General features: G+C 63.0%; 58 protein-coding genes and 1 tRNA gene (1 of these 59 cut by a window edge). 17 read left to right on the top strand and 42 right to left on the bottom strand.

The window, feature by feature from the left end; translation table 11 throughout:
• Positions 1-3: 3 nt before the first annotated feature.
• Positions 4-531 (bottom strand): nuclear transport factor 2 family protein, encoded by a 528-nt coding sequence (locus EJ070_RS25765; RefSeq protein WP_126093882.1) that lies wholly within the window; start codon positions 529-531, stop codon positions 4-6.
• A gap of 114 nt (positions 532-645) precedes the next feature.
• Between EJ070_RS25765 and EJ070_RS25760 the strand changes: the two genes are divergently transcribed.
• The gene (locus EJ070_RS25760) at positions 646-1,572 is read left to right on the top strand and encodes a LysR family transcriptional regulator (protein WP_126093881.1); all 927 of its coding nucleotides are present in this window, start codon (positions 646-648) and stop codon (positions 1,570-1,572) included.
• Between the two features lie 28 nt (positions 1,573-1,600).
• On the opposite strand, the gene tsf is transcribed toward EJ070_RS25760, so the two are convergent.
• The 6 genes from tsf to EJ070_RS25730 form a co-directional block, all read right to left on the bottom strand.
• A complete protein-coding gene (gene tsf, locus EJ070_RS25755) occupies positions 1,601-2,521 on the bottom strand; it encodes a translation elongation factor Ts (RefSeq protein ID WP_126093880.1) in 921 nt (306 codons plus the stop codon).
• 119 nt (positions 2,522-2,640) lie between these two features.
• Positions 2,641-3,420 carry a 30S ribosomal protein S2 gene (gene rpsB / locus EJ070_RS25750; RefSeq protein ID WP_126093879.1) on the bottom strand — a complete coding sequence of 260 codons (780 nt, stop codon included), beginning with the start codon at positions 3,418-3,420 and terminating at the stop codon, positions 2,641-2,643.
• Positions 3,421-3,595: 175 nt separating this feature from the next.
• A complete protein-coding gene (locus EJ070_RS25745; RefSeq protein WP_126093878.1) occupies positions 3,596-4,207 on the bottom strand; it encodes a LysE family translocator in 612 nt (203 codons plus the stop codon).
• On the bottom strand, positions 4,204-4,482 hold the full coding sequence (locus EJ070_RS25740; protein ID WP_126093877.1) for a DUF4031 domain-containing protein: 279 nt from the start codon (positions 4,480-4,482) through the stop codon (positions 4,204-4,206). The genes EJ070_RS25745 and EJ070_RS25740 overlap by 4 nt, the downstream gene beginning before the upstream one ends.
• A 63-nt stretch (positions 4,483-4,545) precedes the next feature.
• A complete protein-coding gene (locus EJ070_RS25735) occupies positions 4,546-5,841 on the bottom strand; it encodes a hypothetical protein (RefSeq protein WP_126093876.1) in 1,296 nt (431 codons plus the stop codon).
• A gap of 100 nt (positions 5,842-5,941) precedes the next feature.
• A complete protein-coding gene (locus EJ070_RS25730; protein WP_126093875.1) occupies positions 5,942-6,772 on the bottom strand; it encodes a cell envelope integrity EipB family protein in 831 nt (276 codons plus the stop codon).
• Between the two features lie 138 nt (positions 6,773-6,910).
• Between EJ070_RS25730 and EJ070_RS25725 the strand changes: the two genes are divergently transcribed.
• The 4 genes from EJ070_RS25725 (at position 6,911) to EJ070_RS25710 (ending at position 9,913) form a co-directional block, all read left to right on the top strand.
• The gene (locus EJ070_RS25725; protein ID WP_126093874.1) at positions 6,911-7,372 is read left to right on the top strand and encodes a RidA family protein; all 462 of its coding nucleotides are present in this window, start codon (positions 6,911-6,913) and stop codon (positions 7,370-7,372) included.
• Between the two features lie 12 nt (positions 7,373-7,384).
• Positions 7,385-8,113 carry a glycerophosphodiester phosphodiesterase gene (locus EJ070_RS25720; RefSeq protein WP_126093873.1) on the top strand — a complete coding sequence of 243 codons (729 nt, stop codon included), beginning with the start codon at positions 7,385-7,387 and terminating at the stop codon, positions 8,111-8,113.
• Between the two features lie 54 nt (positions 8,114-8,167).
• Positions 8,168-9,382, top strand: coding sequence for a GNAT family N-acetyltransferase (locus EJ070_RS25715; RefSeq protein ID WP_126093872.1), 1,215 nt, complete (start codon positions 8,168-8,170; stop codon positions 9,380-9,382).
• A 102-nt stretch (positions 9,383-9,484) separates the two neighbouring features.
• A complete protein-coding gene (locus EJ070_RS25710; RefSeq protein ID WP_126093871.1) occupies positions 9,485-9,913 on the top strand; it encodes an HIT family protein in 429 nt (142 codons plus the stop codon).
• Positions 9,914-9,926: 13 nt separating this feature from the next.
• Here the strand turns inward: EJ070_RS25710 and EJ070_RS25705 are convergent, their stop codons facing one another.
• From EJ070_RS25705 to EJ070_RS25690, 4 genes are all read right to left on the bottom strand, one after another.
• A complete protein-coding gene (locus tag EJ070_RS25705) occupies positions 9,927-10,553 on the bottom strand; it encodes a chloramphenicol phosphotransferase (protein ID WP_126093870.1) in 627 nt (208 codons plus the stop codon).
• A 60-nt stretch (positions 10,554-10,613) separates the two neighbouring features.
• Complete coding sequence (gene clpA / locus EJ070_RS25700) at positions 10,614-13,079, bottom strand: ATP-dependent Clp protease ATP-binding subunit ClpA (protein WP_126093869.1); 2,466 nt, start codon at positions 13,077-13,079, stop codon at positions 10,614-10,616.
• A 6-nt stretch (positions 13,080-13,085) separates the two neighbouring features.
• Positions 13,086-13,412, bottom strand: coding sequence for an ATP-dependent Clp protease adapter ClpS (gene clpS, locus EJ070_RS25695; RefSeq protein WP_040972327.1), 327 nt, complete (start codon positions 13,410-13,412; stop codon positions 13,086-13,088).
• Positions 13,413-13,690: 278 nt separating this feature from the next.
• Positions 13,691-14,020: a phasin family protein gene (locus EJ070_RS25690; RefSeq protein WP_126093868.1), complete on the bottom strand. Its 330-nt coding sequence runs from the start codon at positions 14,018-14,020 to the stop codon at positions 13,691-13,693.
• A gap of 287 nt (positions 14,021-14,307) precedes the next feature.
• On the opposite strand from EJ070_RS25690, the gene EJ070_RS25685 reads away from it, so the two are divergent.
• Positions 14,308-15,762 carry a D-alanyl-D-alanine carboxypeptidase gene (locus tag EJ070_RS25685; protein WP_126093867.1) on the top strand — a complete coding sequence of 485 codons (1,455 nt, stop codon included), beginning with the start codon at positions 14,308-14,310 and terminating at the stop codon, positions 15,760-15,762.
• A gap of 41 nt (positions 15,763-15,803) precedes the next feature.
• Here the strand turns inward: EJ070_RS25685 and EJ070_RS25680 are convergent, their stop codons facing one another.
• From EJ070_RS25680 to EJ070_RS25670, 3 genes are all read right to left on the bottom strand, one after another.
• Complete coding sequence (locus tag EJ070_RS25680; protein WP_126093866.1) at positions 15,804-16,502, bottom strand: molecular chaperone DnaJ; 699 nt, start codon at positions 16,500-16,502, stop codon at positions 15,804-15,806.
• A 124-nt stretch (positions 16,503-16,626) separates the two neighbouring features.
• Positions 16,627-17,064: a DUF1489 family protein gene (locus tag EJ070_RS25675; protein ID WP_126093865.1), complete on the bottom strand. Its 438-nt coding sequence runs from the start codon at positions 17,062-17,064 to the stop codon at positions 16,627-16,629.
• 81 nt (positions 17,065-17,145) lie between these two features.
• Positions 17,146-18,549 (bottom strand): L-serine ammonia-lyase, encoded by a 1,404-nt coding sequence (locus tag EJ070_RS25670; protein ID WP_126093864.1) that lies wholly within the window; start codon positions 18,547-18,549, stop codon positions 17,146-17,148.
• Positions 18,550-18,759: 210 nt separating this feature from the next.
• On the opposite strand from EJ070_RS25670, the gene EJ070_RS25665 reads away from it, so the two are divergent.
• On the top strand, positions 18,760-19,455 hold the full coding sequence (locus EJ070_RS25665) for a cysteine hydrolase (RefSeq protein ID WP_126093863.1): 696 nt from the start codon (positions 18,760-18,762) through the stop codon (positions 19,453-19,455).
• 44 nt (positions 19,456-19,499) lie between these two features.
• Entirely contained in the window at positions 19,500-20,219 is a 720-nt protein-coding gene (locus EJ070_RS25660) for a DUF599 domain-containing protein (RefSeq protein ID WP_126093862.1), read from the top strand.
• On the opposite strand, the gene EJ070_RS25655 is transcribed toward EJ070_RS25660, so the two are convergent.
• The 5 genes from EJ070_RS25655 to EJ070_RS25635 all read right to left on the bottom strand — a co-directional run bounded on the left by EJ070_RS25655 (position 20,192) and on the right by EJ070_RS25635 (position 24,166).
• Positions 20,192-20,983 (bottom strand): YdcF family protein, encoded by a 792-nt coding sequence (locus EJ070_RS25655; protein WP_126093861.1) that lies wholly within the window; start codon positions 20,981-20,983, stop codon positions 20,192-20,194. The genes EJ070_RS25660 and EJ070_RS25655 overlap by 28 nt on opposite strands.
• 40 nt (positions 20,984-21,023) lie before the next feature.
• A complete protein-coding gene (locus tag EJ070_RS25650) occupies positions 21,024-22,589 on the bottom strand; it encodes an amidase family protein (RefSeq protein ID WP_126093860.1) in 1,566 nt (521 codons plus the stop codon).
• Complete coding sequence (locus EJ070_RS25645) at positions 22,589-23,047, bottom strand: GNAT family N-acetyltransferase (RefSeq protein WP_126093859.1); 459 nt, start codon at positions 23,045-23,047, stop codon at positions 22,589-22,591. Before EJ070_RS25645 ends, EJ070_RS25650 begins: the two co-directional genes overlap by 1 nt.
• 6 nt (positions 23,048-23,053) lie before the next feature.
• The gene (gene gatC, locus EJ070_RS25640; protein WP_126093858.1) at positions 23,054-23,341 is read right to left on the bottom strand and encodes an Asp-tRNA(Asn)/Glu-tRNA(Gln) amidotransferase subunit GatC; all 288 of its coding nucleotides are present in this window, start codon (positions 23,339-23,341) and stop codon (positions 23,054-23,056) included.
• Positions 23,342-23,458: 117 nt separating this feature from the next.
• Positions 23,459-24,166, bottom strand: coding sequence for a metal-dependent hydrolase (locus tag EJ070_RS25635; protein ID WP_126093857.1), 708 nt, complete (start codon positions 24,164-24,166; stop codon positions 23,459-23,461).
• Between the two features lie 107 nt (positions 24,167-24,273).
• Between EJ070_RS25635 and ruvX the strand changes: the two genes are divergently transcribed.
• On the top strand, positions 24,274-24,756 hold the full coding sequence (gene ruvX / locus EJ070_RS25630) for a Holliday junction resolvase RuvX (protein WP_126093856.1): 483 nt from the start codon (positions 24,274-24,276) through the stop codon (positions 24,754-24,756).
• Here ruvX and EJ070_RS25625 read toward each other — a convergent pair.
• From EJ070_RS25625 to EJ070_RS25615, 3 genes are all read right to left on the bottom strand, one after another.
• Positions 24,698-25,039 (bottom strand): DUF6105 family protein, encoded by a 342-nt coding sequence (locus EJ070_RS25625; RefSeq protein ID WP_126093855.1) that lies wholly within the window; start codon positions 25,037-25,039, stop codon positions 24,698-24,700. The genes ruvX and EJ070_RS25625 overlap by 59 nt on opposite strands.
• On the bottom strand, positions 25,039-25,584 hold the full coding sequence (locus EJ070_RS25620) for a hypothetical protein (protein ID WP_126093854.1): 546 nt from the start codon (positions 25,582-25,584) through the stop codon (positions 25,039-25,041). Before EJ070_RS25620 ends, EJ070_RS25625 begins: the two co-directional genes overlap by 1 nt.
• 153 nt (positions 25,585-25,737) lie before the next feature.
• Positions 25,738-27,366: a DNA alkylation response protein gene (locus tag EJ070_RS25615; protein WP_126093853.1), complete on the bottom strand. Its 1,629-nt coding sequence runs from the start codon at positions 27,364-27,366 to the stop codon at positions 25,738-25,740.
• 155 nt (positions 27,367-27,521) lie between these two features.
• Here EJ070_RS25615 and EJ070_RS25610 point away from each other — a divergent pair, with 155 nt between their 5' ends.
• The 4 genes from EJ070_RS25610 (at position 27,522) to dprA (ending at position 31,554) form a co-directional block, all read left to right on the top strand.
• Positions 27,522-28,487, top strand: a complete 966-nt coding sequence (locus tag EJ070_RS25610; protein WP_126093852.1) for an aspartate carbamoyltransferase catalytic subunit — start codon at positions 27,522-27,524, stop codon at positions 28,485-28,487.
• Positions 28,484-29,770 carry a dihydroorotase gene (locus EJ070_RS25605; protein ID WP_126093851.1) on the top strand — a complete coding sequence of 429 codons (1,287 nt, stop codon included), beginning with the start codon at positions 28,484-28,486 and terminating at the stop codon, positions 29,768-29,770. Before EJ070_RS25610 ends, EJ070_RS25605 begins: the two co-directional genes overlap by 4 nt.
• 69 nt (positions 29,771-29,839) lie before the next feature.
• A complete protein-coding gene (gene plsY / locus EJ070_RS25600; protein WP_126093850.1) occupies positions 29,840-30,421 on the top strand; it encodes a glycerol-3-phosphate 1-O-acyltransferase PlsY in 582 nt (193 codons plus the stop codon).
• Positions 30,418-31,554 (top strand): DNA-processing protein DprA, encoded by a 1,137-nt coding sequence (gene dprA / locus EJ070_RS25595; RefSeq protein ID WP_126093849.1) that lies wholly within the window; start codon positions 30,418-30,420, stop codon positions 31,552-31,554. Before plsY ends, dprA begins: the two co-directional genes overlap by 4 nt.
• A 7-nt stretch (positions 31,555-31,561) precedes the next feature.
• Here dprA and EJ070_RS25590 read toward each other — a convergent pair whose 3' ends face one another.
• The 3 genes from EJ070_RS25590 to EJ070_RS25580 all read right to left on the bottom strand — a co-directional run bounded on the left by EJ070_RS25590 (position 31,562) and on the right by EJ070_RS25580 (position 33,813).
• Positions 31,562-32,707, bottom strand: coding sequence for a hypothetical protein (locus tag EJ070_RS25590; RefSeq protein WP_126093848.1), 1,146 nt, complete (start codon positions 32,705-32,707; stop codon positions 31,562-31,564).
• Positions 32,708-32,909: 202 nt separating this feature from the next.
• Positions 32,910-33,092 (bottom strand): hypothetical protein, encoded by a 183-nt coding sequence (locus EJ070_RS25585; RefSeq protein WP_126093847.1) that lies wholly within the window; start codon positions 33,090-33,092, stop codon positions 32,910-32,912.
• A gap of 181 nt (positions 33,093-33,273) precedes the next feature.
• Complete coding sequence (locus EJ070_RS25580) at positions 33,274-33,813, bottom strand: J domain-containing protein (protein WP_126093846.1); 540 nt, start codon at positions 33,811-33,813, stop codon at positions 33,274-33,276.
• A 1,019-nt stretch (positions 33,814-34,832) separates the two neighbouring features.
• Between EJ070_RS25580 and EJ070_RS25575 the strand changes: the two genes are divergently transcribed.
• Positions 34,833-35,036 carry a hypothetical protein gene (locus EJ070_RS25575; RefSeq protein WP_126093845.1) on the top strand — a complete coding sequence of 68 codons (204 nt, stop codon included), beginning with the start codon at positions 34,833-34,835 and terminating at the stop codon, positions 35,034-35,036.
• Positions 35,037-35,577: 541 nt separating this feature from the next.
• The gene (locus EJ070_RS25570) at positions 35,578-35,844 is read left to right on the top strand and encodes a hypothetical protein (RefSeq protein ID WP_126093844.1); all 267 of its coding nucleotides are present in this window, start codon (positions 35,578-35,580) and stop codon (positions 35,842-35,844) included.
• 441 nt (positions 35,845-36,285) lie between these two features.
• Here EJ070_RS25570 and EJ070_RS25565 read toward each other — a convergent pair.
• Positions 36,286-36,361 (bottom strand) — tRNA-Lys (locus EJ070_RS25565).
• Positions 36,362-36,706: 345 nt separating this feature from the next.
• Between EJ070_RS25565 and EJ070_RS25560 the strand changes: the two genes are divergently transcribed.
• Entirely contained in the window at positions 36,707-37,156 is a 450-nt protein-coding gene (locus tag EJ070_RS25560; protein ID WP_127222285.1) for a BA14K family protein, read from the top strand.
• Positions 37,157-37,228: 72 nt separating this feature from the next.
• Here EJ070_RS25560 and glpK read toward each other — a convergent pair whose 3' ends face one another.
• The 16 genes from glpK to EJ070_RS25480 all read right to left on the bottom strand — a co-directional run bounded on the left by glpK (position 37,229) and on the right by EJ070_RS25480 (position 54,080).
• Positions 37,229-38,722: a glycerol kinase GlpK gene (gene glpK, locus EJ070_RS25555; RefSeq protein ID WP_126093842.1), complete on the bottom strand. Its 1,494-nt coding sequence runs from the start codon at positions 38,720-38,722 to the stop codon at positions 37,229-37,231.
• A 92-nt stretch (positions 38,723-38,814) separates the two neighbouring features.
• Positions 38,815-40,542, bottom strand: a complete 1,728-nt coding sequence (locus EJ070_RS25550; protein WP_126093841.1) for an ABC transporter substrate-binding protein — start codon at positions 40,540-40,542, stop codon at positions 38,815-38,817.
• A gap of 77 nt (positions 40,543-40,619) precedes the next feature.
• Entirely contained in the window at positions 40,620-40,907 is a 288-nt protein-coding gene (locus EJ070_RS25545) for a DUF2160 domain-containing protein (protein ID WP_126093840.1), read from the bottom strand.
• A gap of 68 nt (positions 40,908-40,975) precedes the next feature.
• The gene (locus tag EJ070_RS25540; protein ID WP_126093839.1) at positions 40,976-41,890 is read right to left on the bottom strand and encodes a carbohydrate ABC transporter permease; all 915 of its coding nucleotides are present in this window, start codon (positions 41,888-41,890) and stop codon (positions 40,976-40,978) included.
• Position 41,891: 1 nt separating this feature from the next.
• Positions 41,892-42,758, bottom strand: coding sequence for a sugar ABC transporter permease (locus tag EJ070_RS25535; RefSeq protein WP_126093838.1), 867 nt, complete (start codon positions 42,756-42,758; stop codon positions 41,892-41,894).
• A complete protein-coding gene (locus tag EJ070_RS25530) occupies positions 42,759-43,826 on the bottom strand; it encodes an ABC transporter ATP-binding protein (protein WP_126093837.1) in 1,068 nt (355 codons plus the stop codon).
• Between the two features lie 10 nt (positions 43,827-43,836).
• On the bottom strand, positions 43,837-44,916 hold the full coding sequence (locus EJ070_RS25525) for an ABC transporter ATP-binding protein (RefSeq protein WP_126093836.1): 1,080 nt from the start codon (positions 44,914-44,916) through the stop codon (positions 43,837-43,839).
• A 39-nt stretch (positions 44,917-44,955) separates the two neighbouring features.
• The gene (gene glpD / locus EJ070_RS25520; RefSeq protein WP_126093835.1) at positions 44,956-46,476 is read right to left on the bottom strand and encodes a glycerol-3-phosphate dehydrogenase; all 1,521 of its coding nucleotides are present in this window, start codon (positions 46,474-46,476) and stop codon (positions 44,956-44,958) included.
• Positions 46,477-46,602: 126 nt separating this feature from the next.
• Positions 46,603-47,370 (bottom strand): DeoR/GlpR family DNA-binding transcription regulator, encoded by a 768-nt coding sequence (locus EJ070_RS25515; protein WP_126093834.1) that lies wholly within the window; start codon positions 47,368-47,370, stop codon positions 46,603-46,605.
• Between the two features lie 149 nt (positions 47,371-47,519).
• Complete coding sequence (locus EJ070_RS25510) at positions 47,520-49,148, bottom strand: thiamine pyrophosphate-dependent enzyme (RefSeq protein WP_126095904.1); 1,629 nt, start codon at positions 49,146-49,148, stop codon at positions 47,520-47,522.
• A 110-nt stretch (positions 49,149-49,258) separates the two neighbouring features.
• A complete protein-coding gene (locus EJ070_RS25505; RefSeq protein ID WP_126093833.1) occupies positions 49,259-49,990 on the bottom strand; it encodes a peptidase in 732 nt (243 codons plus the stop codon).
• Positions 49,991-50,023: 33 nt separating this feature from the next.
• Complete coding sequence (locus EJ070_RS25500; RefSeq protein WP_126093832.1) at positions 50,024-50,818, bottom strand: transglutaminase family protein; 795 nt, start codon at positions 50,816-50,818, stop codon at positions 50,024-50,026.
• A gap of 21 nt (positions 50,819-50,839) precedes the next feature.
• Positions 50,840-51,781 (bottom strand): alpha-E domain-containing protein, encoded by a 942-nt coding sequence (locus EJ070_RS25495; RefSeq protein WP_126093831.1) that lies wholly within the window; start codon positions 51,779-51,781, stop codon positions 50,840-50,842.
• A gap of 63 nt (positions 51,782-51,844) precedes the next feature.
• The gene (locus EJ070_RS25490; RefSeq protein ID WP_126093830.1) at positions 51,845-52,204 is read right to left on the bottom strand and encodes a four helix bundle protein; all 360 of its coding nucleotides are present in this window, start codon (positions 52,202-52,204) and stop codon (positions 51,845-51,847) included.
• Between the two features lie 58 nt (positions 52,205-52,262).
• A complete protein-coding gene (locus EJ070_RS25485; RefSeq protein WP_126093829.1) occupies positions 52,263-53,681 on the bottom strand; it encodes a circularly permuted type 2 ATP-grasp protein in 1,419 nt (472 codons plus the stop codon).
• A 162-nt stretch (positions 53,682-53,843) separates the two neighbouring features.
• On the bottom strand, positions 53,844-54,080 hold the full coding sequence (locus EJ070_RS25480; protein ID WP_027166286.1) for an Lrp/AsnC family transcriptional regulator: 237 nt from the start codon (positions 54,078-54,080) through the stop codon (positions 53,844-53,846).
• A gap of 288 nt (positions 54,081-54,368) precedes the next feature.
• On the opposite strand from EJ070_RS25480, the gene EJ070_RS25475 reads away from it, so the two are divergent.
• On the top strand, positions 54,369-54,676 hold the 5' portion of the coding sequence (locus EJ070_RS25475; RefSeq protein ID WP_126093828.1) for a DUF4864 domain-containing protein. The gene runs 112 nt beyond the window's last position; 308 of the gene's 420 nt are visible here — the first part of the coding sequence; its start codon is at positions 54,369-54,371; its stop codon lies off the right edge, out of view.

Genomic DNA, 54,676 nt, shown 5'->3' with positions numbered 1-54,676 from the left:
GGCTTATCGGCCGGGGGTCGCCTTGACCCAGGGATTGCCGCGCTCATGCGTCATGCGGAAGGTGAAGCCGTCGACCTTCCAGCCGGCAGCCGAGCGGGTCAGGCGGTGCTCATAGGTGCCCCAGACTTCCCAGAGCGGGTCGCCGTTGCCTTCCAACCTGTTCCAGGCATAGCCGTTGGAAAGGACGGTCGCCTTGTCGCCTTCGATGGCGACCTGGTGGTTCGTGCGCAGATGCAGGCTGGTCTTGCTTCCCTTGAGATTTGCCGCCCAGGCGCCGATCAGGTCGTCAGAGGCGATAGTGGCGGCAGGCTGCCCGGAAAGGCTGCTGAAATCGGCGGCGACGTAGTCGGCGAAATAGCTGCGGGCAAGCTTCCAGTCCTGCGCATCGACGGCGCGGTCGATGGCATCCGCGATACGGATGACGGCGCGCTCGTCGGCGAACGCCTGCCAGCCCGTTGGTTCGGCTCCGCCGGCATCGACCGGCGCCAGCGCCAATCCTGCCGCGAAGGTCACATGTCTCAACGCATTCATGTCTTTTCTCCTCGAGCATCAGCCCACCGCCGATGTGTCGAGGACAATGTGGAGCAGCGCGTTGGCATCGATAAGATTGCATTGTTCGCAAAGACCATGCGATATCATTCATGAATGGATCGGGATCTGCTCACGCATCTGCCTGTTGTCGTTGCCGTGGCGCGACGCGGCGGCTTTGCGCTTGCCGCTGCCGAGCTCGGCATGAGCCCGTCGGCCGTCAGCCATGCGGTGCGGCTAGTGGAAGAGCGGATCGGCCAGCCGCTGTTCGCGCGCACGACGCGCAGCGTTTCGCTGACGGAAGCCGGCAAGGCGCTGGTGGAGACGGCCGCCCCTGCCCTTCAGGACATTGGCGAGCGGATGGATCGCATCCGCGGCATCAAGGGCCGGCCCTCCGGCCTGCTCAGGATCAACGCCTCCAACATCGCGATCCCTTTGGCGGTCACGCCCGTTGTGGCGGCCATGGCCGAGCGCTATCCCGATGTGACGGTCGAGGTTTTCGCCGAACAGGGTCTTGTCGATATCGTCGGAGAAGGTTTCGACGCCGGCATCAGGCTGGGCGAGATGATCGCGCAGGACATGGTCACCGTGCGGCTCACGCCGCCCTTCAAGGCCGTGGTCGTCGCGTCACCCGCCTATATCGGAAAACACGGCCGTCCGCGCGACGTGGCCGACCTCGCGAACCACAATTGCATCGGCTACCGGCTCGTCCGCTCTGGCGGACTCTATCGCTGGGATCTGAACGAGGACGGCAAGGATGTCGTTGTCGAGACGCGCGGCACGGCCGTCGTCACCGATTCGCTTGGCGCCATCGATCTGGCGCTTGCCGGCGTCGGGCTCGCCTATGTCTTCGAGCCGCTGGTGCGCGCCGATCTTGCCGCCGGTCGCCTGGTCCAGGTCCTGCCGAAGACGGCGATCGAGGAGCCGGGCCTCTTCCTCTACTTCCCGCGCCGGGCCTCGATGGCGCCGAAGCTCAGGGCCTTTATCGACACCGCACAAGAAATCGGCCGGGCATCCATGCGGACACCCGGCCGAGCTGCCTGAGCTGTTTGGCCCTACTTTTCTCTTCGGGCTATTTCTTGACCGCGGCCGCGACTTCCGCCGCGAAATCGGTCGTTTCCTTCTCGATGCCTTCGCCGAGCGCGTAGCGCAGGTAGGCGCTGATCTTGGCCGGAGCGCCGATCTCCTTCTCGGCATCCTTCAGCGCCTTCTCGACGGTGATGTCGGGATTGAGCACGAAGGCCTGCTTCAAAAGCACCACCTCTTCATAGAACTTGCGCAGGCGGCCCTCGACCATCTTCTCGATGATCGCTTCGGGCTTGCCGGTCTGACGCGCCTGGTCGGCGAAGATCGCCTTCTCGCGCTCGACCGCGGCCGGATCGAGTTCTTCCGTGGTCAGCGCCATCGGGTTGGTCGCCGCGACATGCATGGCGACCTGGCGGCCGAAGGCGTTCGCCGCATGCTCGTTGCCGGTGGTCTCGATCGCGACCAGTACGCCGAGCTTGCCGAGGCCGTCGGCGACGGCATTGTGGACATAGGTCGCCACCGCGCCATGCGGTACCGTGAGCTTGGCCGAACGGCGGAAGCCCATGTTCTCGCCGATGGTGCCGACCGCGTCCTTGATGGTGTCGGTGACCGACTTGTCGGAGCCCGGATACTTGGCCGCGGCCACCGCCTCGGTCGTGCCATAGGCGAGCGCGACCTTGGCGACGTTGGCGACGATCTCCTGGAAGGCCGCGTTGCGCGCGACGAAGTCGGTCTCGGAGTTCACCTCGACGACCGCGGCCTCGCGGACGCCGGAATCGACGCCGATAAGGCCCTCCGCCGCGGTACGGCCGGCCTTCTTGTCGGCCTTTGAGATACCCTTCTTGCGCAGCCAGTCGACGGCTTCTTCCATGTTGCCGTTGGTCTCGTTCAACGCCGCCTTGCAGTCCATCATGCCCGCGCCGGTCAAGTCGCGGAGTTCTTTGACCTGTGCAGCCGAAATGCTCATTGTCGCCTCTTTGTTTCAAATGCGCCGACGCACCATCGAATCCCGATGATGCGCCCGGCAAAAGCGCTTTAGCGCGCCAACTTATTGGAAAGATGAAGGCCGGAACCGGCCTTCGCTTTTCAAGCTTCCGGAGCTTCAGCAGCCGGGGTGTCGAGCGCCGGCTCGACCGGAGCCTCGGCCGACGCGCCGATATCCATGCCGAGCGCGCCCTGCTGACGGGCGATGCCGTCGATGGCAGCCTTGGCGATCAGATCGCAGTAGAGCTGGATGGCGCGGGCCGCGTCGTCATTGCCGGGGATCGGGAAGTCGATCTTGTCCGGGTCGCAGTTCGAATCGATGATGGCGACCACCGGGATGCCGAGGCGCTTGGCCTCGAGGATGGCGATCGATTCCTTGTTGGTGTCGATGACGAACATCAGGTCCGGCGTCGAGCCCATGTCCTTGATGCCGCCCAGCGCCTTGTTGAGCTTCTCGCGCTCGCGGTCGAGGTTGAGGCGCTCCTTCTTGGTGAGACCCTGGGCCTCGCCGGCGAGCGTCTCGTCGAGCTTGCGCAAGCGCTGGATCGAGTTCGAGATCGTCTTCCAGTTGGTCAGCATGCCGCCCAGCCAACGCGAGTTGACATAGTACTGGGCCGAGCGCTGCGCCGCGTCGGCGACGATGTCCGAGGCCTGGCGCTTGGTGCCGACGAACAGCACGCGGCCACCCTTGGCGACGGTGTCGGAAACCTGCTTCAGGGCCTGGTGCAGCAGCGGCACCGTCTGCGACAGGTCGATGATGTGGATATTGTTGCGGGCGCCATAGATGTAAGGCGCCATCTTCGGGTTCCAGCGGTGGGTCTGGTGGCCGAAGTGAACACCAGCTTCCAGAAGCTGGCGCATGCTGTAATCAGGCAGAGCCATTCTTTAGTTCCTTTCCGGTTGGCCTCCACGGACACAGGCATTTCGGACGTATGTCCTGATGCCACCGGAGGTTTCAGCCGGATTTCTCCCGGGCAGACACCAAAGTCCGTGTGTGGAATGAGCGCGCATATAGAGGGGAAGCGCCATAAACGCAAGCGCCCCTGCGCCTTGCTGGTCAGCGTGCGACGATCAGCGCACCGGTACCGATCATGGCGCCGCCGGCGAACCTGTTCATCAGGCGCATGCGCCGCGGAGTCCTGAACCAGCCCGAAGCCCGCCCGGCAAGTGCCGCGTAGATCCCCATGGTGACGATGTTGACGCCGATCACGACCATGACCACCAGCAGCCCGTCGGCAAAGGTCATGGCGTCCAGGTCGAGGATCAGCGGCATAATCGAGGCGTGGAAAAGGATCGCCTTTGGATTGCCGAGCGCGATCGAGGCCCCGAGGAAAAACGATCGGAAGAGCCCTGCCTGGGCCGTGCGCGCCCCATCTTCATGGGTAGCGGCCGATCGCCACATCCTGATGCCGAGGAAGACCAGATAGGCGGCGCCCGCATATTTCAGCGCAAGGAACACCCATTCGAAGGTCTGTGCCAGTGCCACGAGACCCAACAGCGCCAGGGTCACCAGCACCGCGTCGCCGGCGGCGACGCCGACACCGGCCACCAAGGCGCGGACGAACCCACGCGAGACGCCGTTGGTGATGACGGTGAACATGGCAGGGCCGGGCGTGGCGGCGGCGAGCGTTATCGCACCGCAGTAAGCCAGAAATGTCGTCAGCGTCATGGTCTTATTTTCCCATTTGGCACCCGCACGCGGCGGAAGATCGCGACGATCTCCTCGCGGCTGCATTCTACGGCGCCGAGCCGCACGGCGCGGTCGCGTTCGAAGCCGGTTATGTCATAGTGTGGCGCCGAAGTCTTGGGCGGCCCCTGGTAGGACGAGCGCTTGACGCCGAGCTCGGCGGCGAAGCGGTGCAGCTCGGCGGTGTCGTCGGCGAGCAGATGGCACCAACGATGGCCGGCCCATTTCCAGATCGCCGCATCGACATAGACAGCCATTGAACCTGCCGCACTCCAACCGACATGGACGGCCCGCTCCCGATCACTCGGGCCAATGTGAAGTCAGCGATGATAGAAGGGATTCGGATAGGAAATGAAGCCGCCGCCGGCGTCGAGCTCAGTCACGATCCGCGTGACGGCTTCCTGCATGCGCGAGCGCAATGTAGCGAGCGCCTTGTCGAGCGAGCTGTCACAAGCATGCAACGCCAAGGGCTCGGGCATGCGAATATGGGCGCGGCGCGGCCCGGCGGGTTGCGGGATGAAGCGGTTGATCGTGTCCCGCAATGAGCCCCTGCAATAGTCGTTGCGGACGCGCTTCAGATGCTCGGCGATCTCCTCCTGCGTGATCGTCGCAGCGGCAAAGGCCCAGCGGCCGACACGCTGGACGCGCTGGATCGTTTCGGTCAGTTTTCGCACGCGTTTCTGCTCGTCGGCATCGGCCTTTCCGTCGCGCAGCCAGCGGCGTGCCTCTCGCAGCAGCTCGGCCATATCCAGACCCGGCTCGGCAGCAATGGTCGCGGCTAGCTCTCGTCCGAGCTGGGCCAAAACTCGTTGCTGGCGCACAGCATAGGGAACGCCTTCCTCTACCGTCAGACCGCAGGCCTGTTCGTCGCGCGACAACAGGGTCGAATAGATACGATAGACGCGTTCCGGCAGCGAGCCGTTTGCAGCGCCTTCGATCTTCAGGCTTTTCTCGATATAGGCGCATTCCTTGGCGAGCGCCCGCTCGACATTGCCAGTGAAGGCGAGCTTCCAGACGATCGGAGCAACCCAGGCCTTGAAATCCTTGTTCGTCTCGCGGCCGCGCTGCAAAGCCTCCAGCCCCATCTCAACTGCGCCGGGAAGCAATGGCCCGACATAATTGCCGTGCCAGCCGACAGCGCCTTCCGGGTGGAGCAGGACGCCATGGCCCTTGAGCGCCCAGTCGACCGAATGCGCCTTGGCCGCGTCGTTGTTGCCGGGGATCTGCGCGATCAGATTGTTGGCCAGCCAGAATTTCTGCATCGGCCGACCGAGGCCGTTGACCACGCCATGCGTGGCCCAGGACGCGGCAAGCGGGCTGACGCGCGAGACGATCTCCTTGTCGATCATCCAGTCGGTGAAGAATTCCGGATGGTTGGGCGTGATGAACGTCGCTTGGCCCCCGCCGCAGCAGGCCTTCAGCCGTTGCTGGTCGGCGGCGGGAAAGTCGATATGGCGGACATTGGCGACGCCGCGCAGGCCGGCGAGCCGGTTGAACGGCAAAAGGTCGCGAAAGCCTGGAACCCCATGCAGCATGACGATGCGATTGACGATCGTCATTGCCCTGATCAGCGCCGGATTGGGTCGCGGCGCCACGAACACGTCGATCCTGCCCAAGCTTTCTCCCCCGAAAACGCCGTCAGGAAAAGGTGGGACTGGATTGCGGCGCCTTCAAGTCAGTTCGCCTTGGGCGGCCGCTTCGTGGTTTAACCCGCCGCTATTTCGAAGCCGGGCAAGGCTTGGTCTGGTCGAACAGCGACAGGTTCACCAATTTGCCGGTCATCGAGAAGTCGCCATAGTCCATGACGAGATCGCGCGTGATGCCGTTCTCGTGCAGCTTGAAGCTGATCCGGTACTCCGGCACTTCCTCGCCGCTTTTGTCGGTGTCGTCGAAATAGGCGATGTCGACCGGCCAATACTTGTCGGCCGCGAGCTTGGCGAGCGCCGGCGCTTCCGGATCCGCCTTGTCGGCGTCGGTCTTCTTGCCGACGACGACCGTGGTCGTCATCACCTTGTTGGCGTCCTCGGACCCGTCGAACAGATTGGTCTGATAGAAGTTTTCACCCCTCTCGGCCTTGCCGATCAGCTCGACCAGATGCTGGGTGGGGAACTGCGTCGCGGCGAGCTCGAGCGTGTTCTTCTCGGGCTTGTCGATGTCGACCTTGAGGCCTTTCGGCTCCCTTGTCGCCATTCCCTTGACCTCCTTGTCGAGGTTCTGGTCGACGAAGGACTTCGTCACGAAAGAGAAGGTCTTGCCCTCGGCGTCCTCGAACGTCGTCGTCTGCTGGTCGGTGAGCCTGGTGTTGTCGTTGGTCACGATCTGGGTGACGAAGCGAAACTTCACCGTGTAGCCCTCGCAGGGAGAGCCGTTGAACTCATACACCATGCGACCGGAAATGCCGGTGATGCCCGAGCGGTCGGACGCCTTGTTCAGGGTGAGGTCGTAGACTGCGCGATGCGCCTGCAGCGCGGGCACGGCAAAGGCCGGAGCCATCGGGATGGCCGTCGACAGGAGAGCGGCGGAAAGAAAAAGGCGCGTCACGCGCATGAAGTGCTCCGATCGTCGCGGCCGATGGCAGACCGCAGGGAAAGATGGTCCAGCTTAAAAAAAGTCGTGGCGGAAGCGAGGCAAAAATAGCAATTTCGGCCCGGCCAACGCGGCGTCTTCCAGCAATAGGGAAAACCAATGAGCGAAACAATCGAAAAGCGGCTAAGCGATCTCGGCGTCACCATTCCGGCCGCCGCCGCGCCCGCCGCGAACTACGTGCCCTACTGCCGGACCGGCAACATGCTGTTCACCGCGGGCCAGCTGCCGCAGAAGGACGGCAAGCTGGTAACCGGGCTGCTTGGCCGCGACATCGACACCGCCGCCGGCAAGGAAGGCGCGAAATTCTGCGCCATCAACATATTGGCGCAGGCCAAGGCAGCGCTTGGCGATCTCGAGAAGATCCGCCGGCTGGTCAAGATCACAGTCTTCGTGGCCTCGGCGCCGGGATTCGTCGAGCAGCATCTGGTCGCCAACGGCGCTTCCGATTTTCTGGTCGCCGCGCTCGGCGAGCGCGGCAAGCATGCCCGCTCCGCCGTCGGCACCGCATCGCTGCCGCTCAACGCCGCGGTTGAAATCGAAGCGATCTTCGAAGTCGAGTAAGAAGAGCCTGACATGACCGACCTTTCCTGGCTGATTGCCCGCCCGGTCGCGCACCGGGGCTTTCACGACATGAACAAGACGTGCTGGGAGAACACGCTATCGGCCTTCGCGGCGGCGGCCGAGCGCGGCTACGCGATCGAATGCGACGTGCATATCTCGTCCGACGGCGTTCCCGTCATCATCCACGACGGCGATCTGAAACGCCTGACCGGCGAGGACGGCTCTGTGTGGCAACGCACGGCGGCTGAACTCACCGCGCTCAAGGTGGGCGGCACCGCCGACCATGTGCCGACGTTGCAGGAGGCGCTCGACCTGATCGACGGCCGTGTGCCGCTGGTGGTCGAGCTGAAAGGCGTTGCCGGCCACGACAACGGGCTGGTGGCGTCCGTCGGCAAGCTGCTCAAGCGCTACAAGGGCAAGGTGGCGATCATGTCGTTCGACCACTGGCTGATCCGCGACTTCGCCAAGGATGCGCCCGGCATTCCGGGAGGGCTGACCGCCTACGGCAAGGACAACCAGTTGATCGAAGCGCATTTCGCCATGCTGGCCCACAACCTCGCTTTCACCTCCTACGCCGCCGGCGATCTGCCCAACGCCTTCGTCGGCTTCGTGCGCGAAAAGCTCAAAATGCCCGTCATCACCTGGACCGTTCAGGATCAGCCCGCGGTCGACCTCACCTTCAAATATGCCGACCAGATGACGTTCGAGGGTTTTGAGCCCGACCTGGTCAAGGTGGCCTGAGGCGATACCCGAAACGTGACTTGTAGCAGCCCTGAGGACGCTTAAATAAGCCCCATGGATCAAGGTGAAGACGACGATGGACGGGCAACGAATGCGGACTATGCGATCCGCGTCGCGGCAGGCATCGGCGCGTTCACCTGCGAGGAATGGAACGGCTTCGCCGGAACCACGCGCGGCGATAAAGAAAACGGCTACAACCCGCTCGTTTCATTCGCTTTTCTGAGCGCGCTTGAGGATTCCGGCTGCGCCGTGCGGCGCACCGGCTGGCAGGGCCATCACCTGAGGCTCGAGAATGCGCAAGGCAGACTGCTGGGCGCCGTGCCCTGCTATCTCAAGTCGCACAGCCAGGGCGAATATGTCTTCGACCATGGCTGGTCCGACGCCTTCGAGCGCGCCGGCGGGCGTTATTATCCCAAGTTGCAGTGCTCTGTGCCGTTCACGCCGGTCACCGGCCCTCGCCTGCTGGTCGGCAAGGACGAGGACGAAGGCGCGGTGAAGGCCGGCCTTGCCGCCGGCTTGAAGATGGTGACCGACAGGCTCGGCGTGTCTTCCGCGCATGTCACCTTCGCCACTGAACCAGACGTCGCGACGCTGGAAGCGGCTGGCTTCCTGCATCGCACCGACCAGCAGTTCCATTTCTTCAACGAAGGCTTTTCCAGCTACGACGACTTCCTCGCCACGCTTGCCTCGCGCAAGCGCAAGGCGATGAAGAAGGAGCGCCGCGAAGCGCTGGCGGACGGCATCTCGATCGACTGGCTGACCGGCAAGGACATCACCGAACGCGCCTGGGATGATTTCTTCGCCTTCTATATGGACACCGGCGGCAGGAAATGGGGCCGGCCCTATCTCAACCGCCAGTTCTTCTCGCTGATCGGCGAGCGCCTGGCCGACGACATCCTGCTGGTGATGGCCAAGCGCAACGGCCGCTACATCGCCGGCGCCATCAACTTCATCGGCTCGGACGCGCTCTATGGCCGCAATTGGGGCTGCATCGAGGACCACCCCTTCCTGCATTTCGAGGTCTGCTACCACCAGGCAATCGACTTCGCGATCGAGCGCAAACTGAAGGTGGTGGAAGCCGGCGCGCAAGGCGAGCACAAGCTGGCACGCGGCTACCAGCCGGTGACAATGCATTCGGCGCACTACATTGCGCATCCCGGCCTGCGCAACGCGGTCGCCGACTATCTGCGCCGCGAGCGGCGCGAGGTCGAGCGGATGGGCGAGTACCTGGAAGAGCACACGCCGTTCCGCAAGGACCTCGGGGAATAGACCGAGTTTGCCAGGCGAGTGGAATCCGCTTGCCCCTCTGTCTTGCCGCTTGAGACCGGCTTCGCTACACCGGACGACAGATCGCAATCCGGAGCACCCGCCATGGCCGAAGCCTACGATCCCGGCAACATCTTTGCGAAAATCCTGCGCGGCGAGATCCCCTCGCATCGCATCTATGAGGACGATACGGTCGTCGCCTTCATGGACGTGATGCCGCAAGGGGTCGGCCACACGCTAGTGCTGCCGAAGGCGCCGTCGCGCAATATTCTCGACGCCGATCCGGCAACGTTCGGTCCGCTGTTTGCCGTTGTGCAGAAAGTGGCGGTAGCGGTGAAAAAGGCTTTCGACGCCGACGGCGTCACGCTGATGCAGTTCAACGAGCCGGCCTCCGGGCAGACAGTCTACCACCTTCATGTCCATGTCATCCCGCGCTTCGAGGGCGTGCCGCTCAAGCCGCATTCCGGGCAGATGGAGAAGCCGGAGGTGCTGGCCGAGAACGCCGGCAAGATCCGGGCGGCGCTTGGCGGCTGATCCTGCGGCGGGTTCAGGCGGCCCGCATTTGCGCCAGTCTCTGGAAGGCTGTCGGCTCCGGTCCTGCGATGAGCCGCTGCCGGATCGCCTCGGCGCACGCTTCCGGGCCTAGCTGCGAGGTATCGATTTCCAGGTCGTAGATGCCGGGCCTGTGGACCTCTTCCTGCCACAGGCGCACGGGCCAAGGCATCGGATCCTCGTCCGATCCGGCCACGTAAATTCCGTCCGCCGCGCCGGCGGCGCGCCTTTGCAGGATCGCCTCGATCGGGCAGCGGACGCCGACGAACAGGACCGGCAGGCCGGCCAGGCGCTTGGCGCAGTCGGGAAGGACGTTGAGCGACCTCGAATAGGCATCGTGGTGCCCGACATCGGTGACGACATTCAGCCCCTGGCGACTGTGCGCCACGATGGAGTCGTAAAGCGCGGCGTAAAGGCGCGGCACGAAAACCTCGAGGTCGGGGCGTTCGCCGCCGGGGCGCAGGCCGATGCCCGGACGCAATCGCGGCGGAGTGATTTGCGCATAGGCGTCGACGCCGAGATTGACCCAAACGCCATCGAGCATCTCCTGAATGGCGGCGGCAATGCTCGACTTTCCGGATCGCGGCGCGCCGTTGAGAATGATGATTTGTCCGGCAGTCACGCGTCGGTTCCTTCAACGAAAAAAGCCCCGTCGCCGGGGCTTTTTTTGGCTTATGAGCGGTCAGCCCTTGCGGGGCAGTTGCGGGACGAGGCTGCGCTTGCCGCCGTCCTTGCCCTTCGGCTCCGGCTTCTGCGCCGCAGCCTTCTTGGCAACTGGCTTCTTCGCCGCCGCCTTCCTCGCCTTCGGCGAGTCCTCCGGCTCTTCCTTCTTCGGCTTCACCGGCGCTTCGTCGGCGAGCGATTCGAGCTTCAGGCCGGTCTCGCCGGTTTCCTTCTTCTCCACGGTCACCCGCACCGTGCCGCCCTTCTTCAACTTGCCGAACAGCACCTCGTCGGCCAGCGGCTTCTTGATGTGCTCCTGGATGACGCGGCCGAGCGGACGCGCGCCCATGCGTTCGTCATAGCCCTTGTCGGCAAGCCAGGCGATCGCATCCGGCGACAGGTCGAAAGTGACGCCGCGCTCGGAGAGTTGCGCCTCGAGCTGCATGACGAACTTCTGCACCACCTGATGGATCACCGGCACCGGCAGCGAGCCGAACGGGATGATCGCGTCGAGACGGTTGCGGAACTCCGGCGTGAACAGCCGGTTGATGGCCTCGACGTCGTCGCCTTCGCGCTTGGTCGAGCCGAAGCCGATCGCCGCGCGCTGAGCGTCAGAGGCGCCCGCATTGGTCGTCATGATCAGGATGACGTTGCGGAAGTCGATCTGCTTGCCGTTGTGATCGGTCAGCTTGCCGTGGTCCATCACCTGCAACAGGATGTTGAACAGGTCCGGATGCGCCTTCTCGACTTCGTCGAGCAAAAGCACGCAATGCGGATGCTGGTCGACACCATCGGTCAACAGGCCGCCCTGGTCGAAGCCGACATAGCCGGGAGGCGCGCCGATCAGCCGCGAGACGGTGTGGCGCTCCATGTATTCCGACATATCGAAGCGGATCAGCTCGACGCCGAGCGAGGCCGCGAGCTGCTTGGCCACTTCGGTCTTGCCGACGCCGGTGGGCCCCGAGAACAGGTAGGAGCCGATCGGCTTCTCCGGCTCGCGCAGGCCGGCCCGCGCCAGCTTGATCGCCGACGTCAGCGCGGTGATGGCGGTGTCCTGGCCGTAGACCACGCGCTTGAGCTCGACGTCGAGACCCTGCAGCACCTTCTCGTCGTCGGCCGAAACCGTCTTCGGCGGAATGCGGGCCATGGTGGCGATCGTTGCCTCGATCTCCTTGATGCCGATCGTCTTCTTGCGCTTGGCCTCCGGCACCAGCATCTGCGAGGCGCCGGTCTCGTCGATCACGTCGATCGCCTTGTCCGGCAGCTTGCGGTCGTTGATGTAGCGCGCCGAGAGCTCGACCGAAGCCTTGATCGCCTCGCTCGTGTAGCGGACCTTGTGGAACTCCTCGAAATAGGGCTTCAGGCCCTTCATGATCTCGATGGCGTCCTCGATGGTCGGCTCGTTGACATCGATCTTCTGGAAGCGCCGCACCAGCGCGCGGTCCTTCTCGAAGAACTGGCGGAACTCCTTGTAGGTGGTCGAGCCGATGCAGCGGATCGCGCCGGACGAGAGCGCCGGCTTCAACAGGTTCGACGCATCCATCGCGCCGCCGGAGGTAGCCCCTGCCCCGATCACGGTGTGGATCTCGTCGATGAACAACACCGCGCCGGGATAGTCCTCGAGCTCCTTGACGACCTGCTTCAGCCGCTCCTCGAAGTCGCCGCGATAGCGGGTGCCGGCGAGCAGCGTGCCCATGTCGAGCGCGAAGATGGTGGCGTCCTGCAGCACCTCGGGCACGTCGCCCTCGACGATGCGCTTGGCAAGGCCCTCGGCGATCGCCGTCTTGCCGACGCCGGGGTCGCCGACATAGAGCGGGTTGTTCTTGGAGCGGCGGCACAGCACCTGAATGGTGCGGTTGATCTCGCTCTCGCGGCCGATCAGCGGATCGATCTTGCCGGCCTTGGCCTTGTTGTTGAGGTTGATGCAATAGGCCGTCAGCGCGTCCTGCGGCTTCTTCTTGCCGCCGTCCTCCTGCGGCTCGGCGCCGTTCTGGCCGCCCTGTTCGTCCTCCGCGCCACGCGGCGTGCGCGACTCCGAGGCGCCGGGGCGCTTGGCGATGCCGTGCGAGATGTAGTTGACCGCGTCGTAGCGGGTCATCTGCTGTTCCTGCAGGAAATAGGCGGCGTGGCTCTCGCGCTCGGCGAAGATGGCGACGAGCACATTGGCGCCGGACACTTCCTCGCGGCCGGACGACTGCACATGGATGACGGCGCGCTGGATGACGCGCTGGAACCCGGCGGTCGGCTTGGAATCCTCGTCGTAACCGGTGACGAGATTGTCGAGCTCGGTATCGATATAGGTGAGAACGGTGTGCTTCAGCTCGTCGAGATCGACGTTGCAGGCGCGCATCACGGCGGCCGCCTCGGTATCGTCGATAAGCGCAAGCAGCAAGTGTTCGAGCGTCGCATATTCATGATGCCGCTCGTTGGCGAATGTCAGCGCCTGATGTAGCGCCTTTTCCAGGCCTTGGGAGAAAGCCGGCATGTTACCTCACTTCTTCTCCATCACGCATTGCAGCGGATGCTGATTCTGTCGGGCGAAATCCATGACCTGAGACACCTTGGTCTCGGCCACCTCGAATGTGTAGACCCCGCACTCGCCCACTCCATGATTGTGAACATGCAGCATGATGCGTGTGGCGGCCTCGCGGTCCTTCTGGAAAAAACGCTCCAGGACGTGAACCACGAACTCCATGGGAGTGTAGTCGTCGTTAAGGATGAGGACCCTGTAGAGGCTGGGCTTCTTGGTCTTGGTTTTGGTGCGCGTGATGACGGCTGTGCCGCGACCGGGATCGTTGCGGTCGCCGTCACTTTGCATTCGCACCACGCCTGCCGTGGCAGTCAAACCGATCGTCACGTAGTCCTGCCTTTTCGAATCCTCATGCGAGTTCAACATGTAGGTCTTCGATGGCCGATTTTAAGCCCTTCTGTTTAGCTGACAATATGGCTAGGTGGGCAAACTTCAGCGATTTTCTCAATCGTGAATGCGGCAGGGCTCAGGCAGTTGCAGTCACGCATAAAAAAAACCCGGCCGCGCTTCCGCGACCGGGTCCTTTTGGCAGGCCGGTTGGCCTAATCGGGTATGATCGGGCGAAATTACTTCGCCTTGGCGACGACCGATTCGAACGGCTTGTAGGCTTCCTTGGCGAGCTCGGCATAGAGATTGCCGATCTTGCTGGCCTCGGCCACGAAGCTCTCGTAGCTCTGCTTGGCGTAGTCGGTCTGGATCTCGATGGCCTTCTCGATCGACTTGGCCGAGAACAGTTTCTCGACGGCGGCGCTGCCGGCCTCGAAGCTCTTCTTGGTGTATTCGCCGGCCTCGGTGGCGATTGCCTGCGCGCCCTTGGTGAGCGAGGCAAAGCTCTTCAGTCCGTTGTCGGCAAACTCCTTGCCGTATTTCGTGAAGTCCTCATAGGTCTGGGTCATTTCACACTTCCCTTGGTTGAAACGCCCATTTGCCCCGGGCGCCCTTGTGCAATGCACCTCAATATATTGTGCATTGCACAAAAGTCAAGATTCCCTTGATCCGCAAGGGGCCCGAAGCGCAGCAACCGCTAAAATTCGAATAAACAGAGGCTCAAATCGCCAGAAAATGGTGAACGCGGCGGTTACCATAAACGGATTGGTAACGCTGGCCGCGATAGCTTGGCCGGAAGCGAGGCAGGCACTCCCTCTGCCGCCTCCGGGGCAACGAAAATTCAGGGTAAGCAGCGGTGCGTCAGGCATTGTCGGGGTTCGTCTCCAAATCTTCATTCTCCATCAAGGCAGTCATGATCGCCGCGCTTGCGGTGACGATCGTCGCCGCCGATGCCGCATCGGCTCTTGCCGCAAAGTCCGCGGCCATCGTCGTCGACGCCAAGACCGGCAAGGTGCTCTATTCGGCCGACGCCAACGGCCGGCGCTATCCGGCTTCGCTCACCAAGATGATGACGCTCTACCTCACCTTCGAAGCACTGGCGAAGGGCAGGATCAGCAAGAACACGCCGGTGCCGTACTCGGCGCATGCCGCGTCCGAGCCGCCGACCAAGCTCGGCGTGCGCGCCGGCGGCTCGGTTCCGGTCGAGACGGCGATCCTGTCGATGGTGACCAAGTCGGCCAACGACTCGGCGACCGCTCTGGGCGAACTCTTGGGCGGCAGCGAAGACAATTTCGCCCGCATGATGACGGCCAAGGCACGCCAGCTCGGCATGAACGGCACCGTCTTCCGCAACGCCAACGGCCTGCCCGACCCCGGTCAGTTCACCACGGCGCACGACATGGCGATGCTGGGCATCGCGCTCAGGGAGCACTTCCCGCAGTATTACGGCTATTTCTCGCAGCGCTCGTTCCTCTACGGCCGCCAGCGCATCAACGGCCACAACCGCCTGCTCGGCCGCATCAAGGGCGTGGACGGGATCAAGACGGGTTACACGCGCGCTTCCGGTTACAACCTGGTCTCCTCCGTTGCCGACGGCGATCGCCGCCTCGTCGCCGTGGTAATGGGTGGCGCTTCCGGCCGCAGCCGCGACAACCAGATGGCCTCGCTGATCAACACCTATCTGCCGCGCACCTCGACCCGCGGCGGCGGCAATCTGATCGCCAAGGCGGGTGGCGACAATCCGATCAAGGCTTTGGCCAAGGTCTTCCTGCCGAGGCATGACGCGCCGACCCCGGATGAAAAGCCGGCTGTCGAAGACACCGAAGTCGCGTCGGCCGACGACAATGCGCCGGCCGCCGAGGAAACCAGGCCAGTGATCCAGGTCAGGAAGGTGAAGACGGTTGCCGTGGCAGCCATGGCTCCGGCACCCGTGCCCCAGGAAACCAAATCGCAGACCGAAACCCCATCACAGACCGAAAGCACATCGCAGACCGTCGCCGCCTACGCCGAACCGGCGCCCGCGGCCGCGCCAGCCGTCGATCCGGTCAAGACTTCGTCCGTGCCGTCGGGATGGGTGGTGCAGGTCGCCTCCTCGCCGACGCAGTCAGGGGCTCAGGCCCTGCTGAACAAGACAAGCAAGCAGGCGCCGAAGATCCTGGCGGATGCCTCGGGCTTCACGGTCGCGTTCGACAAGGATGGCGTCACCTACTACCGCGCCCGTTTCGGCGGGTTCGGCTCGAAGGACGCAGCCTGGAAGGCCTGCGATGCCCTGAAGCGAAAGAAGATCTCGTGCTACGCCGTCCAGCAATAGGCGGCTTTTGAAACTCCTGGAAAGTTCAGCGTCGAAGGAGACTAGTCGTGATTGGAGAGCAAGACGTCCTTGGCTTCATTGATTCGCGCCGCCAGGACAGACGTGCCGCCGACATCGGCGTTCAGGCGCTGCATCAGGCGGCGGTGCGCCTTGCGGATATCCGCCGCGGCAGCCCCCGCTTCAAGACCAAGGATCTTGTAGGCCTCCTCCTTAGTCATGGCGCCCGCACCTGGCGCAATACGCAGCCCTTCGCCACTGTCCGGCTGCGCGTCCTTGCGCCAGATGGGAAAACGGCCGTCAAGATACGTCTCTAGGAGCTGGCGGCTCTCCGGATCGGGTCGCAGTTCCGCATGGAGTTGCTGCAGGTCCGCGATCCCCATCGCGCCCAGCATTTTGCCCTCATAATGGCCGGCCAGGACGAGACCCTCCAGTTTGCCGCTGTCGTGGTCGACGTCCATTTCGAGAGCCGCGGTGCGCACGGTCGAGCGTTTTGCCGCGGCAGCCTCCGGCGGTGGCCGTCTCGCTCGCAGCCACGCATACCAGCCGGCCGCCGCAACAATGAGCAGGCCGCCGATGCTGCTGCGGCCGACGACGAGCATCGTCGCGCCGAACACCCCCAACAGCGCAGGTCCGAGTGTTCTAAGACTGTCCGCCATCCTGGCGGCATCGGCGCGCACGAAGATTGTCGCGACGCCGAAAAGCACCAGAAGCAAAGCCGCCAATGCGATGATCACGCCCATCGGTTTGCACCGCCATGCAGATGTTTGTGCATGGAAATCAAGATGTGGCGCAGGTGCGGCTCTTGCAAGTCCCACACCGATCCAGCCGAGGGGCCAGCGACGGAAACGACTGGTTTAACTTGGATTAAAGCAGCCCCAGTTCGGCGAGTTCCAGCCGCAATTTCGGCGGCATCTCGGCCAATGCAGCCTTGCCCCTGCCGAGATCGACCGGGGCATCGGAAGGTTTGAGATAACGCCAGCCCTGGAAGGCACGGCGAGGCTGCCAGTCGGTGCGCACCACCTCGGGATCGAGCACCAGATGGCAGCGGCCGATGCCTTCGTCGTCGACAAAGGGCCGGATCTCGGTGATCAACTGCCGGCACTGCACATTGCCCTTGATCACCCAGTAGAGCGAGCCGCCGTCGATGATCTCGTCGCCTCGCGTCGGCACCATGCGGGTGGTGTGCCAGTGCTCGGCGGGCTCGCCGGCGCGGCGCCGCTCGTCGAGGCGGAAGGCAATCCACTCCTCCAGATCCTCGACGCTGTCGCAGCCGACACAGAGCTTGATGAGATTGAGTGACATGCCCCAAGATTTAGCCAGGCAGACCAGAGCGTCAATGTCCTGAGCGAGTTCTCCACAGTGCCGGTTCGTGGGCCAGTCCCCTCAGCACTCGACGACGTTTACCGCCAGCCCGCCGAGACTGGTCTCTTTGTACTTCTCGTTCATGTCGAGGCCGGTCTGGCGCATGGTCTCGATCGCCGCGTCGAGCGGCACGAAATGCGTGCCATCGCCCTTGATGGCGAGCGAAGCGGCGGTGACCGCCTTGACCGCGCCCAGCGCATTGCGCTCGATGCAGGGCACCTGCACCAGGCCGCCGACCGGATCGCAGGTCATGCCGAGATGATGCTCCAGCGCGATCTCGGCGGCGTTCTCCACCTGCTCCGGCGTGCCGCCCATCACCGCGCATAGGCCCGCCGCAGCCATCGCCGAGGCCGAACCCACCTCGCCCTGGCAGCCGACCTCGGCGCCGGAGATCGAGGCGTTGGACTTGATGATGCCGCCGACGGCGGCCGCGGTGAGCAGGAAGTCGCGAATGCTCGGCTGGTCGGCCTCGGGATGAAAATGCAGCCAGTAGCGCAGCACCGCAGGCAGCGTGCCGGCAGCACCATTGGTCGGCGCGGTCACCACGCGTCCGCCGGCGGCGTTCTCCTCGTTGACCGCCATGGCATAGATCGACAGCCAGTCATTGGCGAGCAGGGGATTGGGCCGGTTCTGCTGCCACTGCTCCTGCAGCTTGTCGTGCAGCTGGCGCGCGCGGCGGCGCACCTTCAGCCCGCCCGGCATGATGCCGTCCTGCGACAGGCCGCGGTCGATGCAGCCCTTCATGGCGCTCCAGATCGCGTCGAGGCCGGCGTCTAGCTCCTCGCGCGGCATGTGCTTCTCCTCGTTGGCGCGCTTCATCTCGGCGATGGAAAGCCCGCTCTTGGCCGCCATCGCCAGCATCTCGACGGCGTTCTTGAACGGATAAGGCACTTTCTTGCCCTCGGTCGTCACGGAGCCCTTGGCCTTCATGCGCTGCAATTCTTCCTCGGAAACGACGAAGCCGCCGCCGATCGAATAATAGATGCGCTTCAACAGCAGCCGGTCGGATGCGTCATAGGCGTAGAAAGCCATGCCGTTGGCGTGGCCGGTCAGTGGCGTCTTGCGGTCGAGCACAAGATCCTTGGCCGGATCGAAGCGATAGATCGGATGTCCAGGCGGCGAAATCCGCTTCTCCGCGCCGATGCGGGCGACGATGCCGTCCGCTTCGTCCGGATCGACCGTCTGCGGCGTCTCGCCGGCCAGGCCGAGGATGACGGCGCGGTCCGAGCCATGGCCGATGCCGGTATAGGCAAGAGAGCCATGCAGGCTGGCGCCGATCCGGTCGACCTTGACGCCGGCCGGCCGCGGCCAGTCGTCGGCGAGGATTTCGTCGAGGAAGCGGCGCGCGGCCGTCATCGGCCCCATCGTATGCGAGCTCGATGGGCCGATGCCGATCTTGAACAGGTCGAAAACCGAAAGGAACACGCGCCATTATCTCCTGAGGGACGCTCAAGGCTTACATATAGGAATTCCCGTCATGTTTCCGCTGTTTTGCGTGTCGCGGCGCAGCATGTGCCGACCTTGTTTGCTCCGGCAGCGACATAGGTTGCTAGACCGTGATGCCGTGATTAATCTGCGCAATGCGCCACGCCGGCGGCGTCAGTGTCTCGTTTGTCACTTGCCGGGGAGGAAGCCATGCTTGCGTTGGATGCCAGACCGGAACCGGTGGGCATCGTGCCCGTCCAGACAGCCATTATCGTGGTCGACATGCAGAACGCCTTCGCTTCGGCAGGCGGCATGTTCGACTTGGCAGGATTCGACATATCTGGTGCAGCGCCAGCCGTTGAAGCCACCAAGCGCCTCCTTGCTGCAGCTCGGCGCGCCGGCCTGGCGGTGATCTATCTGCAGATGTCCTACAAGCCCGATCTCAGCGATGCGGGCGGCCCCTCCTCACCGAACTATCACAAGGAACTTGGGATGGTCCTGATGCGCGGGCGACCCGAACTTCGCGGCAAGCTGCTGATCGACAACAGCTGGGATTGGCAGATCGTCGACGCGCTGAAACCCGAGCAAGGCGACCATGTCGTCCGCAAATCCCGCTACAGCGGATTTTGCAACACCGGACTGGAAGCATATTTGCGAGCCCGCAATATTCGCCATCTGCTGTTCACCGGGGTTGCGACCAATGTCTGCGTCGATGCAACTGCGCGTGATGCCTACTTGCTGGAATTCTGGCCGATCCTGGTCGAGGACGCGATGAACCATTCCGGCCCGGACTTCAACCGCCAGTCGACGCTGTGGAATTTCGAAAACGCGTTCGGATGGATTACCAGAACCGACACGGTCGTCGACGTCTTGCGAATGGCAGCTGCGGCGCCCTTGCCGGCATAAGCGGACCGGCGAACCGGCCGCGTTGCTTGTGGTAAAAGGGACGTATGGGCGATTCCATCCACCTTTCGACGGCCGATCTGGCGGCGCTGGCCTTCTTCCTGGTCGTCTGGGTGCTGCACACGCTCGCCTCGGACGGCAAGCTCGTCAGCCGGGTGTCGCTGACGACGGCGATGAACGCCCAGCGCGAGGCCTGGATGCGCAACATGGCCGAGCGCGAGGTGCGCATCGTCGACACCGCCATCATGAACGGCCTGCAGCAAGGCACCGCCTTTTTCGCCTCGAGCTCGCTGATCGCGCTCGGCGGCTGCTTCGCCCTGCTCGGGGCTTCCGACCGCGTGCTCCAGGTGCTGGCCGAGCTGCCGTTCGGCGCGGCCTCGTCACACGAAGCCTTCCAGACCAAGGTGTTCGGACTGGTGCTGATCCTCGCCTTCGCCTTCTTCAAGTTCGGCTGGGCCTACCGGCTCTTCAACTATTGCTCGATCCTCATCGGGGCGGTGCCGATCCTGCATGGCGAGGCCTCGCGCAACCCCCTCAGCGAAACGGCGGTATGGCGGGCGACGCGCATGAACGTGCTCGCCGGCAAGCATTTCAACTCCGGCCTGCGCGCCGTTTTCTTCTCGATCGGCTATCTCGGCTGGTTCGTCGACCCGGTCGTCTTTGTGCTCTCGACGCTGGTGCTTCTGGCGGTGCTGGTGCGCCGGCAGTTCTACTCGGCCGCGCGCCAGGCAGTGCTCGGTCAGCCGCCCGGCCCGGGAAAAGGCTGATCGATGCGGCCGGCGAGCCAGTAGGCGATGAGCCCGACCCATTCACGGACCGCTTTGGTGGTGATTTCCAGATTGTCGCCGGGACTTGTGCGGTAGAGGCGTTCTTTGCCCGTGGTCCAATAGTCGACAGGCCAGGGAATGGTAGGAAAGCCGGCCTTGTCGAACAGCGCCTTGGCGCGCGGCATGTGAAAAGCCGACGTGACGAGCAGCCAGGTCTCGCCCGGTTTCGGCATCACCAGCCTCTTGGTGAAGACGGCATTCTCGTAAGTGGTGCGTGATTTGTTCTCCAGGACTAGGCGGTCTGCGCCCACCCCGAGCGCTGTGAGCAGGCGCGGCGCGGCGTCCGCATCGCCCTCGCCTTCGCCGAGCATTTCGAGCGGACCGCCGGTGACGACGACTTTCGCTGTCGGGAATCGCCGAGCCAGCATCGCCGCCTCGACGAGGCGGTCTCCGCTGGCATTCAATTCATAGCCGCCGCGCACGATATTGACCGCACCGTCCATGGCGCCTCCCAGCACGACGATACCGTCAACCTTTGCCGGAAGCGGAGGTCTTGGGAAGCGCTCTTCCAGGGGATTGAGCATCATGACGCCAATCGACGACCATGTCGAAAGCGCAAGGATGACAAAGGCAAGAACGCTGCCGGAGGCTGCCAATCGCCGCCGGCCGAAGATGCCGGCAACCAAGCCTGCCAGCAGCAGGAAGATCGCCAGGTTGAGCGGCCTGGCGACAAACCAGAAGAGCTTCGAGAGGAAGAAGAACATCACTCACCCGCTGGGCCGGCATGGACCCCGATGACTGAGCCTACCACCACTTCTCCGGCTGGAACTTGCCCGCCGCCTGTTCGATGACATGCGCCGTCTGGAACAGCGTTTCCTCGTCGAACGGCCGGCCGATGAGTTGCAGGCCGAGCGGCAGGGCCTTGCCGTCCAGGCCGGCGGGCACGGAAATGCCCGGCAGGCCGGCCATGTTCACAGTCACCGTGAAGATGTCGTTGAGGTACATCTTCACCGGATCGGAAGCCATGTCCTCGTCGGCGATGCCGAAGGCGGCCGACGGTGTCGCCGGCGTCAGGATGACATCGACACCGGCGGCAAAGACGTTCTCGAAGTCGCGCTTGATCAGCGTGCGCACCTTCTGCGCCTGCAGGTAATAGGCGTCGTAGTAACCGGCCGACAGCACGTAGGTGCCGATCATGATGCGGCGCTTGACCTCACGGCCGAAGCCGGCGGCGCGCGACTTCTCGTACATCTCGACAATGTCCTTGCCGGGCACGCGCAACCCGTAGCGCACGCCGTCATAGCGGGCGAGGTTGGACGAGGCTTCGGCGGGCGCCACGATGTAATAGGCCGGCAGCGCGTATTTGGTGTGCGGCAGCGAGATGTCGACGATCTCGGCGCCGGCATCCTTCAGCCAGGCAATGCCTTTCTGCCAGAGCGCCTCGATGTCTTGCGGCATGCCGTCGACGCGGTATTCCTTCGGAATGCCGACCTTCATGCCCTTGATCGGCTTGCCGATCACCGCTTCGTAGTCAGGCACCGGCCGGTCGACCGAGGTCGTGTCCTTCGGGTCGGAGGAGGCCATCGACTTCAACAGGATGGCGGCGTCGCGCACGTCGCGCGCGATCGGACCCGCCTGGTCGAGCGAGGAGGCGAAGGCGACCACGCCCCAGCGCGAGCAGCGGCCATAGGTCGGCTTGATGCCGACCGTGCCGGTGAAGGCGGCGGGCTGGCGGATCGAACCGCCGGTGTCGGTCGCGGTGGCGCCCGCGCAGAGGAAGGCCGCGACGGCCGAGGCCGATCCGCCGGACGAGCCGCCCGGCACCAGCTGGGCGTTATCCAGGGTCCGCGCGGTTTTCGCGCCGCCGGCCGAGACGAAGCCGCCGTCACCCTGATGCGTCGTCGGCATCACCACCGTGTCGAGGCGCGAGCGCCGCCATGGATTGATGACCGGACCGTAATAGGAGGTTTCGTTGGACGAGCCCATGGCGAACTCGTCCATGTTGAGCTTGCCGAGCATGACGGCGCCGTCGGCCCAGAGATTGCTGGTCACGGTCGATTCGTAGTGTGGCTTGAAGCCGTCCAGCACATGGCTGCAGGCCTGGGTGTGGACGCCTTCGGTGGCGAACAGATCCTTGATACCGAGCGGAATGCCTTCCAGCGCCCCGCCCTCGCCTTTCGCGAGCTTGGCATCGGAGCCCTTGGCCATGTCGCGCGCCTTGTCGGCGGTGACGGCAATATAGGCATTGAGCACCGGATTGGCGCGCTCGATCGCCGAGAGATAGGCTTCCGTGATCTCGGCAGCCGAGATCTCCTTGCCGCGCAGCTTGGCGCGGGCCTCGGAAATGGTGAGATGTGTGAGGTCGCTCATCAGGCAAGGCTCTTTTCGTAAAACACCGACCACTCGGAGTCGGGATAATCCAGCACCGGGCCGCAACGCGAAAAACCGGCGCGCTCATAGACGGTCCAAGCGGCGGGATGGCGGTCGCCGGTCTCCAGAACCAGGCGCTTCAGCCCTTCCTGCCGCGCCAGCGCCTCGACCCGCGCGACGATCTCAGCGCCGATCTTGCGGCCGCGATGCGAGGGCCGCGTATACATGCGCTTGACCTCGCCGGTCGCCCCGCCATGGCGCTTCAGCGCGCCGCAGCCGACGGCAAGACCACCGTCGCGGGCGATGAACACGGTCGTGTCATGGCCAGCCATCTGCTCGACGGTCAGGTGATAGCAATGTTCCGGCGGCGTCAGTTCGAGCAGCGCCGCGTTGAGCTCCGCGATCAGCGCGCGCACCTCGTCCTGCAAGGGCGTCTCGACGGCGATCTCGACGGCCATCGTGCCCTACTCCACGACCTTGGGAACGAGGAAGAAATTCTCGTCCGTAGCCGGCGCGTTGGCGACGATGTCGGCCGCCTTGCTGCCGTCGGTGACGACGTCCTGGCGCTTCTTCATCTCCATCGGCGTGACCGAGGTCATCGGCTCGACGCCGGACACATCGACCTCGTTCAGTTGCTCGACGAAGCCGAGGATGGCGTTCAGTTCGCCTGTCATGCGTTCGGCGTCCTCCTCGCTCACCGCAATACGGGCAAGGTGCGCGACGCGCTTCACGGTCTGAAGATCAACGGACATATCTATCGCCTCGGGAAAACCAGTGCGGGCTATAGCGGCGCGGCGCTTGCGGCGCAATATCGATCATGTTGAACCGAGTGGACTGCGGACCGCTCCGGCGCCTGGAAGAAGGCCGGCTCAGATCGCGATCGGTTTGCCGATCTCCGGCAGCGCCACCTTGACGCCGGAGCCTTCCATGCCGGCCACGAATTTGTCGGCGGTCTGGTCGATGATCGGGAAGGTGCCGAAATGGCAGGGAATGACCGTATCGAAGTTGAAGAAGCGACGGCAGGCAAGGGCCGCCACCGCGCCGCCCATGGTGAAGCGGTCGCCGATCGGCACGATCCCGATCTTCGGCTCATGCAATTCGTTGATCAGCCCCATGTCGGAAAAGATATCGGTGTCGCCCATGTGATAGAGCGTCCTGTCCTGCGGGAAATGCAGCACCAGCCCGCCTGGATTGCCGAGATAGGTGTTGGTGCCGCCCTGGCCGCCGAACGAGGAGGAATGCAGCGCCTGGACGAAGGTGACGGTGAAGGGACCGCAATCGACGGTGCCGCCGATATTGCCGGGATTGATCTTCTTGTCGCTGACGCCCTGGCCGACGAGATACATGCACACTTCGAAATTGGCGACCAGCATGGCGCCGCTCTTGTTCAGCACCTCGATCGAACCGCTGACATGGTCATTATGGCCGTGCGTCAAGAGAACATGCGTCACCCCTTCCGCCGGGCCTTCCCAGCCGCCCGTCCAGGACGGATTGCCGACCAGATACGGATCGATGAGGATATTGGCGTCCTTTGTCTCGATGCGGAATGCCGAATGTCCGTACCAGGTCAGTTTCATGAATGCGTTCCTCGATTTTCTCGTTATCAAAGGATAGAACGCCGACGGCAAATTGAAAGTCCCGCGGCCTGTCAAAAAGCCGCGCGGCGAATCACTGGGGTGGGCCGTTGAGCATCATCAGCATCGAGGAATTGCCGGCCCGGCTCGCGGGCGGCCGCACGCTTGCCGGCCTCGACCTCGGCGACAAGACGATCGGCGTGGCGGTGTCGGACCGCGGCCTGTCCTTTGCCCATCCGCGCCCGGTCATCCTGCGCAAGAAGTTTTCGCTCGATGCCGCCCAGTTGCTGGCTCAGCTCGAGAAGGACAATGTCGGCGCGATCGTGCTCGGCCTTCCCGTCAACATGGACGGGTCGGAAGGGCCGCGCGCGCAAAAATCCCGCGCCTTCGCGCGCAACATGGCGACCTTGTCCGACCTGCCTTTTGTACTCTGGGACGAGCGGCTGTCGACGGTCGCCGCTGAAAGAACGCTGATCGAGATGGATTTCTCGCGCAAGAAGCGCGCCGGCAAGATCGATTCGGCGGCCGCCGCCTTTATTCTGCAGGGAGCGTTGGACCGGCTTCAGTCGCTCGGCCGATCCGCTCCGGACTGACCGGGCCGTCTCGGCGCTGACTGATCCACTCGGCGATCTGGCGCCGGCGGCGGAATGCCACCAGTCCGAGCAGCAGGAAAGTGTCGAACACGCAGGCCCGCGCGACCATGCCCGGGATGATCGCCGGATCGATGCCGAGCATCTGGCCGTAAATCTGGAAGACCAGGTCATGCAACTGGCGGCTGAGCATGACGTAGCCGAAATTGAGGTCGTTGAGCGACAGGAAGAACCAGCCCCAGAAAAGGACCAGCGGAGCAGCCCAGAATGCGAACAGCGTGCGCATCAGCGGCGACCTCCCGGCCTGGTTTCCGGGTGACTGGAGATGCGGGACAGCAGCGAACTGTGCGCGGCGCCCGTTGCGATGCGATGAGCAGCCAGGCGGGCCTCGTTCTCGTGCATGGCCGAGCGTCGCTCGGCGAGCACTGCGACATAAGAGGCAAGCAGCGCCGTCATCTGGACGGCGACCACCATGAACAGCCCGTTGATGCCTTGCGCGGCGCCACCCACGAGGATGATCGACAGCAGGAAAGAGGCAAAGATGAAGGCGATCCGCACCACTGCGTCGCCGGCATCCGGCCTTGTCGCGATGTTGAGCAGCGTTTCGACGAAAGCCCAGCAGAACAGCAGCGCGACAATCAGCAGCGCGATCGAAAGCGGCGCGACGACGAGGGCCTGATCGAGACCCGGAAAGCGGCTGCTTTGCACAGATACGCCAAGCACGCCGAGCGCCGACGCGATGCCGCGATCGCCATCCATGCAGATATAGGCCAGCAGGGCGAAAACGACCGCCCAGTGCAAGGCCAGAAATGATGTCAACACGTGCCGCATGCGCTTCCTGCCTGGCGGAGCACGGGCTCATGGTTAACACTTCCCTACTCCGGTGGACAGAGTGGTCTCTGTAAGGGCTCCCCGCAACGGAAACCATTTGTTAGGGTTAACGGCCATCCACAGGCCGGCGATGGCGCGGCTTGTCGGGGCTGTTCAGGTCAGCGGTGGATAGAGCGTGTCGATGATCATGCGCGCGTCATGGCGCGAATCGAGCATGCCGTAGGTGGTTCGCCACTGGCCGCCGAGCCGAGTTTCGACGAAGGCGTCGGCAATCCGCCCTGCCCCCAGCCTGCGCAGCTCCGCCGCCGCCGCCGACAGCGCCAGTTGCTCGGTGAGCAGGCGCGCCGAGCCCTCATCGGTCGAAGCGACCTGCATCGCCGCTTTGAGCACGCCGATGGTGCCGCGCCCGCCGGTGCCGAGATCGCGGTCGATGCCGGCCAGCACCTCCTCGAACAGGGCGGGCGCGCGGCCGAGCACGCGCAGCACGTCGAGCGCCATGACATTGCCCGAGCCTTCCCAGATCGCGTTGACCGGGGCCTCGCGATAGTAACGGGCGAGCGGCGCTTCCTCGACATAGCCGTTGCCGCCGAGGCACTCCATGGCCTCGTAAAGCAGCGGCGGCGCGATCTTGCAGACCCAGTATTTGACCACCGGCGTCATGGCGCGGGCAAAGGCCGCCTCGCCGCGATCGCTTGCCGCCTCGTCGAAGGAGCGCGCGAGCCGGAACGACAGCGCGGTGGCGGCGGCGACGTCGAGCGCCATGTCGGCCAGCACCCGCTGCATCAGCGGCTGGTCGACCAAATTGGCGCCGAACACCTGGCGATAGCGGGAGTGGTGGACGGCCTCGGCCAACCCTGCCCGCATGATAGCCGAAGACGCTACGGCGCAGTCGAGCCGGGTCAGCGTCACCATATCCATGATCGTCTTGACGCCGGCGCCGGGCTCGCCGACCATCTCGCCGATGGCGTTGACGAACTCGACTTCCGACGAGGCGTTGGAGCGGTTGCCGAGCTTGTCCTTGAGGCGTTGGAAGCGAAATCCGTTGCTGGAGCCATCACCCAGGATGCGTGGAACGAGGAAGCAGGATAGGCCCTCCGGCGCCTGGGCTAGCGCCAGGAAAGCATCCGACATCGGCGCCGACATGAACCATTTGTGCCCGGCGAGCCGATAGAAGCCACTGCCGATGCGTTCGGCCTTGGTGACATTGGCGCGTACATCGGTGCCGCCCTGCTTTTCGGTCATGCCCATGCCGAGCGTAAGCCCGGTCTTTTCAACCGGCGGCTTCTGGCTCTGGTCGTATTTGCGCGTCGTCACGCGCGGCGCCCATTCGCGGAACAGTTTCGGGCTCGCCATCAGCGCCGCCAGCGAGGCGCTGGTCATGGTGATGGGGCAAAGATGCCCGGTCTCCAATTCAGCGGTCAGGTAGAAGCGCGCCGCCCTCACCTGATGGCGGCGGCCGATCTCGGCGTCGCCATTTTCCCAAACCGAGGAATGCAGCCCGTTGGCCACTGAGCGCCGCATGAGCGCATGGTAGGCGGGATGGAATTCGACGAGGTCGATGCGCCGCCCCTGGCGGTCATGCGTCCTGAGTTTTGGCGTGTCCACATTGGCGAGGCGGGCGAGTTCCTGCGCCTCCTGCGTCATGACGAACCGGCCAAGCGCGTCGAGATCCTTGCGCACCGGATCGGAAAAGCGCTCGGCAAGCTGGATGAGCAACGGATCGCCCCGCCATGCATTGCCGCCCGTCAGCGGCGGCGGCTGGTTGATCACGTCGTCGGTCACGCCCTGTCCTTACCATCTGAAGGCCGCGGTCGCGAATCCGAAGCCATCGCTGCCTTATAGCCGAAGCCACGCAGCGAAAATACCGGGGAGAAAGCCGGCAATCCCAAGCTGGCGCTTGCGGCCGGCCGGACCGCACCCTATAGCAGCGCCTTGAGATGACCGACGCTTCGTCCCTGCCGCTCTTTCCCCACCGCCATCTTCTGGGCATCCGCGATCTTTCCCCGGCCGATATCGAGCTGCTGCTCGACCGGGCGGACCAGGCCGTGGCGATCTCGCGGCAGCCGGAAAAGAAGACATCGACGCTCCGTGGCCGCACCCAGATCAACCTCTTCTACGAGGCCTCGACCCGCACGCAATCGTCCTTCGAGCTCGCAGGCAAAAGGCTCGGCGCCGACGTCATGAACATGTCGGTGGCGAGTTCCTCGGTGAAGAAGGGCGAGACGCTTATCGACACCGCCATGACGCTCAACGCCATGCGGCCGGATATCCTGATCATCCGCCACCAGTCGGCGGGCGCCGCCGCCCTTCTGGCGCAGAAGGTCGGCTGCTCGGTGGTCAATGCCGGCGACGGCGCGCATGAACATCCAACGCAGGCTTTGCTCGACGCGCTGACCATCCGGCGCGCCAAGGGGCCGCTGTCGAAGCTGATCGTGGTGATCTGCGGCGATATCCTGCATTCGCGCGTCGCCCGCTCCAACATCATGCTCTTGAACGCGCTCGGCGCGCAGGTGCGCGTCGTCGCGCCCTCGACGCTGCTGCCTGCGGGCATTGATAAGATGGGCGTGATCGTGGCGCGCTCGATGGCCGAGGGGCTGAAAGACGCCGACGTGGTGATGATGCTGCGCCTGCAGCGCGAGCGCATGGAAGGCGCCTTCGTGCCGTCGATCCGCGAATATTTCCGCTATTTCGGCCTCGATGCCGAAAAGCTCAAGGCAGCCAAGGGCGATGCGCTGGTCATGCATCCCGGGCCGATGAACCGCGGCGTCGAGATCGCCTCGGAGATCGCTGACGGGCCGCAAAGCGTCATCCAGGAACAGGTCGAGATGGGTGTCGCCGTCCGCATGGCTGTGATGGAAGCCCTGCTCGATCCCCGTCGCAACCATGAGGGCCGCGGCGCATGAGCGTGACCGTCTTCAGCAAGGCGCACATCGTCGATCCCTCGCGCGGGGTCGATGAGATCGGCACCGTCGTCGTCGACGGCCGCAAGATCGCCGCCGCCGGCAAGGCGGCGCTGAACCAGGGCGCGCCCGAAGGCGCCGTGGTCGTAGACTGTGCCGGCATGACGATCATTCCAGGCCTTGTCGATGCCCGCGTGTTCATCGGCGAACCCGGCGGCGAGCATCGCGAGACGATCGCCTCGGCAAGCGTGGCGGCTGCGGTCGGCGGCGTCACCTCCATCGTCATGATGCCCGACACCGATCCGGTGATCGACAATGTCGCTCTGGTCGAATTCGTTCTGCGCACCGCGAGAGACACGGCAAGCGTCAACATCTTCCCGGCGGCGGCCATCACCAAGGGTCTCGAAGGCCGCGAGATGACCGAGTTCGGCCTGCTGCGCGAAGCCGGCGCCGTTGCCTATACCGATGGCCGCCACACGATTGCCAGCGCGCTGGTGATGCGCCGCGCGCTGACCTATGCGCGCGATTTCGGCGGCGTGATCGCGCATGAGATACAGGATGCCGACCTCGCCGCGGCCGGCGTGATGAACGAGGGCCTCTATGCGAGCTGGCTCGGCCTGTCCGGCATCCCGCGTGAGGCCGAACTCATCCCGCTGGAGCGCGACCTGGCGCTCGCGCGGCTGACGGGCGGCGCCTATCACGCAGCCAAGATCTCGACCGCGATGGCGGCTGGAGCCGTCAACCGGGCAAAGACGGACGGCGCCAATGTCACGGCGGGCGTCGCCATCCACAATCTGTCGCTCAACGAGAATGATGTCGGCGAATACCGCACCTTCTTCCGGCTGACGCCGCCGTTGCGCGCCGAGGACGACCGGCTGGCGATGATCGAGGCGATCAAGGACGGCACGATCGACATCATCGTCTCCTCGCACGACCCGCAGGATGTCGACACCAAGCGCCTGCCCTTCGCCGATGCGGCTGCCGGTGCGATCGGGCTGGAGACGCTTCTTGGCGCGGCACTTCGGCTCTACCATAATGGCGACGTCCCGCTGCTTCGGCTGATCGAGACGCTTTCGACCGCGCCGGCAAGATTGTTCGGCCTGCCGGGCGGCACGCTTAAGCCGGGCGCTGCGGCCGATCTCGCCGTGGTCGATCTCGACGAGCCGTGGATCGTCAGCGAGAGCGGGCTTCGCTCGCGCTCGAAGAACACCTGTTTCGAAGGCGCGCGCCTGCAGGGCAAGGTCTTGCAAACGATGGTTGCGGGCCGCACAGTGTTTTCAGCCTGAGAGCACAAGAAACCCGGACCGCGACCAGTGCCGCGATCCGGGCCGAAGGCAGAGAAGCGGGGGAAAACAATGAGCTATGTCCTGTCTTTGCTGTTCGGCTATCTGCTCGGCTCGATCCCGTTTGGACTCTTGATCACCCGCGCCGCCGGTCTCGGCGACGTGCGCAACATCGGCTCCGGCAACATCGGCGCCACCAATGTGCTGCGCACCGGCAACAAGGGGCTCGCCGCCGCGACGCTGTTGCTTGACGCCCTGAAAGGCACGGCGGCAGCGTTGATCGCCGGCCGCTTCGCACCGGAACTGGCGCTCGCGGCTGGCTTCGGCGCCTTCCTCGGCCATCTCTTTCCGGTCTGGCTCGGCTTCAAGGGCGGCAAGGGCGTCGCCACCTACCTCGGTGTGCTGCTCGGCCTTGCCTGGCAAGGCATGCTTGTCTTCGCAGTGGTCTGGCTCGCCATGGCTTTCCTGTTCCGCTATTCCTCGCTGGCGGCGCTGGCGGCGGCGGTGGCCGTGCCGATCGCTCTCTATTTCATCAGCACACCGCAGATTGCCGGCCTGTTCGCGGTGATGAGCCTGATCGTGTTCATCAAGCACCACGCGAACATCTCGCGCCTTCTCGCCGGCACCGAGGGCAAGATCGGGGCGAAGGGATGATCGCGCCCGCCGCCGGCCCGCGCCTCAGCGACCGGCAGCGGCTTGCCTGGCTCCGACTGATCCGCACGCCGAATGTCGGCCCGGCCTCTTTCCGCGAACTGATCAACCGCTTCGGCTCGGCCGAGGCTGCGCTCGAGATGCTGCCCGAACTGATGATTTCGGGGGGCGCCAACCGCATCGTTCGCATTCCCTCCATCGCGGAAGCCGAGGCCGAGCTGGAGGCGGCGCGGCGCGCCGGCGCCCGTTTCGTCGGCATCGGGGAGGCCGACTATCCCGCTCTGCTGAAGACCATGGACAACCCGCCGCCGCTGCTGGCGGCCAAAGGCGAAGGCGCGGTGTTCCGCCTGCCGGCGGTGGCCATCGTCGGCGCCCGCAATGCCTCGCTCGCGGGCATCAAGATGGCGCGCATGCTGGCGGCGGACCTCGGCCGCGACGGTTACGCCATCGTCTCGGGCCTCGCGCGCGGCATCGACACGGCCGCACACCAGGGCAGTCTCTCGACCGGCACGGTCGGCGTGCTGGCCGGCGGCCTCGACGTTCCCTACCCGCCCGAAAATGCCGGCCTGTGCGACGACATCGCCGAGCGTGGCGGCGCCATCGTTTCGGAAATGCCGTTCGGCTGGCAGCCGCGCGCGCAGGATTTTCCGCGCCGCAACCGCCTTGTCGCCGGCATGGCGATGGGGCTGGTCGTGGTCGAAGCGGCGCAGCGCTCCGGCTCGCTGATCAGCGCCAGGCTTGCCAACGAGATGGGCCGGCTGGTCTTCGCCGTGCCGGGCTCGCCGCTCGACCCGCGCGCCGCCGGCAGCAACGCCTTGCTGAAGGATGGCGCGATGCTCGTCACCGAAGCGGCCGATATCCTTGGCGCGCTGGCGCCGCTGGCCGGCACTCGCCCACCAAGAACCGCGCCGCTCGCCGAAGCACCCGACCTGTCGTCAATGCCGCCGCCCGGCGAGAACGAGCGCGCCGACGTGCTGGAGGCTCTCGGCCCGACACCCATCGGCGTGGACGAGATCATCCGGCACACCGGCCTGAGCGCCGCGCAGATCGCGATGGTGCTCCTGGAGCTCGACCTCGCCGGACGGCTCGAGCGCCATGCCGGCGGCAATGTTTCGCTGGTCTTCGGGCGTTCCTGAATTTGCCCTACCGGAACAGATACCGCGACACTTCCGGGTTGCCGCGGCGCCACATCACATTGTCCAGGAAATAGTGGTGCACGTTGATGAAGATCAGCACGATGAAGAAGAACAGGGAGGATCCGAGGACCTGCCTGTCGTAGGGGATCAAGGCCGTCATCGCCATCGGGATCAGCCAGAAACCGAGATATCCCAGTGCAGCGCCTCCAACGATGAATCCCAGGACCCGCAGCCTGTAGAGCGGCCCGACAACGGATAGGATCTTCAGTTGCGGATATCCGACGGCATCCGGGCCGTCGCGCTCGACATTGGTCTGGTAGCGCCAGACCACCGCCAGATATTGCAGCGAATGGAGCGCGGGCACCACAAGCAGCCAAAGCGGGTTTATCCTCGCGATCAGGATCCAAAGATAGAGCGACGCGACATACGCCACGATGCCGTTATATGGCAGGGCGCGGCCGTTCCGTCGCCAGCGATTGATCAGCATCAGAATTGTCACCGCCGTCGATGCAACGGCCACCAGCAGGGCAATGTTGGTGATCCACGCTGGGGCGGCGAATGTGTAGTACTCCAAGCCGTAATATTTCCCTTGGGTGACTGCCGTGTTCGTCTGCAGCCATGCCAGGATCCACACCGCATAGCTGTTGACAAGCAGCACCTTCTTGTCCCGGCCGTCGAAGAACTTGCGCTTCAGGACGGCGTCCACCATCAGCATGCCGTAGCCCTGCTTGACGTAGTGCCAGCCCACGAAGAAGAACATTGCGTTGGCCGCATATCCGAGCAGGCGGGTGTTCGCCGTCGCCGCGCCATACGCGAAGAAGGCGCCCATGATAACCGGAACGACGATGCCCGCGAAAATATAGCGGAGCTGCAAGCTCCTGTCGTATCCGTTCCCGCTCACCTTGCGCCCGAAATTGCGGTAGAAAATCTGGTACGAGTGGGCAAAGTGGGGGTAATTGACCAAATACGCCACGACGACCATCGTTGCAGCCACGAGACCTTCATACTCGAGCGGGACCAGCAACAGAACCGGCAGGATCACAAATGCGCCGCCGCCGAGCATGAGGAAGTCGGCGACCGGGCCGAAGAGATACTTGCCTGGCGGCGTCGCCGCCTTGGCGGCTGAAGTATCTACCGAAAGGTCAAGTGCCATGGTCGAGCCTCCTTCGGGAGGTCGACCTTAACCGCCGCCCCGCCTGGCGACAAGGTTGGGGTGCGGCTCCAGCCTGGGCCGACGCCCGCAATCCCCCGCTAAAGCGCGTCGCGATCTTTCAGATTCGCTCCGTGCGCTTTAGGTTTTTGATTTTACGCATGTCTTTGTCCCGAAACCGGTTCCCACTTTCGGGAGACATGCTTTAGATAGACTGGACGCGCTTCGGAGACTGCAGTTCGCGCCCCATCTTTGCTGCCTGAAAGATCGTCATCAAGACCATGATCGGCTCGCCATCGGTCGGGTTGACCATCAGGGCTACGCGACCAAGCTCGTCGCTCATGGCGCAGGTCCAGTCTTTGACCGCGATTACTTTTTTCTCGGGCAATTTCCCCTCCCCTCGGACGCCCCGTTCAAGCCGCTCCACAGCGAGACATGGGAACCGAGACACGGGCCACGCCAATCAAACCTCCCCGGGAAGGCGACCATGGGCCCGGTCAGATTTGAATACAAGCGATCGCTAAAGCGAAGGTGACTGGCGGGCAACCGAGAAACCGCGGCGATGACCTTCAGCTTGCATGATTCAGCAGCCTAGTAGCGGCGGTCTCACGACGATGTTCGGAATTGGCGCGATCGATGCCGTCCACGGTGATGGCGAACATCCCGTTTTCGATCCTCGCTATCCAGCCCTTTGCCTTCAAATACCAGAGATGAAACTCAAGATGTTCTCGCGGGCAGCCTGACAAGCGTTCGAGTTCTTCATCGCCGATGCCAGGATTGTTGACGTCTTGTCGGCGTTTTACATAAAGAAGCGACAGCAGTTTGGCCTGGATGACGATATCCCGCTCGAGCCCTTTGGCGTTGCCAGCTTCCTCGGTCAGTTCGCGGCGAAGGCTCAAATTGTCCTTGTACTGGACGTCGTACTGGGCGCGCTTGACCGGATCCTTGAGCGTATTGTGCGCCTCCACGATTTCGCTGAAGCGTGATTCATCGCCGGTGTCCCGATTGTCGGGATGATAGCGCATGGCAAAATAACGAAATATCCGTTCGATCGTTTCCGAATTCGCGTTCGGACTGATCTCAAGTAGTTCGTAGTAGTCAATGAACATAGCGGTGCTTCCATGGAATCGGCACTGCGAACACCACACCCCAAAAAGACAGCATCGCCCAACCGTTCTGTCCATGCAAGCCGGCTTCCCCGCGACGGGAGCGCTTGACGATTTCGCCGAGCAGGAACACCGCGCCGGGTCCGAACGCGGGGGCTTCCTACGATCGGCTTGCCGGTCAGTCGGCCATCATTGACTTCCAAAGGCGATAGACTTGCCAATGATGATGCTGGCGGGCTGGAGGGCGAGCCAGGCTATGAGGATACAAGTCATCATGCGGCGCTTCTCAGTTCGGCATGAGTGCTGGATCAAAAGCCCGGCTTGCTTTGGGGTTGTATTGAGGTTCGCAAGCCGGGCTGTACGCCGACTGATGGGCGGGGGGCTTGGGGTTATCAGCCGGCGCGGCAGCAAAGTGCCTGAATCGCCAGCAGGCCCACAATCGGCTGAGGTCCATCCTTCCAACGGCATTGGTCCGAATAAATGAAAGATATAGCCCCGTATTCCGTTGGGGCAGCGACCCACTTCCCCCGGGGGGGGAAGGCAAAAAGGTAGCGGTTAAGAGTCGAGTGCCTCGGCGTTAGACACCAGCGAAGCAGGCTACAGCGACGGCGAGGACGACGGCGCAGCCGAACACTCGCTTGGCTGGACGGTCGACGGCTCGAAGTCGGGCAACTTGGGCTGCTACGGCAACCAAGGAGATCTAGAGCCAGAGTTAGGTTTCGTTGGTATCGGCACAGGCCGGCGCCAGGGCGAGGACGCTTTGGACCGGGACGAGCATGACGACGAGCCGGAGCAGTCCGACCACGTCTGACATTTTGTTTCGGCTGTTTAGGCTTCTATGTGGGAGGCACAGACAAGGCCCGGTGGCTTCGGTTTCCGGGCCTTTTTGTTCGCGTGCCTCAATGGTTATGCGACTGCCTCGTCATTCCAATCGATGATGAAGCCATCATTGCCCGATGCTACTTAAGGGGTGGCAACCCGGTTTTGCGGCCCAAGAGCCAGTTGGCTTCAGGGGGTTAGATATGAGCAAGACCACTCTCATTGCTATCGCGATCCTCGCGATCAGCGTCGGCTATGCCGAAGCCGGGGGCCGCAAGATTCCACCGGTTTGCACGGCGTCAAGTCCGCTCTTCGAGGTCCTGGATGGCAGGTGTTCTCTCGTCAAAGGTTCGATGATCTATGGCGACATCGCCGATCTTTCCCAGATAATCCACTTGGGGTGGTAGGAAGTGGCACCATCCGTGCCTAGACGCTAACCACACAAGCCGGCTACCAAGTGACAGTTGGCTCGGCTGTTTGGGCGATCAGTGACGGATGGCGATCCAGACTCCTGTCTGGTTGCGTCCTCGGGTGGGCATAGGAGAGCATTCCTGTTTGGTAGAGCGACTGGCAGTTGCCACCGCTGTTTAAGGTCGCAGAAAAAATGTCGACATTCGATTATACTTGATGACGTCGACCTTCCCGGTGGCGGCCTCGTCATGGCAAATCAAAGCCCGTCACCAGCGTCCTCCCGGTGGCGAGCTTTGAATTAGCTAAGCCTAAAATTATTAATGCCGGGCGCTCAAAGCTAGCGCATAATGCGGGTCTGCCCCGCCCACACCGGGGTAAGGGGCCCGGCCTGTACGCCCCAGTCACCCCGACTCCCCCGACAGGCCGGGTACCGGTAGACCCAGCCCTTAGGCGCGAGCCTCAAAGCACTTGTCATCTGGCGAGCGATCAGGAATATAATCCTCACCAGTGCGGCGACCCCCTCAACGAGGATCGCCAATGACAATGAAGTTTCCCTTCACTGAAGACACGCTCGGCAAGAAGCTCGAAGCCGGCACGGGTCTGTCGGTCGACTGTCTGACCTGCAAGCGAAAGGCGACGCTCGACGTTGCCGAACTGGTGAAGCGGCTCGGGCCAGACCATGGCGCGATGCTCTGGAGCCTGATCAAGGTCCTCTTTTGCCATGAGTGTCGGGACGCTGGCCGCGACGACCGAAACCTGCAGTTCACCAACCATGCGATGACGCCGGACAAGCGCAAAGGCTGAAAGCCTGTGCTTGAGCCGGGCGGCCCGGCAGGCTGACGGGGTAGGCCAGCGAACGCCGGGCCTGACCGGTGGGGGCTCGGGGGCGAGACCTGGCACCGGCTGAATGCATTTTACCAGCGTTCGCGACCGGCACCGCCATGCGAACGAAGGACGCTCAGCGCAGCGGCACGCAAGCGCAGAGAGCAGCCATCCCGGCGCGCTGCGCCACTATCAGTTCGCCGACGCCCTCCTGTACTGGCAGGGGCTTTTGGTCGACCGTCTAGCTCGATAAGCGAGGCCCTGCTTTCGGAGCGGCGATGCTGCGCGGGACGATCAAGGGAGGCGTTTTGGCCTTCAATATCGCGTCGCCGTCGCATTCACGGACATTCTGCGGACAGAGCTTTAAAGAAACCAGCAGAAGGGTCCCCAACCTGCCGTATGTAGCTGATTTAGCAATGTTCTTGGTGAGCGCGATGGGATTCGAACCCATGACCTACTGATTAAAAGTCAGTTGCTCTACCGGCTGAGCTACGCGCTCCCGTGGGCTGGAAACGCCGCCCTCGAAATTGCGCGGAACATAGGGAGAGTACATCGGCCGGTCAACCGGAAAAAGATCGCCCGCAAGTCCTGCTTTTCGCGACATCAGGATCCGCCGGAACTCTGCCTGTCGCAAGGCCGGAAGGTCGACCCATCGGGTCGCGCGCTTCGTCTTGAACGGAATCGCGATGTGCGCTTAAACCATTGTTTTCATGCATGTCTTGCTCCCAAGCCGACTGCGCGCATCGGGCGTGCTCGTCGAATGCGACCTGGCGTTTGGCGGAACTATCGCACCGCGCGACCGTTGCCCCCGCAAGGGACGACAACCACCCTCGAGGAGAAGACCATGAACAAGATTTCATCGGGTCTGCTGGCAACCGCGCTATCGGTTTCGTTCGCTGCGGCGGAGATCGTGCCGGTCAATGCTCAGCCGAACTATGTGCCGCAAGGCCAGGACCTCTCGAATGTCCAGACAGTACAATACCAGGACTGGAGAAAGCGCCGTAGTTTCAATCGCTCCCAAAGCGCCATGTATGAGCGCAATGGTGCCGTGTACTGGAACGGCCATCGCGGCTACCGCGAATATCATCGCGGCTATCGCCGTCACGGCGATTTCTGGTTCCCGCTTGCGGCATTCGCTACCGGCGCGCTGATCACCGGCGCGATCGTTAACAGCCAGAACCGCTATGCGGATGCGCATGTACAGTGGTGCTACGACCACTACAGAAGCTATCGCGCCTCGGACAATACATACTTGTCCAGATACGGCAGACGCGAGTGCCGCTCGCCCTACTGACGGGCCCCAGTCGGTACCGCAGAGTCGTTGACCGAGCCCGCATCGAAAGGCGCGGGCTCTCTTTGATGGGTCTCAGTTCGTGCTCAGCGTCCTGCGCACGGCATCGCGCCAACCCGCGAGCTTTGCCGAGCGCGTGCCGGCATCCATGTCCGGCTTGAAGCGGCGGTCGAGCGCCCAGGTCTTGGCGAATTCCTTCGCCTTCGGCCACACACCGGCTTTCGATCCGGCGAGCCAGGCGGCGCCCAGCGCAGTCGTCTCCAGGATGGTCGGGCGGTCAACCGGCGCGTCGAGAATGTCGGCCAGCCGTTGCATGGTCCAGTCCGACGCCACCATGCCGCCATCGACCCGAAGCACGGTTCTGGCCGAGGCGCCTTTCCAGTCCTTGCGCATCGCGTCGAGCAGGTCACGGGTCTGGTAGGCGACAGATTCGAGAGCCGCGCGCGCGAACTCCGCCGGACCAGAATTGCGGGTCAGGCCAAAGATGGAACCGCGCGCATCGGCGTCCCAATGCGGCGCGCCGAGCCCGACGAAGGCCGGCACCAGATAGACAGCCTGCGCCGGATCGGCGGCCGCGGCGAGCGCACCGCTCTGCTCGGCCTTGCCGATCACCTTGATGCCGTCGCGCAGCCATTGCACGGCGGCGCCCGCAATGAAGATCGAGCCTTCCAGCGCATAGGTGGTCCTGCCGTTCAGCCGATAGGCGATGGTGGTGAGCAGCCGGTTCTTCGAGCGCACCAGGTCGGCGCCGGTGTTGAGCAGCGCGAAGCAGCCGGTGCCGTAAGTGGATTTCATCATGCCGGGCTCGAAACAGGCCTGGCCGATGGTCGCCGCATGCTGGTCGCCGGCGACCCCGAAGATCCTCATCTCGGCGCCGAAAAGGCTCTTCTCGGCGACGCCGAAATCATCGGCGCAATCCTTCACCTGCGGCAGGATCGCGGCCGGTATGTTCAGGATCGACAGCAGCTCGTCGTCCCAGGCGTTCTTCTCGATGTTGTAGATCAGTGTGCGCGAGGCGTTGGTGGCGTCGGTGGCGTGCACCTTGCCGCCGGTCAGCCGCCAGATCAGGAAACTGTCGATCGTGCCGGCGAGCAGTTCGCCCTTCTCGGCGCGCTTCCTCGCGCCCTTCACCTTGTCCAGCATCCAGGCGATCTTGGTGCCGGAGAAATAGGGGTCGAGCAGCAGCCCGGTCTTGCGGGTGAATTTCTTCTCCAGCCCCTGCTTCCGGAGCTTCTGGCAAAGCGGCGCGGTGCGCCGGTCCTGCCAGACGATGGCGTTGTGGATCGGCTTGCCGGTCGCCTTGTCCCAGATGACGACCGTCTCGCGCTGGTTGGTGATGCCGATCGCCGCCACGTCGAATGCTGCGCGGCCGGCCGCTTTCAGCGCCGCTTTGACCGTCGCGACCACGCTTGACCAGATGTCTTCCGGGTCATGCTCGACCCAGCCGGAGGCCGGATAATGCTGCGGAAATTCCTGCTGGCCGATGCCTGCTACCTTCATCTCGTCGTCGAACAGGATCGCCCGGGTCGATGTCGTTCCCTGGTCGATGGCCAGCACAAAACCGCTCATTCCGTTCCCTCCACTTCTCATAGAACAGGGGAGACGGCAAAGCCGCCTCCCCTGCATTTCCTAACATGGGCGAGCACGCCCATGTCATGCCGTTACTTCTGCCAGCTCTTCACCAGTTCGTCGTAGTTGATGGTGATCGGCTTTTCCTTCTCGTTCTCGATCTTGAGCTGGGGCGCGAGATTGCCCTTCTTGACCGCGTCGGCGTTCCAGTAGGCAAGGTCGTGCTCTTCGGCCATCTTCGGGCCGATATCGCCCTGGACGCCCGACTTCTCGATGCGGCTCATGACCTTTTCCTGCTCGGCGCAGAGCGAGTCCATCGCTTCCTGCGCGGTCTTGGCGCCCGATGAGGCATCGCCGATCGCCTGCCACCAGAGCTGGGCCAGCTTCGGGTAGTCAGGCACGTTGGTGCCGGTCGGCGACCACTGGACACGGGCCGGCGAGCGATAGAACTCAATCAGGCCGCCGAGCTTCGGAGCACGCTCGGTGAAGCTCTTGTCGTGGATCGTGCTCTCGCGGATGAAGGTCAGGCCGACATGGCTCTTCTTCACGTCGACGGTCTTCGAGGTGACGAACTGCGCGTAGAGCCAGGCGGCCTTGGCGCGGTCGGTCGGCGTCGACTTCATCAGCGTCCAGGAACCCACGTCCTGGTAGCCAAGCTTCATGCCGTCCTTCCAGTAGACGCCGTGCGGCGACGGCGCCATGCGCCATTTCGGCGTGCCATCGTCGTTCAGCACCGCCTTGGCGCCGGCGTCGACCATCGAGGCGGTGAAGGCGGTGTACCAGAACATCTGCTGGGCAACCGCACCCTGCGCCGGAACCGGGCCGGCTTCAGAGAAGGTCATGCCTTGGGCTTCCGCCGGAGCGTAGGCCTTCAGCCAGTCGAGATACTTCTGGATCGAGTAGACAGCAGCCGGACCATTGGTGTCGCCGCCACGTGCGGTGCAGGAGCCGACGGGGCGCGAATTCTCGTCGACCTTGATGCCCCACTCGTCGACCGGCAGGCCGTTCGGAATGCCTTTGTCGCCATTGCCGGCCATGGACAGCCAGGCGTCGGTGAACCGCCAGCCGAGCGACGGGTCCTTCTTGCCGTAGTCCATGTGACCGTAGACCTTCTTGCCATCGATCTCGCGGCCGGTGAAGAATTCGGCGATGTCCTCATAGGCTGACCAGTTGACCGGCACGCCAAGGTCGTAGCCGTACTTGGCCTTGAAATCGGCCTTGTTCTTTTCGTCGTTGAACCAGTCGTAACGGAACCAGTACAGGTTCGCGAACTGCTGGTCGGGAAGCTGGTAAAGCTTCTTGTCCGGAGCGGTGGTGAAGGAGGTGCCGATGAAGTCCTTCAGGTCGAGGTTCGGATTGGTGACGTCCTTGCCGTCGCCTTCCATCCAGTCGGAGAGATTGCGCACCTGCTGGTAGCGCCAGTGCGTGCCGATCAGGTCGGAATCGTTGACCCAGCCGTCATAGAGGTTCTGGCCGGTCTGCATCTGGGTCTGGATCTTCTCGACGACATCGCCTTCCTGGATCGTGTCGTGCGTGACCTTGATGCCGGTGATGGCGGAGAAAGCAGGCGCCAACACCTGCGACTCATAGGAATGGGTCGCGATGGTTTCCGACACGACCTTGATGTCCATGCCGGCAAACGGCTTGGCAGCGTCGATAAACCACTGCATTTCCTTTTCCTGATCGGCGCGCGAGAGCGTCGAGAGTGGACCGATCTCCTTGTCCAAGAAAGCCTTGGCCTCGTCCATACCGGCATAGGCGTTGCCAGCCCCGAGCAACAGGGCAATGGCGGTCGTTGATGTTAAAATTTGCCGTCGCATGTGTTTCCTCCGTTTTAGGTTTCAAGTGCGATCTGGAGCGGCCGCCCAGCACGCGACCGCTCCGACAGTTTCCCCCTCTATACGTAGCGGAACACGCCGATGGCGTAGACTACGGAGAGAGCGAGAGCCCACCACAGGTTGGGTCCGACAAAACCCAGCCAAGCGAGATGGATAAAGGCGCTGCCGAGCAGCGACAGGAAGAGACGGTCGCCGCGCGTCGTCTCGAAGCGCAGCACGCCGACGCGCGGATTGCCGCCCGGCGAGACATATTCCCAGACGCCCATGCCGCAGAGCATCAGCACGATGACGATGAAGAAGGCGGCCGTCGGCAAGGTCCACGCCATCCACGAGAAGTCGAGGTTCATGGCTTAGACCCTCCCCAGGGCAAAGCCCTTGGCGATGGTGGTGAGGATGAACTTATGTGTTCGTTTCATCACACCCTCCCCAGGGCGAAGCCCTTCGCGATGTAGTTGCGGACGAACCAGATGACGACCGCGCCAGGGATCAGCGTCAGCACGCCGGCGGCTGCGAGCAGCCCCCAGTCCATGCCGGCGGCCGAGACGGTGCGCGTCATGGTGGCTGCGATCGGCTTGGCATCGGTGGTGGTCAGCGTGCGCGCGATCAAGAGTTCCACCCATGAGAACATGAAGCAGAAGAAGCAGGCGACACCGATGCCGCTGGCGATCAGCGGCATGAAGATCTTGATGAAGAAGCGCGGGAAGGAATAGCCGTCGATATAGGCGGTCTCGTCTATCTCCTTCGGCACGCCTGACATGAACCCTTCCAGGATCCACACTGCCAGCGGCACGTTGAACAGGCAGTGCGCCAGGGCCACGGCGATATGCGTGTCGATCAGACCGAAGGCCGAATAGAGCTGGAAGAACGGCAGCGCGAACACCGCCGGCGGGGCCATGCGGTTGGTCAGCAGCCAGAAGAACAGGTGCTTGTCGCCGAGGAAACGGTAGCGCGAAAAGGCGTAGGCCGCCGGCAGCGCCACGGTGACCGAGATCACCATGTTGATCACCACATAGGTGATGGAGTTGATGTAGCCCGAATACCAGGACGCATCGGTGAAGATGGTGCGGTAATTAGCGAGTGTCGGATTGTGCGGGAACAGCGTCAGCGACGACACGATCTCCGCATTGGTCTTGAAGCTCATGTTGATGAGCCAGTAGATCGGCAGCAGCAGCGCGACGATGTAGAGCGTTGGCACGATCCACCACCAGCGCGATTCCTCGCCGCGTCGACGCATCAGCCTTGCGACCTCGTCCTGCGACAGCGTGCTGCCCACGCCTTCCGAAACGGTTGTCTCGCTCACTCGGTCGGTTCTTTCGTTTGCGCCCGCCATCTCAGCGCTCCGCGTCGTAGTTGGTCATCACGGTGTAGAACACCCAAGACAACAGAAGAATGATCAGGAAGTAGACCAGCGACATGGCTGCCGCCGGGCCGAGGTCGAACTGGCCAAGCGCCGTCTTGACGAGGTCGATCGACAGGAAGGTGGTCGAGTTGCCCGGACCGCCGCCGGTGACGACGAAGGGCTCGGTGTAGATCATGAAGCTGTCCATGAAGCGCAAAAGCACCGCGATCAGCAGCACGCGCTGCATCTTCGGCAACTGGATGTAGCGGAACACCGCCCAGCGCGACGCGCCGTCGATCTTGGCCGCCTGGTAGAAGGCGTCCGGGATCGAGACCAGTCCGGCATAGCAGAGCAGCACGACCAGGCTGGTCCAGTGCCAGACATCCATGATGATAACGGTGACCCAGGCATCGATCGGGTCCTGGACATAGTTGTAGTCGATGCCGAGCGCGTTGACGTAGTAGCCGAGCAGGCCGATGTCGTTGCGGCCGAACACCTGCCAGATCGTGCCGACGACGTTCCACGGGATGAGCAGCGGCAACGCCATCAGCACCAGGCAGACCGGCACGCCCCAGCCCTTTTTCGGCATGTTGAGCGCGATGAAGATGCCGAGCGGCACTTCGATCGCCAGGATGATGAAGGAGAAGATCAGGTTGCGCACCATCGCTTCCCAGAAGCGGTCGGAGGCAAGCAGTTCCTCGAACCACTCGGTGCCGGCCCAGAAGAAGACGTTGTTGCCGAACGTGTCCTGCACCGAATAGTTGACGACGGTCATCAGCGGGATGACGGCCGAGAACGCCACCAGCACCAGCACCGGCAGGACAAGGAACCAGGCTTTGTTGTTCCAGGTCTTTTCCATCTAGGCCCCCATCTCGACGCGCCACGAATCGGCATAAATGTTGATGCCGGCCGGATCGAAGCGAACCTTGGGCTCGGACGGCACTTCGTCGTCTTCGCCGATGACGGCGGCGATCTCCTTGCCTTCGAGATTGGCGCGCACAACCTTGTGGCGGCCGACATCCTCGACCTTGCTGACCTGGACGGTCATTCCTTCACGGCCGAGCCGCACATATTCGGGACGGATGCCGAGCTCGACGGCGCCGGCTTCGGCCTTCGGCACGCCCGGCAGCTCGATGCGCTGCGCGCCGAGCATCGCCGTCCTGCCTTCGAGCGCAACCGGCAGGACGTTCATGCCCGGCGAGCCGATGAAATAGCCGACGAAAGTGTGCCGCGGGCGTTCGAACAGCTCGGCCGGCGTGCCGATCTGCACGATCTCGCCGTCATACATGACCACGACGCGGTCGGCGAAAGTCAGCGCCTCGGTCTGGTCGTGCGTGACGTAGACCATGGTGTAGCCGAAGCGGCGGTGCAGTTGCTTGAGCTGCGAGCGCAGCACCCATTTCATATGCGGGTCGATGACGGTGAGCGGCTCGTCAAACAAGATGGCGTTGACGTCGGAGCGCACGAGGCCGCGGCCGAGCGAGATCTTCTGCTTCTGGTCTGCGGTCAGCCGGCGCGCCTTCCGGTTCGCCATCGAGGCGAGATCGATCATGTCGAGCGTCTCGCGCACCTTGCGGTCGACATCGGCCTCCGGCACGCGGCGGTTGCGCAGCGGGAAGGCCAGATTGTCGTAGACGGTCATGGTGTCGTAGATGACCGGGAACTGGAACACCTGGGCGATGTTGCGTTCCTGCGTCGACAGCCTGGTCACGTCCCTGCCGTTGAACAAAAGCTGGCCGTGCGAGGGGTGGAGCAGCCCCGAAATGATGTTGAGCAAGGTGGTCTTGCCGCAGCCCGAGGGCCCGAGCAGCGCATAGGCGCCGCCGTCCTCGAAAGTGTGGTGCACTTCCTTCAGTGCGAAATCCGAATCTTTCTTCGGATTGGGCAGGTAGGAATGGCGGATATGGTTGACCTCGATGCGCGCCATCGCTTCCTCCTCAGGCCGCCAGCTTCGACGCCGTCACGGCGCTGCCGTTCTGGTCGAACACCATGATGTGGCGCGGATCGATGAACACCTCGACCTCGTCGTCGGTCTCGAAGTCGAGGATGCCGTGCGCCAGCATCACCCAGCGCGCGTCGGCGAAGTCGAGATGGACGAAGCTCTCCGAGCCGGTGATCTCGGTGATGGTGACCTTGGCCCGCACCGGCACGGCGCTGGCGTTGGGACGTTCGAGCGACAGATGATGCGGCTGGAAGCCGATCGTGTAGCTCGCGTCGGGAATGCCGAGCAGCTCCGGCGGCACCGGCAGCTTGACACCGCCTTCGAGCAGGAAATCCGATCCCTTCTTGGCGAGCACGATCGAGTTGAGCGGCGGGTCGGCGAAGGTCCTGGCCGTCACCAGGTCGGCCGGCTTGCGGAACACTTCGATGGTCGGCCCGAATTGCGTGACACGGCCTTCGGAGAGGGTGGCTGTGTTGCCGCCGAGCAAAAGCGCCTCATGCGGCTCGGTCGTGGCATAGACGAAGATCGTGCCGGCAGCGGCGAAGATCTTCGGCAGTTCGGCGCGCAATTCCTCGCGCAGCTTGTAGTCGAGATTGGCTAAGGGCTCGTCGAGCAGGACGAGGCTGGCGTTCTTGACGATGGCACGGGCGAGCGCGGTGCGCTGCTGCTGGCCGCCGGACAGGCTGAGCGGCGTGCGGTCGAGATAGGGCGTGAGCTTCAGCAGCGCGGCGGCGTTGCGCACATCCTTGTCGATCCTGGCCTGCTCGACGCCCGCGACCCGAAGCGGCGAGGCGATGTTCTCGTAGACGGTCATCGCCGGATAGTTGATGAACTGCTGATAGACCATGGCGACATTGCGCTTCTGCACCGGCTGTACGGTGACATCCTTGCCGTCGAACCACACCGAGCCGGAGCTCGGCGCGTCGAGGCCGGCCATCAGCCGCATCAGGCTGGTCTTGCCCGAAAGCGTCGGTCCGAGCAGAACGTTCAGCGAGCCGTGCTGAAGCGTCAGCGACACGTCGCGGATATGCTCCTGCGCGCCGACCGTCTTCGTCACGTTCCTCAGTTCCAGCATCACGCCTCCTCCCAGGCCTTTCGCATTACCGGGCGGCCTTCACTCGGCCGCCGCGACGTGGCGCCGGCCACGCATGAATTCTTCCAAGGCCGCCGTCTGCTCGCGGCTGAAATGCAGGCCGCGCTTGGTCCTGCGCCACAGCACGTCCTCGGCGGTGACGGCCCATTCGTTCTCGACGAGATAGCGCACCTCGGCCTCGTAAAGGTCGGCGCCGAAATTGCGGCCGAGATCGGCATTCGACTTGGCCAGCCCAAGCAGCTTCTCGGCGCGCGTGCCGTAGAGCCGGGTGAGCCTGCGCGCCAGCCGCTGATCGAGGAACGGATAGACGTTCTTGAGCTTTGATACCTGCGCGTCGAAACCGGTCGCCGGAAAATCGCCGCCGGGCAGCGGCGCATTGGCGGTCCATGGTTTGCCGCGCTTGCCGAGAAAACCTTCGATCTTCTCCAGCATCGATTCCGCCAGCCGGCGGAACGTCGTGATCTTGCCGCCGAATGAATTGAGCAAGGGGGCCGCGCCCTCCCCGCCATCGGCCTTCAGCACATAGTCGCGCGTCGCTTCCTGCGCCTTCGAGGCGCCGTCATCATAGAGCGGGCGTACCGCCGAATAGGTCCAGACGATGTCCGAACGCTTGACGGCTTGAGCGAAATATTCGCTTGCTGCGGCGCAGAGATAGTCGATCTCGGCATCGCTGATCTTCACGTCATGCGGATCGCCCGGATAGTCGCGGTCGGTGGTGCCGATCAGCGTGAACTCTTCCTCGTAGGGAATGGCGAAGATGATGCGCCCGTCCTTGTTCTGGAAGAAATAGGCCCGCGGATCGTCGAACTTCTTGCGGATGACGATGTGGCTGCCCTGCACCAGACGGACATTGTGCACATCGTTCTGGCCGACCGCCTTTGCCAGCACCTGGTCGACCCAGGGCCCGGCGGCGTTGACGAGAAGGCGAGCGCGGACTTCCTCGGTCTCGCCGGTCAGCACATTCCGGATCTTGATCGTCCACAGCGCTCCGTCGCGGCGCGCGCTTACAACTTTGGTTCGGGTGCGGATGATGGCGCCTCGGTCCGCCGCGTCGCGGGCATTGAGCGCCACCAGGCGGGCATCGTTGACCCAGCCGTCCGAATATTCGAAGGCCTTGCGGAAGAGCGGTTTCAGCGGCTTGCCGGCCGGATCGGTGGCCATGTCCAGCGTTTTCGTCGCCGGCAGCAGCTTGCGCCCGCCGATATGGTCGTAGAGGAACAGGCCGAGCCGGATCAGCCAGGCCGGGCGCAGGCCCTTGGCGTAGGGAAGGACGAAGCGCATCGGCCAGATGATATGCGGCGCGTTCTTCCAAAGGATCTCGCGCTCCATCAGCGCTTCGCGCACCAGCCGGAATTCATAGAACTCGAGATAGCGCAGGCCGCCATGGATCAGCTTGGTCGAGCCGGACGAAGTCCCGCTGGCGAGATCGTTCATCTCGGCCAGGAAAACCGAAAATCCGCGGCCAACGGCGTCACGGGCGATGCCGCAGCCGTTGATGCCGCCACCTATGACGAAAATGTCATGGATCGGTGATGAGTCCACAGGGTTCCTCCGCGATTTCGCATTGCACCATTTTTGTGTTTCGCGAAACCGTGATGGATTATTTCGAACTAAGAACGAATGTCAAACGAAATATCACAGGCGTGTGAGACGGCCGTGAGACGACGCTTATTCGAGCGCCGTCTCGATCAAACGAACCTCTTTTTCCTCGCAGATCCTTCGCACCGAAGGGATGTCGCAACGGTCGGTGATGAAGGTGTTGACCTGTGACAGGTGGCCGATGCGAACCGGCGCCGTGCGCTCGAATTTGGTCTGGTCGGAGACGAGAATCACGTGACGCGCATTGGCGATGATGGCTTGCGCCACCTTCACCTCGCGAAAATCGAAGTCGAGCAGCGCGCCGTCATGGTCGATGGCCGAGGCGCCGATGACGGCGTAGTCGACCTTGAACTGCCGGATGAAATCGACGGCTGCCTCGCCGACGACACCGCCGTCGGAGCCGCGCACCACGCCGCCGGCTATCACCACCTCTATCGAAGGATAAATACGCATCCTATTGGCAACATTGATGTTATTGGTGATGACCATAAGCCCGTTATGGTCGAGCAGCGCCTTGCTGACGGCTTCCGTCGTGGTGCCGATGTTGATGAAAAGCGAGGCATTGTCGGGGATCAACCTGGCCGCGGCGCGGCCGATCGCCTCCTTCTCCTCGGCGGCGATCTTGCGCCGCGCCTCATATTCCATGTTCTCGATGCCGGACGGAAACAGCGCCCCGCCATGGACACGCGTCAGCAGGCGCTGATCGCAGAGATCGTTGAGATCCTTGCGGATCGTCTGCGGCGTCACGCTGAAATGCGTCGCCAAATCTTCGACCAGCACCCGGCCATGGTCCTTCGCCATCTGGATGATTTCGGTATGACGTGGCGAAAGAAACATCCGGCATCCTCCATTTTCGTTTTTCCTGCCTATATCGGAAAACGAAAGCAATGAAAAGGTATGAGCCGGCTAATGAAAATCATCTGATCGCAAAGGCAAACCGGTACGCAAGCCAATGCGAACCGGTTCTGGCGAAGCGGCGGACGATCTTAATCTGGATGGGGAGCGGGATGGAGATACGTCCAGGGACTCACTTCGGACCCTCTGTCCACAGGCACTTCGATCAACACGGGGCTGTCTAGGGTCGCGCAAGTCGTTATCAATCGCTCGAGCTCCTCGGGCGTCGTCGCTTTGAAGGCCGGGATATTGAAGCTCTCGGCGAGCTTCACAAAGTCCGGATTGGTCAGCTCCGACCCCAGGTAGCGACCGTCATACGATTGTCTCTGGTCTCTCAGCACGTTCCCAAAAGAACCGTTATTGAACACGATCGCTATCACGTTGATGCGATGTTGAACCGCGGTTGCAAGCTCCTGGAGGCCAAACATGAAACCGCCGTCGCCGGAGACGGAGATCACCATCTTGTCCGGATGAGCAACCTTGACGCCCAACGCGGTATTGAACCCGAAACCCAGAGTTTCCTGATAGCCGCAGGTCACGTATTGCAGGGGAGCGAAAACCGGGAACGCGAACCGGGCGGTGAAGCCCACCTGGCTGATCTCCTCGACAAAGAAGCCGTCCCTCGGCAGTGCGCGCCGGATCGCGTTGACGTAGGAAACCTGAGGTTCTACGGCAGCGAAGCGTTCCCTCGCGGCATTGTTCAGGCGAGCGAAATCTTCCAGGCGCATATCGATTGAAGATCGAGGTGCCTGTTCGAGAAGAGCATCGACGCCATCGGCCGCATCCGCCACGATCGCGGCGTCCGGACGCAGGCGAACCATCTCCTTCGGATCGATGTCAATCCGGATGACTTTGAGGTTCTTTGGAATATATCGCCAGCGCATGAACTGCAATTCAAGGCGGCTGCCGACACCGATAAGAAGGTCGGTATCTTTCCAGTAGTCGTATGCTGCGACCAGATTAAGGGCATTGGGGTGATCGTCGGGGAGCACACCCTTGCCCGATCGATGAGCCGTTACAGGCGCACCTAGACGCTCGGCAAGTTCTCGCACCTGCTTGCGCGCATCAACCGCTCCGCCACCAACCATGATGAGTGGACGTTTGGCATTTGAAATGAGCTGGATGGCCTGCTCAATCGCCAGCGGGTCCGGCCGGGCACTCTCGGCTCGCGCTGCCGAAACAATCGGCACCTCCGGACCTTTTTGGCCGAAGACATCCCACGGCGCTTCGATCGAGCCGGGTCCTTTTCGCCCGGAGATCATCTTGGAGATAACCTCGCTGACGACGAAGCCAGCCTCTGACTGGTGATCAATGCGTTCGGCGACTTTCGTTATGCCGCGCAGGGTCGCCAGCTGATCCGGCAATTCGTGAAGCTGTCCCCGGCCTCTGCCGATCAAGTGAGACATGATGTTGCCCGTGATGCAAAGCACCGGCGCGTTCGCACCCAGGGCGGTGCAGAGGGCCGCACCCGCGTTCAGCACGCCTGGTCCCGGAACCACGGTGAACGCACCAATCCGGCCTGTTGCCTTGGCATAGCCATATGCCATGTAGGCGGCACCTTGTTCGTGTCGCGTATGGATGAATTTAATCTTGTCGCCGGCACGATGGAGTGCGTCGTTGAAATCGTACATATGAACCCCGGGTATGCCGAACACGGTGTCGATGCTGTGTTCTACAAGGGCTCGCGTGATTGCTTCCGCGGTTGTTTCAGACTTTGCCATTTCTTGCACAACCATGATTGCTCCCGGCCGACCGACTGCCTTGCCGGTCAGTTGTTCCTACCTTTCCAACTTTTGATTAACATGTCGAATAGGGCAACGGGGTGCCGCCCCTAGCCCGGAAAATCCGGCAGGCTGGCGAAAGCCGCCTTCAGCGCGTTGGACCAGCCATCCGAGATCGTGCGGTAATATTGGTCGTCCTGGCCGATCCGCTTCTTGAGGCCGACCTTGAAGGCGTCCTCCTCGAGGAAGAGCAGGTCGAGCGGCAGGCCGACCGACAGGTTCGACTTCAACGTCGAGTCGAAGGAAACCAGAAGCAGCTTCACCGTCTCGGCGAGGCTCATCGTACGGTCATAGGCGCGGATGATGATCGGCTTGCCGTATTTGGTCTCGCCGATCTGGAAGAATGGCGTGTCATCGGTCGACTCGATGAAATTGCCCTCGGGATAGATCATGAACAGCCGTGGTGGACTGCCCTTGATCTGGCCTCCGAGGATGAAAGAGGCATTGAAATAGGAATCGGCCTTGTCGCCGGCGGGCGACGAATGGGCGATCACTTCCTTCACCGTATCGCCGACCAGCCGCACCGCCTGATACATGGATGGCGTTTCGAGCAGCTTCTCGTGGCGATCGCCGACTGCCTTGGTACGCTCGTCGAGCAGGCTGACCACGGCCTGTGTGGTGGCCAGATTGCCCGCCGACATCAGCACGATGACGCGCTCGCCGGGCTCTTCCCAGACATGCATCTTCTTGAAGGTCGAGATCGAATCCATGCCGGCATTGGTGCGCGTGTCCGACATGAACACGAGCCCGCGATCGATCTTGAGGCCGACGCAATAGGTCATGAGTCTTCTTAAGCCAGCGAATCCTGACGAAGATTACTGCTCCACCGTGACGGTGACGGCAAGCTTCTCTTCCGCTTGACCGAGCAGAATTCCCGATACCGGCGCGGCATCGCGATAGTCGCGTCCCGTCGCCACCCTCACATAGCGTTCGTCGGGAGAAATACCGTTTGCGGGATCAAAGGCAACCCAGCCGAGGCCCGGAACATGCGCCTCGGCCCAGGCATGGCTCGCCGCCTGTTCGACGGCCGCGTCCGTCATCAGATAGCCGCTGACATAGCGAGCGGGAAAACCCATCGCGCGCGCCGCGGCGATAAAGATGTGGCTGTGGTCCTGGCAGACACCGCTCTTCAGCGCCAGAGCTTCTTCGGCCGGCGTTACGACGCTGGTCGCGCCCGGCCTGTAGGCGACCCGCTCGCGGATCGTGCCCATCAGCCTGTGCAGTCGCTCGATATCGGTCCCCTCGCCGGCGGAGCCAATAAGCTCACGAATGCCATCGCCGGCGATGGTCAACGGTGTCTGCTGACCGAACAGCCAGAGCGGCGCGAAACCCTGATGCGGGCCGGACACACCCGCCGTGTCGCGCGTCATCACTTCGCCGGAGGCTTCGACCTTGATGGTGTTGTGGCCGCCCTCCGCACTCACCAGCCGCGTGTCGTTGCCGAACTGGTCGACGAAACGCACTTCCTCACGCGCGCCGTCGACCTTGATCGCCCAGCTTGCCACGGTCTGTGTATGCCCGCTCTGCGGCAGCAGGCGCAGCCGCTGCAGCAGATATTGCACCGGCGCGTCGTAGCGATACTCGGTCCGGTGGGTGATCTTGAGCCGCATGGCGCCCTGCCCCTTCAGCGCTCAATAAAACCGGTAGTCCTGTGCGATCTCGTCGCCCAGTCTTGTATTGTCGGCAATGAATTCGGCCAGGAATTCGTGCAGGCCGTGATCGAAAATATCCTTGATCGAACCCTTCCTCAGCATGGCCTGTGTCTTCTCGGCCGTGGCATGGCAGGCATGGCGCTCGCCATAGTCGTCGGCGAGGAACTTCAGATGCTCCGCCAGGAAGCGGTAGCAGAAGGTGAGCGAGCGCGGCATGCGGACATTGAGGATCAGATAATCGGCGATGTTGGTCGGCTTGTATTCGGCGTCGTAGACCCAGCGGTAGGAGCGGTGCGCCGACACCGAGCGCAGGATCGATTCCCATTGATAGTTGTCGAGCGTCGAGCCCACCCAGGAGATCGATGGCAAAAGCACATAGTATTTGACGTCGAGGATGCGGGCCGTGTTGTCGGCGCGCTCGACATAGGTGCCAAGCTGCGAGAAATCGAAAATCTCGTTGCGCAGCATCGTGCCGTAGAACGAGCCGCGGATCAGCGCCGTCTCGCGCTTGATGGCGTCGAGCACGGTCGGCAGGTCGCGTTCGTCTATCGGCCTTGCCAAAATGCGCTTCAACGACATCCAGGCTTCGTTGATGCTCTCCCAGGTCTCGCGGGTCAGCGCGGTGCGCACCATGCGCGCGTTGTTGCGCGCCGTCTCGATCGACGACATCGTGCTCGATGGGTTTGAGATGTCGCGCAACAGGAAATCCGAGACGTTGGCGACGGTGTAATCCTGGTATTTCTGCGAGAAGGCAACGTCGGAGCCGGCGCTGAGCAGCACCGAGTTCCATTCCTCGGACGCGTTCTGGGTGCGCGTCAGCGCCATGCGCAGGCCGGCATCAACAAGGCGCGCCATGTTTTCGGCCCGCTCGATATAGCGGTTCATCCAGTAGAGACCGTTGGCGGTGCGGCCCAAAAGCATATCAGCTTGCTCCGGTGTCGAGCGAATAGCGAGTAGCGAGTAGCGAGTAGCGGAAGAAGCACTTCATGACTTTTGTTGCAGGCTCCGGATCATCGAACGCAGCATTTTCCCGATTTCATCAGTTTGGCCAAGCAAGCTGGCGACCTCCGCTTCGACCATCAATCCCACCTCTCCACTCAGTATGAGATGGGTCTCCAACTCTTTCAGAGAGCCCTGCGCCGTGCGAAGAAATTGAATAAAGGCTCCTGTACTTTCTCTTCCGTGACCCTCTGCAACATTCGCTGCGATGGAAGCCGCCGAGCGTCGTATCTGAGAGGTCATCCCGTATGCTTCGCTGTTCGGAAAACCTTTCGTGGCCGAGTAGCAATTTACTGCCAACTTCAAGGCCGCCTTCCAAACGATCAGATCTCGGTAGGAATTGATTGCCGTCGTATTTCCCTCTTTTCCCTACTCGCTACTCGCTACTCGCTATTCGCTCGTCTCAATCATCCAGCACCCACGTATCCTTCGTCCCGCCGCCCTGCGAGGAGTTGACCACAAGGGAGCCTTCCTTCAGCGCAACCCGCGTCAGCCCTCCGGGCACAAGCTGGATGCGGTCGGAGACCAGCACGTAAGGCCGAAGATCGACATGGCGCGGCGACAGGCCCTTTTCGGTCAGGATCGGGCAGGTCGACAGCGCCAGCGTCGGCTGGGCGATATAGTTTGCCGGCTTCGCCTGCAGCTTCTTGGCGAACGCCTCACATTCCTTCTTGGTCGCCGCCGGGCCGACCAGCATGCCGTAACCGCCCGAGCCGTGGACTTCCTTGATCACGAGCTCGCTGATGTGCTCCAGCACATATTTCAGGCTGTCGGCCTCCGAGCAGCGCCAGGTCGGGATATTGCCGAGGATCGCCTTGCGCCCGGTGTAGAACTCGACAATCTCGGGCATGTAGGAATAGATCGCCTTGTCGTCGGCGATGCCGGTTCCCGGCGCGTTGGCGATCGTGATATTGCCGGCGCGGTAGACATCCATGATGCCCGGCACGCCGAGCGCGGAATCCGGCCGGAAGGTCAGCGGATCGAGGAAGGCATCGTCGACGCGCCGGTAGAGCACGTCGATCTGTTTGTAGCCTTCGGTGGTGCGCATCGTGACATGGCCGTCGACCACGCGCAGATCCTGTCCCTCGACCAGTTGCACGCCCATCTGGTCGGCAAGGAAGGCATGCTCGAAATAGGCGGAGTTATAGCTGCCCGGCGTCAGCACGGCGATGGTCGGCGCGCCCTTGGTGCTCTGCGGCCGCACCGCGGCGAGCGACTGGCGCAACAGCTGCGGATAGTTCTCGACCGGCTGCACCTTGATCTGCTGGAAGAGCTCCGGAAAGAGCTGCATCATCGTCTCGCGGTTCTCCAGCATGTAGGAGACGCCGGAAGGCGTGCGGGCATTGTCCTCCAACACATAGAATTCGTTCTCGCTGATGCGGACGATGTCGACGCCGATGATGTGGGTGTAGACGCCGGCCGGCGGCCTCACACCGATCATCTCGGGCAGGAAGGCCTCATTCTTCGCCACCAGCTCCTTGGGAACACGCCCCGCGCGCAGGATCTCCTGACGGTGGTAGATGTCGTCGAGAAAGGCATTGAGCGCCTGCACCCGCTGCTCGATGCCTTGCGTCAGCCGGCGCCATTCCTGGCCGGAAATGATGCGCGGAACGATGTCGAAGGGGATCAGCCGCTCGGAGGCCTCCTGTTCGCCATAGACGGCGAAGGTGATGCCCGTCTTGCGGAAGACACGCTCGGCGTCCTGCATTTTCTGGGTGAGCCTGGCCGGGTCCTGTTCCTTCAGCCAGCGATCGTAAGCCTGGTATGGTCTTCTCAATCCGGAGACTTCCGGAGCCATTTCGTCGAACGCTGCCAATCGCATACTCCCCTGTGAAACCATTTCACTGGCCCGGCTGGAGAAAATCAAGCGCAATCGATGATTTGGCGAGCGTCGGCGATCGTTATGTCGAAGTTGCCTAAGATTAAGGCAGAGCCGCCGGGCTGAGGTCAGGCGCTGCCTCGTGCCCGAGCAAGGCAGGCGCGGTCAGAATGCCCGGAAGGTGACGATGGTGAAGGTGTCCTTGATTCCGGGCAGAATCTGCACCCTCTCATTGACGAAGTGGCCGACGTCTTCCTCGTCATCGACATAGAATTTTGCGAGCAGGTCGTAATTGCCGGCGGTCGAATAGATCTCGGAGGCGATCTCGGCATCGGCGAGCGCGCTGGCGACCTCATAGGCCTTGCCCAGATCGCACTTTATCTGCACGAAAAATGCCTTCATTGCCGATCCTGTGAGCTTATACGCGAATAAGCGCCCTTTTGGCAGACTGCCGCCCCGCTTTCAAGCATCAGCCGGCGCCGGCCCTGGCGACCGCTTGCCGCAATTCGGCGGCCGGCATGCCGCTCCTGTCGAGGCTGCCGTCGATGATTGGCCCGGCGTGCCTCAAGTCACAAGCACCGACCAGACGTCGATGCGGGCAAGAATCTTCCGAAGCCGGTGAAACCACGGCAGGGCGGCCAGCGTATGTTAGACTGCGCCTTCACAACGTGAATTTTCGGGAGTCAGGCCATGCGCCGCGCTTTGTTCGCACTCGCTCTCGTTCCGATGCTTCTTGCATCCATAGCCTTTGCCGGCGACGCCGAGATCAAGGCGGCGCAGACGGTCATCGACAGCCAGCTCAAGGCCTTCCTCGCCGATGACGGCGCCACCGCCTACAGTTTCGCGGCACCGAACGTGAAGCGCATCTTCCCGACGGTCGACACCTTCATGAACATGGTGACCAACGGCTACGCGCCGGTGCGCAAGCCGCAAACCTATTCCTTCGGCAAGGTGGAGCAGACCGGGCCGGCCTCGATCATCCAGCAGGTGCTGATCGT

Origin of the sequence: Mesorhizobium sp. M1E.F.Ca.ET.045.02.1.1 (genome assembly GCF_003952485.1) — a bacterium.
Classification (GTDB): Bacteria; Pseudomonadota; Alphaproteobacteria; order Rhizobiales; family Rhizobiaceae; genus Mesorhizobium.
The sequence above is the reverse complement of the archived record's forward strand: the minus strand, read 5'-3'. Positions and strand labels throughout refer to the sequence as shown.

Excerpts from the sequence above, each read along its gene's own strand:
- EJ070_RS25690 (WP_126093868.1), bottom strand. The coding sequence starts at position 14,020 with ATGACCCAGACCTATGAGGACTTCACGAAATACGGCAAGGAGTTTGCC.
- EJ070_RS25525 (WP_126093836.1), bottom strand. The coding sequence starts at position 44,916 with ATGCTGGAACTGAGGAACGTGACGAAGACGGTCGGCGCGCAGGAGCAT.
- EJ070_RS25660 (WP_126093862.1), top strand. The coding sequence starts at position 19,500 with ATGGGCGATTCCATCCACCTTTCGACGGCCGATCTGGCGGCGCTGGCC.
- EJ070_RS25550 (WP_126093841.1), bottom strand. The coding sequence starts at position 40,542 with ATGCGACGGCAAATTTTAACATCAACGACCGCCATTGCCCTGTTGCTC.
- EJ070_RS25515 (WP_126093834.1), bottom strand. The coding sequence starts at position 47,370 with ATGTTTCTTTCGCCACGTCATACCGAAATCATCCAGATGGCGAAGGAC.
- EJ070_RS25725 (WP_126093874.1), top strand. The coding sequence starts at position 6,911 with ATGAGCGAAACAATCGAAAAGCGGCTAAGCGATCTCGGCGTCACCATT.
- EJ070_RS25745 (WP_126093878.1), bottom strand. The coding sequence starts at position 4,207 with ATGACGCTGACGACATTTCTGGCTTACTGCGGTGCGATAACGCTCGCC.
- clpS (WP_040972327.1), bottom strand. The coding sequence starts at position 13,412 with ATGCAAAGTGACGGCGACCGCAACGATCCCGGTCGCGGCACAGCCGTC.
- EJ070_RS25480 (WP_027166286.1), bottom strand. The coding sequence starts at position 54,080 with ATGAAGGCATTTTTCGTGCAGATAAAGTGCGATCTGGGCAAGGCCTAT.
- rpsB (WP_126093879.1), bottom strand. The coding sequence starts at position 3,420 with ATGGCTCTGCCTGATTACAGCATGCGCCAGCTTCTGGAAGCTGGTGTT.
- EJ070_RS25645 (WP_126093859.1), bottom strand. The coding sequence starts at position 23,047 with ATGGCCGTCGAGATCGCCGTCGAGACGCCCTTGCAGGACGAGGTGCGC.
- EJ070_RS25605 (WP_126093851.1), top strand. The coding sequence starts at position 28,484 with ATGAGCGTGACCGTCTTCAGCAAGGCGCACATCGTCGATCCCTCGCGC.
- EJ070_RS25580 (WP_126093846.1), bottom strand. The coding sequence starts at position 33,813 with ATGTTCATTGACTACTACGAACTACTTGAGATCAGTCCGAACGCGAAT.
- EJ070_RS25625 (WP_126093855.1), bottom strand. The coding sequence starts at position 25,039 with ATGCGCACGCTGTTCGCATTCTGGGCTGCTCCGCTGGTCCTTTTCTGG.
- EJ070_RS25540 (WP_126093839.1), bottom strand. The coding sequence starts at position 41,890 with ATGGCGGGCGCAAACGAAAGAACCGACCGAGTGAGCGAGACAACCGTT.
- clpA (WP_126093869.1), bottom strand. The coding sequence starts at position 13,079 with ATGCCGGCTTTCTCCCAAGGCCTGGAAAAGGCGCTACATCAGGCGCTG.
- EJ070_RS25715 (WP_126093872.1), top strand. The coding sequence starts at position 8,168 with ATGGATCAAGGTGAAGACGACGATGGACGGGCAACGAATGCGGACTAT.
- EJ070_RS25760 (WP_126093881.1), top strand. The coding sequence starts at position 646 with ATGGATCGGGATCTGCTCACGCATCTGCCTGTTGTCGTTGCCGTGGCG.
- EJ070_RS25665 (WP_126093863.1), top strand. The coding sequence starts at position 18,760 with ATGCTTGCGTTGGATGCCAGACCGGAACCGGTGGGCATCGTGCCCGTC.
- EJ070_RS25720 (WP_126093873.1), top strand. The coding sequence starts at position 7,385 with ATGACCGACCTTTCCTGGCTGATTGCCCGCCCGGTCGCGCACCGGGGC.
- dprA (WP_126093849.1), top strand. The coding sequence starts at position 30,418 with ATGATCGCGCCCGCCGCCGGCCCGCGCCTCAGCGACCGGCAGCGGCTT.
- plsY (WP_126093850.1), top strand. The coding sequence starts at position 29,840 with ATGAGCTATGTCCTGTCTTTGCTGTTCGGCTATCTGCTCGGCTCGATC.
- EJ070_RS25505 (WP_126093833.1), bottom strand. The coding sequence starts at position 49,990 with ATGACCTATTGCGTCGGCCTCAAGATCGATCGCGGGCTCGTGTTCATG.
- EJ070_RS25560 (WP_127222285.1), top strand. The coding sequence starts at position 36,707 with ATGAACAAGATTTCATCGGGTCTGCTGGCAACCGCGCTATCGGTTTCG.
- EJ070_RS25545 (WP_126093840.1), bottom strand. The coding sequence starts at position 40,907 with ATGAACCTCGACTTCTCGTGGATGGCGTGGACCTTGCCGACGGCCGCC.
- EJ070_RS25495 (WP_126093831.1), bottom strand. The coding sequence starts at position 51,781 with ATGCTTTTGGGCCGCACCGCCAACGGTCTCTACTGGATGAACCGCTAT.
- EJ070_RS25635 (WP_126093857.1), bottom strand. The coding sequence starts at position 24,166 with ATGAAACTGACCTGGTACGGACATTCGGCATTCCGCATCGAGACAAAG.
- EJ070_RS25650 (WP_126093860.1), bottom strand. The coding sequence starts at position 22,589 with ATGAGCGACCTCACACATCTCACCATTTCCGAGGCCCGCGCCAAGCTG.
- EJ070_RS25710 (WP_126093871.1), top strand. The coding sequence starts at position 9,485 with ATGGCCGAAGCCTACGATCCCGGCAACATCTTTGCGAAAATCCTGCGC.
- gatC (WP_126093858.1), bottom strand. The coding sequence starts at position 23,341 with ATGTCCGTTGATCTTCAGACCGTGAAGCGCGTCGCGCACCTTGCCCGT.
- EJ070_RS25510 (WP_126095904.1), bottom strand. The coding sequence starts at position 49,148 with ATGGCAAAGTCTGAAACAACCGCGGAAGCAATCACGCGAGCCCTTGTA.
- EJ070_RS25680 (WP_126093866.1), bottom strand. The coding sequence starts at position 16,502 with ATGGGCGTGATCATCGCATTGGCGGCTTTGCTTCTGGTGCTTTTCGGC.
- EJ070_RS25740 (WP_126093877.1), bottom strand. The coding sequence starts at position 4,482 with ATGGCTGTCTATGTCGATGCGGCGATCTGGAAATGGGCCGGCCATCGT.
- EJ070_RS25530 (WP_126093837.1), bottom strand. The coding sequence starts at position 43,826 with ATGGCGCGCATCGAGGTCAACCATATCCGCCATTCCTACCTGCCCAAT.
- EJ070_RS25655 (WP_126093861.1), bottom strand. The coding sequence starts at position 20,983 with ATGTTCTTCTTCCTCTCGAAGCTCTTCTGGTTTGTCGCCAGGCCGCTC.
- EJ070_RS25675 (WP_126093865.1), bottom strand. The coding sequence starts at position 17,064 with ATGTCACTCAATCTCATCAAGCTCTGTGTCGGCTGCGACAGCGTCGAG.
- EJ070_RS25535 (WP_126093838.1), bottom strand. The coding sequence starts at position 42,758 with ATGGAAAAGACCTGGAACAACAAAGCCTGGTTCCTTGTCCTGCCGGTG.
- EJ070_RS25730 (WP_126093875.1), bottom strand. The coding sequence starts at position 6,772 with ATGCGCGTGACGCGCCTTTTTCTTTCCGCCGCTCTCCTGTCGACGGCC.
- glpK (WP_126093842.1), bottom strand. The coding sequence starts at position 38,722 with ATGAGCGGTTTTGTGCTGGCCATCGACCAGGGAACGACATCGACCCGG.
- EJ070_RS25570 (WP_126093844.1), top strand. The coding sequence starts at position 35,578 with ATGACAATGAAGTTTCCCTTCACTGAAGACACGCTCGGCAAGAAGCTC.
- EJ070_RS25500 (WP_126093832.1), bottom strand. The coding sequence starts at position 50,818 with ATGCGGCTCAAGATCACCCACCGGACCGAGTATCGCTACGACGCGCCG.
- EJ070_RS25485 (WP_126093829.1), bottom strand. The coding sequence starts at position 53,681 with ATGCGATTGGCAGCGTTCGACGAAATGGCTCCGGAAGTCTCCGGATTG.
- EJ070_RS25575 (WP_126093845.1), top strand. The coding sequence starts at position 34,833 with ATGAGCAAGACCACTCTCATTGCTATCGCGATCCTCGCGATCAGCGTC.
- EJ070_RS25590 (WP_126093848.1), bottom strand. The coding sequence starts at position 32,707 with ATGGCACTTGACCTTTCGGTAGATACTTCAGCCGCCAAGGCGGCGACG.
- EJ070_RS25610 (WP_126093852.1), top strand. The coding sequence starts at position 27,522 with ATGACCGACGCTTCGTCCCTGCCGCTCTTTCCCCACCGCCATCTTCTG.
- EJ070_RS25765 (WP_126093882.1), bottom strand. The coding sequence starts at position 531 with ATGAATGCGTTGAGACATGTGACCTTCGCGGCAGGATTGGCGCTGGCG.
- EJ070_RS25620 (WP_126093854.1), bottom strand. The coding sequence starts at position 25,584 with ATGCGGCACGTGTTGACATCATTTCTGGCCTTGCACTGGGCGGTCGTT.
- tsf (WP_126093880.1), bottom strand. The coding sequence starts at position 2,521 with ATGAGCATTTCGGCTGCACAGGTCAAAGAACTCCGCGACTTGACCGGC.